This window comes from Streptomyces sp. NPDC016640, assembly GCF_043076215.1.
Lineage (GTDB): Bacteria > Actinomycetota > Actinomycetes > Streptomycetales > Streptomycetaceae > Streptomyces.
The window spans coordinates 425129-479102 of sequence record NZ_JBIBRG010000003.1; the positions used below are offsets into that span (position 1 = coordinate 425129).

61 protein-coding genes and 2 pseudogenes (1 of these 63 only partly in view) are annotated in these 53974 nt (G+C 72.7%); 26 read left to right on the plus strand and 37 right to left on the minus strand.

Translation table 11 applies throughout. The features are described 5' to 3' along the window. From ACF07S_RS08835 to ACF07S_RS08850, 4 genes are all read right to left on the minus strand, one after another. Window positions 1-757, minus strand: a 757-nt coding sequence (locus tag ACF07S_RS08835; protein ID WP_391973819.1) for an ice-binding family protein, incomplete at its 3' end; no start/stop codon positions are given. A 644-nt stretch (window positions 758-1401) separates the two neighbouring features. Next, a complete protein-coding gene (locus ACF07S_RS08840; protein ID WP_391963841.1) occupies window positions 1402-1803 on the minus strand; it encodes a PIN domain-containing protein in 402 nt (133 codons plus the stop codon). Then, window positions 1800-2096 (minus strand): hypothetical protein, encoded by a 297-nt coding sequence (locus tag ACF07S_RS08845; protein ID WP_391963842.1) that lies wholly within the window; start codon window positions 2094-2096, stop codon window positions 1800-1802. Before ACF07S_RS08845 ends, ACF07S_RS08840 begins: the two co-directional genes overlap by 4 nt. Further along, window positions 2021-2716 carry a TetR/AcrR family transcriptional regulator gene (locus tag ACF07S_RS08850; protein ID WP_391963949.1) on the minus strand — a complete coding sequence of 232 codons (696 nt, stop codon included), beginning with the start codon at window positions 2714-2716 and terminating at the stop codon, window positions 2021-2023. Before ACF07S_RS08850 ends, ACF07S_RS08845 begins: the two co-directional genes overlap by 76 nt. A gap of 46 nt (window positions 2717-2762) precedes the next feature. On the opposite strand from ACF07S_RS08850, the pseudogene ACF07S_RS08855 reads away from it, so the two are divergent. Next, a pseudogene (locus ACF07S_RS08855) lies at window positions 2763-2834 on the plus strand (hypothetical protein); the annotation flags it as partial. A gap of 228 nt (window positions 2835-3062) precedes the next feature. Here ACF07S_RS08855 and ACF07S_RS08860 read toward each other — a convergent pair. Both ACF07S_RS08860 and ACF07S_RS08865 read right to left on the minus strand, forming a co-directional pair. Beyond that, window positions 3063-3311, minus strand: coding sequence for a hypothetical protein (locus ACF07S_RS08860; RefSeq protein ID WP_391963959.1), 249 nt, complete (start codon window positions 3309-3311; stop codon window positions 3063-3065). A gap of 115 nt (window positions 3312-3426) precedes the next feature. Beyond that, window positions 3427-4026, minus strand: a complete 600-nt coding sequence (locus ACF07S_RS08865; protein WP_391973768.1) for a hypothetical protein — start codon at window positions 4024-4026, stop codon at window positions 3427-3429. Between the two features lie 536 nt (window positions 4027-4562). Between ACF07S_RS08865 and ACF07S_RS08870 the strand changes: the two genes are divergently transcribed. Beyond that, entirely contained in the window at window positions 4563-5339 is a 777-nt protein-coding gene (locus ACF07S_RS08870) for a methyltransferase domain-containing protein (RefSeq protein ID WP_391973769.1), read from the plus strand. Window positions 5340-5347: 8 nt separating this feature from the next. Here the strand turns inward: ACF07S_RS08870 and ACF07S_RS08875 are convergent, their stop codons facing one another. Together ACF07S_RS08875 and ACF07S_RS08880 are read right to left on the minus strand one after the other, a co-directional pair. Next, entirely contained in the window at window positions 5348-6184 is an 837-nt protein-coding gene (locus ACF07S_RS08875; protein ID WP_391973770.1) for an FG-GAP and VCBS repeat-containing protein, read from the minus strand. 70 nt (window positions 6185-6254) lie between these two features. Beyond that, the gene (locus tag ACF07S_RS08880) at window positions 6255-6725 is read right to left on the minus strand and encodes an ATP-binding protein (protein WP_391973771.1); all 471 of its coding nucleotides are present in this window, start codon (window positions 6723-6725) and stop codon (window positions 6255-6257) included. Window positions 6726-6890: 165 nt separating this feature from the next. On the opposite strand from ACF07S_RS08880, the gene ACF07S_RS08885 reads away from it, so the two are divergent. From ACF07S_RS08885 to ACF07S_RS08905, 5 genes are all read left to right on the plus strand, one after another. Next, window positions 6891-7805, plus strand: a complete 915-nt coding sequence (locus ACF07S_RS08885; protein ID WP_391963950.1) for a Scr1 family TA system antitoxin-like transcriptional regulator — start codon at window positions 6891-6893, stop codon at window positions 7803-7805. Then, window positions 7768-7899 (plus strand): DUF397 domain-containing protein, encoded by a 132-nt coding sequence (locus ACF07S_RS08890; protein ID WP_391963951.1) that lies wholly within the window; start codon window positions 7768-7770, stop codon window positions 7897-7899. Before ACF07S_RS08885 ends, ACF07S_RS08890 begins: the two co-directional genes overlap by 38 nt. A 42-nt stretch (window positions 7900-7941) precedes the next feature. After that, window positions 7942-8808: an alpha/beta hydrolase gene (locus ACF07S_RS08895; RefSeq protein WP_391973772.1), complete on the plus strand. Its 867-nt coding sequence runs from the start codon at window positions 7942-7944 to the stop codon at window positions 8806-8808. Window positions 8809-8816: 8 nt separating this feature from the next. Beyond that, the gene (locus ACF07S_RS08900) at window positions 8817-9065 is read left to right on the plus strand and encodes a DUF397 domain-containing protein (RefSeq protein WP_391963848.1); all 249 of its coding nucleotides are present in this window, start codon (window positions 8817-8819) and stop codon (window positions 9063-9065) included. A gap of 234 nt (window positions 9066-9299) precedes the next feature. Continuing rightward, complete coding sequence (locus ACF07S_RS08905) at window positions 9300-9680, plus strand: antibiotic biosynthesis monooxygenase family protein (protein ID WP_391973773.1); 381 nt, start codon at window positions 9300-9302, stop codon at window positions 9678-9680. Window positions 9681-9731: 51 nt separating this feature from the next. Here ACF07S_RS08905 and ACF07S_RS08910 read toward each other — a convergent pair whose 3' ends face one another. Next, window positions 9732-10148 (minus strand): DUF2000 family protein, encoded by a 417-nt coding sequence (locus tag ACF07S_RS08910; protein ID WP_391963850.1) that lies wholly within the window; start codon window positions 10146-10148, stop codon window positions 9732-9734. Window positions 10149-10198: 50 nt separating this feature from the next. Between ACF07S_RS08910 and ACF07S_RS08915 the strand changes: the two genes are divergently transcribed. Beyond that, window positions 10199-11002, plus strand: a complete 804-nt coding sequence (locus ACF07S_RS08915; RefSeq protein WP_391963851.1) for an AraC family transcriptional regulator — start codon at window positions 10199-10201, stop codon at window positions 11000-11002. A gap of 17 nt (window positions 11003-11019) precedes the next feature. On the opposite strand, the gene ACF07S_RS08920 is transcribed toward ACF07S_RS08915, so the two are convergent. From ACF07S_RS08920 to mshA, 3 genes are all read right to left on the minus strand, one after another. Then, a complete protein-coding gene (locus ACF07S_RS08920) occupies window positions 11020-11823 on the minus strand; it encodes a hypothetical protein (RefSeq protein WP_391963852.1) in 804 nt (267 codons plus the stop codon). Between the two features lie 111 nt (window positions 11824-11934). Further along, on the minus strand, window positions 11935-12456 hold the full coding sequence (locus ACF07S_RS08925) for a YbjN domain-containing protein (protein ID WP_391963853.1): 522 nt from the start codon (window positions 12454-12456) through the stop codon (window positions 11935-11937). Then, on the minus strand, window positions 12449-13786 hold the full coding sequence (mshA, locus tag ACF07S_RS08930) for a D-inositol-3-phosphate glycosyltransferase (RefSeq protein ID WP_391963854.1): 1338 nt from the start codon (window positions 13784-13786) through the stop codon (window positions 12449-12451). Before mshA ends, ACF07S_RS08925 begins: the two co-directional genes overlap by 8 nt. 330 nt (window positions 13787-14116) lie before the next feature. On the opposite strand from mshA, the gene ACF07S_RS08935 reads away from it, so the two are divergent. The 3 genes from ACF07S_RS08935 to ACF07S_RS08945 all read left to right on the plus strand — a co-directional run bounded on the left by ACF07S_RS08935 (window position 14117) and on the right by ACF07S_RS08945 (window position 18088). Continuing rightward, window positions 14117-14908: a class I SAM-dependent methyltransferase gene (locus tag ACF07S_RS08935; RefSeq protein ID WP_391973820.1), complete on the plus strand. Its 792-nt coding sequence runs from the start codon at window positions 14117-14119 to the stop codon at window positions 14906-14908. Window positions 14909-15165: 257 nt separating this feature from the next. Further along, complete coding sequence (locus ACF07S_RS08940; protein WP_391973774.1) at window positions 15166-16260, plus strand: NlpC/P60 family protein; 1095 nt, start codon at window positions 15166-15168, stop codon at window positions 16258-16260. Window positions 16261-16723: 463 nt separating this feature from the next. Continuing rightward, entirely contained in the window at window positions 16724-18088 is a 1365-nt protein-coding gene (locus tag ACF07S_RS08945; RefSeq protein ID WP_391973775.1) for a SpoIIE family protein phosphatase, read from the plus strand. 121 nt (window positions 18089-18209) lie between these two features. Here the strand turns inward: ACF07S_RS08945 and ACF07S_RS08950 are convergent, their stop codons facing one another. From ACF07S_RS08950 to ACF07S_RS08960, 3 genes are all read right to left on the minus strand, one after another. Beyond that, window positions 18210-18542, minus strand: a complete 333-nt coding sequence (locus tag ACF07S_RS08950; protein ID WP_391973821.1) for a DUF2516 family protein — start codon at window positions 18540-18542, stop codon at window positions 18210-18212. Window positions 18543-18670: 128 nt separating this feature from the next. Continuing rightward, window positions 18671-19267: a hypothetical protein gene (locus ACF07S_RS08955; protein ID WP_391963857.1), complete on the minus strand. Its 597-nt coding sequence runs from the start codon at window positions 19265-19267 to the stop codon at window positions 18671-18673. Between the two features lie 87 nt (window positions 19268-19354). Then, window positions 19355-19930, minus strand: a complete 576-nt coding sequence (locus tag ACF07S_RS08960; protein ID WP_391973776.1) for a helix-turn-helix domain-containing protein — start codon at window positions 19928-19930, stop codon at window positions 19355-19357. A gap of 480 nt (window positions 19931-20410) precedes the next feature. On the opposite strand from ACF07S_RS08960, the gene ACF07S_RS08965 reads away from it, so the two are divergent. The 3 genes from ACF07S_RS08965 to ACF07S_RS08975 all read left to right on the plus strand — a co-directional run bounded on the left by ACF07S_RS08965 (window position 20411) and on the right by ACF07S_RS08975 (window position 22836). Next, window positions 20411-21154 carry a VOC family protein gene (locus tag ACF07S_RS08965; protein WP_391963860.1) on the plus strand — a complete coding sequence of 248 codons (744 nt, stop codon included), beginning with the start codon at window positions 20411-20413 and terminating at the stop codon, window positions 21152-21154. 142 nt (window positions 21155-21296) lie between these two features. Continuing rightward, complete coding sequence (locus tag ACF07S_RS08970; RefSeq protein WP_391973777.1) at window positions 21297-22160, plus strand: GNAT family N-acetyltransferase; 864 nt, start codon at window positions 21297-21299, stop codon at window positions 22158-22160. A 19-nt stretch (window positions 22161-22179) separates the two neighbouring features. Continuing rightward, window positions 22180-22836 (plus strand): DinB family protein, encoded by a 657-nt coding sequence (locus tag ACF07S_RS08975; protein ID WP_391973778.1) that lies wholly within the window; start codon window positions 22180-22182, stop codon window positions 22834-22836. Between the two features lie 40 nt (window positions 22837-22876). Here ACF07S_RS08975 and ACF07S_RS08980 read toward each other — a convergent pair whose 3' ends face one another. The 4 genes from ACF07S_RS08980 to ACF07S_RS08995 all read right to left on the minus strand — a co-directional run bounded on the left by ACF07S_RS08980 (window position 22877) and on the right by ACF07S_RS08995 (window position 27319). Next, complete coding sequence (locus ACF07S_RS08980; protein WP_391963863.1) at window positions 22877-23713, minus strand: carbohydrate ABC transporter permease; 837 nt, start codon at window positions 23711-23713, stop codon at window positions 22877-22879. Further along, window positions 23710-24717 carry a carbohydrate ABC transporter permease gene (locus tag ACF07S_RS08985; RefSeq protein WP_391963864.1) on the minus strand — a complete coding sequence of 336 codons (1008 nt, stop codon included), beginning with the start codon at window positions 24715-24717 and terminating at the stop codon, window positions 23710-23712. The genes ACF07S_RS08980 and ACF07S_RS08985 overlap by 4 nt, the downstream gene beginning before the upstream one ends. A gap of 2 nt (window positions 24718-24719) precedes the next feature. After that, the gene (locus ACF07S_RS08990) at window positions 24720-26015 is read right to left on the minus strand and encodes an ABC transporter substrate-binding protein (protein ID WP_391963865.1); all 1296 of its coding nucleotides are present in this window, start codon (window positions 26013-26015) and stop codon (window positions 24720-24722) included. Window positions 26016-26086: 71 nt separating this feature from the next. Then, entirely contained in the window at window positions 26087-27319 is a 1233-nt protein-coding gene (locus tag ACF07S_RS08995; protein ID WP_391973779.1) for an aminotransferase class V-fold PLP-dependent enzyme, read from the minus strand. Between the two features lie 225 nt (window positions 27320-27544). Between ACF07S_RS08995 and ACF07S_RS09000 the strand changes: the two genes are divergently transcribed. Continuing rightward, a complete protein-coding gene (locus ACF07S_RS09000; protein WP_391963867.1) occupies window positions 27545-28243 on the plus strand; it encodes a FadR/GntR family transcriptional regulator in 699 nt (232 codons plus the stop codon). Window positions 28244-28373: 130 nt separating this feature from the next. Here ACF07S_RS09000 and ACF07S_RS09005 read toward each other — a convergent pair whose 3' ends face one another. Continuing rightward, window positions 28374-28718, minus strand: coding sequence for a winged helix-turn-helix transcriptional regulator (locus tag ACF07S_RS09005; RefSeq protein ID WP_391973780.1), 345 nt, complete (start codon window positions 28716-28718; stop codon window positions 28374-28376). Window positions 28719-28768: 50 nt separating this feature from the next. Between ACF07S_RS09005 and ACF07S_RS09010 the strand changes: the two genes are divergently transcribed. Further along, entirely contained in the window at window positions 28769-29656 is an 888-nt protein-coding gene (locus ACF07S_RS09010; protein ID WP_391973781.1) for an NAD(P)-dependent oxidoreductase, read from the plus strand. A gap of 16 nt (window positions 29657-29672) precedes the next feature. On the opposite strand, the gene ACF07S_RS09015 is transcribed toward ACF07S_RS09010, so the two are convergent. The 4 genes and pseudogenes from ACF07S_RS09015 to ACF07S_RS09030 form a co-directional block, all read right to left on the minus strand. Then, complete coding sequence (locus ACF07S_RS09015; protein ID WP_391963870.1) at window positions 29673-31721, minus strand: HelD family protein; 2049 nt, start codon at window positions 31719-31721, stop codon at window positions 29673-29675. A gap of 40 nt (window positions 31722-31761) precedes the next feature. Beyond that, entirely contained in the window at window positions 31762-32382 is a 621-nt protein-coding gene (locus ACF07S_RS09020; RefSeq protein ID WP_391973782.1) for a TetR family transcriptional regulator, read from the minus strand. A 185-nt stretch (window positions 32383-32567) separates the two neighbouring features. Continuing rightward, window positions 32568-32903: pseudogene (locus ACF07S_RS09025) on the minus strand (GNAT family N-acetyltransferase); the annotation flags it as partial. Window positions 32904-32971: 68 nt separating this feature from the next. After that, on the minus strand, window positions 32972-33604 hold the full coding sequence (locus tag ACF07S_RS09030; RefSeq protein WP_391963872.1) for an aerial mycelium formation protein: 633 nt from the start codon (window positions 33602-33604) through the stop codon (window positions 32972-32974). A 177-nt stretch (window positions 33605-33781) separates the two neighbouring features. Here ACF07S_RS09030 and dtd point away from each other — a divergent pair, with 177 nt between their 5' ends. Continuing rightward, on the plus strand, window positions 33782-34207 hold the full coding sequence (dtd, locus tag ACF07S_RS09035) for a D-aminoacyl-tRNA deacylase (RefSeq protein WP_391963873.1): 426 nt from the start codon (window positions 33782-33784) through the stop codon (window positions 34205-34207). Window positions 34208-34220: 13 nt separating this feature from the next. Here the strand turns inward: dtd and ACF07S_RS09040 are convergent, their stop codons facing one another. From ACF07S_RS09040 to ACF07S_RS09050, 3 genes are read right to left on the minus strand one after another with little or no spacing between them, the layout of a single operon-like run. Then, entirely contained in the window at window positions 34221-35186 is a 966-nt protein-coding gene (locus ACF07S_RS09040) for a YgfZ/GcvT domain-containing protein (protein WP_391973783.1), read from the minus strand. 9 nt (window positions 35187-35195) lie between these two features. Further along, the gene (locus tag ACF07S_RS09045) at window positions 35196-35633 is read right to left on the minus strand and encodes a Fur family transcriptional regulator (protein ID WP_391963875.1); all 438 of its coding nucleotides are present in this window, start codon (window positions 35631-35633) and stop codon (window positions 35196-35198) included. A 15-nt stretch (window positions 35634-35648) separates the two neighbouring features. After that, window positions 35649-36224 (minus strand): FABP family protein, encoded by a 576-nt coding sequence (locus ACF07S_RS09050; RefSeq protein WP_391963876.1) that lies wholly within the window; start codon window positions 36222-36224, stop codon window positions 35649-35651. Between the two features lie 473 nt (window positions 36225-36697). Between ACF07S_RS09050 and ACF07S_RS09055 the strand changes: the two genes are divergently transcribed. Further along, the gene (locus ACF07S_RS09055; RefSeq protein ID WP_391963877.1) at window positions 36698-37060 is read left to right on the plus strand and encodes a DsrE family protein; all 363 of its coding nucleotides are present in this window, start codon (window positions 36698-36700) and stop codon (window positions 37058-37060) included. Between the two features lie 52 nt (window positions 37061-37112). Here ACF07S_RS09055 and ACF07S_RS09060 read toward each other — a convergent pair whose 3' ends face one another. The 8 genes from ACF07S_RS09060 to ACF07S_RS09095 form a co-directional block, all read right to left on the minus strand. After that, window positions 37113-37373, minus strand: coding sequence for a DUF3099 domain-containing protein (locus ACF07S_RS09060; protein WP_391963878.1), 261 nt, complete (start codon window positions 37371-37373; stop codon window positions 37113-37115). A gap of 91 nt (window positions 37374-37464) precedes the next feature. After that, on the minus strand, window positions 37465-37752 hold the full coding sequence (locus tag ACF07S_RS09065; protein ID WP_004986406.1) for a DUF1416 domain-containing protein: 288 nt from the start codon (window positions 37750-37752) through the stop codon (window positions 37465-37467). A 41-nt stretch (window positions 37753-37793) separates the two neighbouring features. Next, the gene (locus ACF07S_RS09070; RefSeq protein ID WP_391963879.1) at window positions 37794-38639 is read right to left on the minus strand and encodes a sulfurtransferase; all 846 of its coding nucleotides are present in this window, start codon (window positions 38637-38639) and stop codon (window positions 37794-37796) included. Between the two features lie 124 nt (window positions 38640-38763). After that, window positions 38764-38844 carry a putative leader peptide gene (locus ACF07S_RS09075; RefSeq protein ID WP_350310325.1) on the minus strand — a complete coding sequence of 27 codons (81 nt, stop codon included), beginning with the start codon at window positions 38842-38844 and terminating at the stop codon, window positions 38764-38766. Between the two features lie 196 nt (window positions 38845-39040). After that, a complete protein-coding gene (locus ACF07S_RS09080; protein WP_391963880.1) occupies window positions 39041-39781 on the minus strand; it encodes a DUF2993 domain-containing protein in 741 nt (246 codons plus the stop codon). A gap of 166 nt (window positions 39782-39947) precedes the next feature. Further along, a complete protein-coding gene (locus ACF07S_RS09085; protein WP_391973784.1) occupies window positions 39948-41159 on the minus strand; it encodes a hypothetical protein in 1212 nt (403 codons plus the stop codon). A gap of 3 nt (window positions 41160-41162) precedes the next feature. Next, window positions 41163-41417: a MoaD/ThiS family protein gene (locus tag ACF07S_RS09090; RefSeq protein ID WP_391963882.1), complete on the minus strand. Its 255-nt coding sequence runs from the start codon at window positions 41415-41417 to the stop codon at window positions 41163-41165. 40 nt (window positions 41418-41457) lie between these two features. Next, a complete protein-coding gene (locus tag ACF07S_RS09095; protein WP_391963883.1) occupies window positions 41458-42348 on the minus strand; it encodes an alpha/beta hydrolase in 891 nt (296 codons plus the stop codon). 258 nt (window positions 42349-42606) lie between these two features. On the opposite strand from ACF07S_RS09095, the gene ACF07S_RS09100 reads away from it, so the two are divergent. The 7 genes from ACF07S_RS09100 (at window position 42607) to ACF07S_RS09130 (ending at window position 49202) form a co-directional block, all read left to right on the plus strand. Then, window positions 42607-43386, plus strand: coding sequence for a response regulator transcription factor (locus tag ACF07S_RS09100; protein ID WP_391963884.1), 780 nt, complete (start codon window positions 42607-42609; stop codon window positions 43384-43386). Between the two features lie 107 nt (window positions 43387-43493). Next, window positions 43494-44516 (plus strand): LacI family DNA-binding transcriptional regulator, encoded by a 1023-nt coding sequence (locus ACF07S_RS09105; RefSeq protein ID WP_391963885.1) that lies wholly within the window; start codon window positions 43494-43496, stop codon window positions 44514-44516. Between the two features lie 182 nt (window positions 44517-44698). Continuing rightward, a complete protein-coding gene (locus ACF07S_RS09110) occupies window positions 44699-45679 on the plus strand; it encodes a S1C family serine protease (protein WP_391973785.1) in 981 nt (326 codons plus the stop codon). 89 nt (window positions 45680-45768) lie between these two features. Further along, a complete protein-coding gene (locus ACF07S_RS09115) occupies window positions 45769-46509 on the plus strand; it encodes a response regulator transcription factor (RefSeq protein WP_391963887.1) in 741 nt (246 codons plus the stop codon). Then, complete coding sequence (locus ACF07S_RS09120; RefSeq protein WP_391973786.1) at window positions 46506-47963, plus strand: sensor histidine kinase; 1458 nt, start codon at window positions 46506-46508, stop codon at window positions 47961-47963. Before ACF07S_RS09115 ends, ACF07S_RS09120 begins: the two co-directional genes overlap by 4 nt. Window positions 47964-48038: 75 nt before the next feature. Next, window positions 48039-48437, plus strand: a complete 399-nt coding sequence (locus ACF07S_RS09125) for a hypothetical protein (RefSeq protein ID WP_391973787.1) — start codon at window positions 48039-48041, stop codon at window positions 48435-48437. Between the two features lie 90 nt (window positions 48438-48527). Then, window positions 48528-49202, plus strand: coding sequence for a DUF6338 family protein (locus tag ACF07S_RS09130; protein WP_391973788.1), 675 nt, complete (start codon window positions 48528-48530; stop codon window positions 49200-49202). A gap of 196 nt (window positions 49203-49398) precedes the next feature. Here ACF07S_RS09130 and ACF07S_RS09135 read toward each other — a convergent pair whose 3' ends face one another. After that, on the minus strand, window positions 49399-49956 hold the full coding sequence (locus tag ACF07S_RS09135) for a hypothetical protein (RefSeq protein WP_391963892.1): 558 nt from the start codon (window positions 49954-49956) through the stop codon (window positions 49399-49401). Window positions 49957-50035: 79 nt separating this feature from the next. On the opposite strand from ACF07S_RS09135, the gene ACF07S_RS09140 reads away from it, so the two are divergent. Beyond that, window positions 50036-53329 (plus strand): CHAT domain-containing protein, encoded by a 3294-nt coding sequence (locus tag ACF07S_RS09140; protein WP_391973789.1) that lies wholly within the window; start codon window positions 50036-50038, stop codon window positions 53327-53329. A 141-nt stretch (window positions 53330-53470) separates the two neighbouring features. Here ACF07S_RS09140 and ACF07S_RS09145 read toward each other — a convergent pair whose 3' ends face one another. Continuing rightward, window positions 53471-53974 carry the 3' portion of a GNAT family N-acetyltransferase gene (locus tag ACF07S_RS09145; protein WP_391963894.1) on the minus strand. Its footprint extends 42 nt past the window's final position, so 504 of the gene's 546 nt are visible here — the last part of the coding sequence; its start codon lies beyond the right edge, outside the window; the stop codon is at window positions 53471-53473.

Here is a 53974-nt window from a genome sequence, read left to right on the forward strand (position 1 = left end):
GAGTGGTCCCGCACTCACCCTGGAAGATCGTGTTGGAGTCCAGCGTCACCGCACCGTTGCGGGCCAGCAGCCGGCCGTTGACGGTCGTCCCCGTGTTGGCACTGATCGAGGTCAAGGCCAGGATGTTGCCCACGAACGTGGAGTTGGTACCGAGAGTGGCCGAGCTGCCGATCTGCCAGTACACGTTGCACGGGTTGGCGCCATTGGTGAGGAGCACCCGGCTGGCGGATGCCGTCGTCAGCGTCGAACCGACCTGGAACACCCAGACAGCATTGGGGTCGTTCTGGCCGTTCAGGGTGAGGGTGCCGGTGATCTGGGCACTGACGGGCACCCTGTAGACGCCCGGAGTCAGCGTCTGACCACCGAGCTCCACGGGATCTCCGGTGTACGTGACGTCCGGTGCCTGCCCGGCGGCCTGGTTGTACGCGGTGGTCAGATCGTTCTGAGCCTGCAGAGCGACGGCGTCGGCAGCGTGGATGGTGCCGGGCGGCAGCACCGCGCCGGGCGGGAACCCCACTACCGCCGCACCCGGACTCACCCCGACGTTACGCTCGACCGTCGTCGGGCCGGTGTTGGTGACCGTCGAACCAGCCAGTACTCCGAAATCTGCTGCCGTGCCCAGAGGGACAGCCGTGGCAACGGCACTTGCGCGTGTCGGTGACATCGCGATCACGGCAGCGGCAATCACGGCGGTTACCACCGCCGCGACCCAAAGCGACAAGGCGCGCCGTGGGGCACCTAGGATATTCAACGTCATCGAGGGCCAACTCCTGTGGTGGTGGGGGGTGCCTGACTGACAGTTCTGACGGCGGTATGTTATTCACGACAGGGATCGATTTACGGTTGATTCGAGAATCTTCACCGGAATTGGCTAACCACCGCACCGGCGCATAAAAATGCCCAATGGACCGAATGGCGCGAACCGGTTTACTTCGAACGGATGACTGGCGTAATGCCACCAGATTGGCATTCACCCGGAGCGAGCCGTCACGGAGTAAATCTCCTTCGATCTCCCGCTGAACCTCGACCGGAACCGCCACAAGGCGTTCCACAGTCGCCTGAAGGAGCTACGGGGCCGGGCACGCCGGGGAGTGCGGGAGGTGCATCAGCTCGCAGGACGGCGGGATAGGCCGACGGGCCGTCTCTGGGCCGTCTCTGGGCGTGGTTGAGACCGGTGGGGGTGCAAAGCACACGCGCGCCTGATCGGTCGGCGTGTCTGCCGTCGCGGCCGGCCTTCGTCGACTGAGGCACAGACGATCTCCGGGACGAGACGAAGTACCGGCCGCACTGGCGGAGGGCTCCTCGGTGTCTCGACAAGGCCGCTGGTCAGCCCGCCATGGAAACAGAGGCCGCGTGTTCGCGGAACGCCTCCGTCCACCACGTGCCGGGCGACGAACCACTTCAGGCGATGTCGTGGACTCTGTGCTCGCCGAGGTCGGATGCGTACCGGGCAACGGCACGGCAGTCGGCATCCTCGTGGAGGACGGCCAGGCCGTGGTAAGCCGCGGTGGCGGCGATGACCAAGTCCACCGCCGAGGCACTGCGATGCTCACCGGCCTGGGCCATGCGGTGTCGCACCGCGCCGATCCAGCGCCCCGCGTTGTTCGGTACCGACACGTCGGGACAGAGGTCCGTGAACATCTCGTCGTACTCGCGTCCGTTCCGAGCACTATGGAGGAACTCGGTGCGCTGCACGTAGCAGGAGACGACGGCTCCGGCATCGATCGCGTCGTACCGGGCCGGCTGCAGTTCGGGCTCGCGGAGCAGCCGGACCAGGCCGGAGGTGTCGAGCAGGTGGATCACCGGCCGTGCTTCTCCGCCCGGTGGAGGCGCTCGGCGTCCTCGACGGCACCCCACTCACGCGCACGCTCGAAGTGACGGCTGACGCGCGCCTCACGCTCCTGTTGCCCGGCATAGAAGCGCAGCGCGAGGTTGACCGCCCCCCTCAACGCGCCCCGGCCGACGCCCGCCTTGCGCGTGATCGCGCTCAGCGGGGCGTCCGCCGAGCGCGTGGGTTCGGTCAGGGCCGCTGCCAGGATGCGCTCGCGGTTGCGCCGTGCGTCCGATCGCAGGGGCGCTCTCTTCTCCGGTTGCACGCGTGCTCCTCGCAGGTCCAGGGCCGCGGTCGGCTCTGCGAACGGGCCGGCGCGCGGCGCCACTGCTCGGTGACCGGCCGCCGCAGTCGTTCCGGGTCGACGACCTCGGGATCGAGGAACCGTTGCAGGGCGAGTCCGCGCGGCTGCCCCATGATGGCGATCGCCGTCTCCTCGGGCGCGGCGTCGGAACGAATGGTGCCGTCGGCGATTCCCGCCGCGAGGTCCTCGCACAGATCGGCGCGGAAGTCCGCGCTCCGCGCCCGGAAGACCGGGGCCGGTTCCGGGGACATGGGGGCTTCGGCCCACAGCAGCAGGAACGCCCTGTTCAGTACGCCCATGGTGCCGAGCCTCGCGATGTATCCGTCGATCAGTCGGAGGAGGCGGTCCAGCCCCGGGGGCAGGTCCGCGAGACCGGACACGAATCCGGCCTGGCCCGCGCGCGCCAGGCGCTCGACGAGTGCCTGCTCGGACCCGAAGCGGTACGTGACCATGCCCCGGCCGTATCCCGCTCGCTCACCGACGCGCGCCAAGGTCAGCGCACGCATCCCCTGCTCGACGACCCGTTCGGCTGCGGCCCGGAGCAAGGCGGCTTCGGCCTCGTCACGGCGCTGCTGCTCCATGCTGCGGGCCGCGGCCGGTGACGCGGGGCGGGCGTACAAGCAGTGGATGCTCGACCTGCTGGATGTCCGGGAAGGTCACACCGTCCTGGACGTCGGGTGCGGGCCGGGAACCGATCTGCCGGCGCTGGCGGAACGCGTCGGGGACGGCGGCACCGTGATCGGCGTAGAAAAGTCGAAAGATCGCCCCTGTGTTCATCTGCATGAACAAGCTGTTCCTGCGCGTGATCAGGGACATCCTTACGCGGGTGGGGGCATCTTGGCCGTGCGGGGCTGTTCCGCTGTCGCAGGTTCTCGGAGCAGCGTAATTCCTTGCCGGCAAGGAATTTTCCCTCGCCAGAGAAATTCTTCAAGTGTCAGCCGAGGGCTGTCCCGCAATGACCGTGAGGAACAGCGTCGCAGGCGGTTGCCGACCGGCTGCAGGCCAGCGCAGACCGGTCGCCCATGCCGTGAGCGCGGCGAGGTCGTCGCTGGTGATGCCGTTGCAAAGATCGACCCGGTACAGCAAAACGGGGCCGCTGTGATGCTCGTTCACCCAGGCGCGATCCGCCTCGGTGATCTCGTCATCGATCCAGGCGAACGCCGGCTTTTCGCCCACGCGACGATCTCCGGTGTCTTCCAGAACACGCCGTCCCCGGACCCGGGGCGGTTCAAAGAGCCCGTCAGCAAGCTGACGGGCTCCTGCGAAATACCGAGGCTAACCTGCCATCAGGTCAGATCGTCGGTGTCTCGTCGACGACCTCTTTGTGCAGTTCGACAATGAACTTCCAGCCGTCGCTGGGCTCCATGAATCGCACTCGGGTGGGGTAGATGTCCAAGGCGCGGCGGTCGCGGTTCTGGCTGCTCGCGTTCTTCCGCCCCCGGGCCGGCTCCTCGAACAAGTCGACCTTGACATCCGGCACCGTGACGACTTCCTCACTCCAGCGCTGAACGATCCCCGCCCCGAAGGCGTCCCGGGCGGCGGAGTAGAGCGACTCCAGGGACTCCTTGTTCCCGTTGGGCACGAAGAGGGCGAGATTCAGGAGGACGCCGGCACCCTGAAGAACCTCGATTTCCTCCCCTGCCTTGTCGGCAACCCAGATCCCGGACTCTTCGGCATTGTCCGGGAGAACGCGGATTTCCTGACCGAATATCGTCCTCGCGGTGAAGGACCCTCCCTCGAAGTTCTTACCCGGCTTCGTGAGCGAAGCCGGGGCATAGCAGTCGAGAGGAAGGCCATCCATCTCTGCCGAGACGAAGATTCCGTCCTGGAGATTCAACTCCGAAGCCTCTTCGGCCGTAAGACGTCGAGCCGTTACCTTCTCGGTGTTCACGCCATTCCCCTTTTTTCGCGGCGTCCTGTGAATTCACTGGAACTCTATCACGAGAACGATCACTCAGCTCCCGTTCAATTCCCTCCGGGGGAACAGCAGAAGAATCCTCCCACGTCACCGGAGACACCTGACAGACGTAGAGAAAAGGTGCGGGATTCAAGAGGTCACCCACCGTTCCGACAGCGTTTTCGGCAACCAAGTCGGCCGTCAAGTGAAATGACGAGCAAACCTGACCGAATGGGAAGAAGCAGACAGAGGGCGCCCTGCTGCTCAGCATTGCGCTGTGCTTGCGCCCCCTCGCGACGGGCCAGATCCCAGTGACCGGGCGCGGCGGTGTTCGGATTGTCCGCGCGTTTCGGCAGCACCGGACGCGGCAGAGTGCCTCGGGCAGCCCGGCACAGCAGCACGGCGATGCGGCTTCACCTGGCACTCTCCGAGCCGATGTGGGCGAGCAGCGAAGCGGTGCCGTCCTCTGTTCCGCTCGCTTCGTTCCCTTCGCCCCCGGACCCCGGACCCGGGCTGCTTGACTGGCACGCATGTCGACGACTCTTGGTGTGCCGCGACCCGATCAGGCCGACTACATGCTGCGGGCCGCAGCCGGTGACGCGGGGCGGGCGTACAAGCGGTGGATGCTCGGCCTGCTGGATGTCCGGGAAGGCCACACCGTCCTGGACGTCGGGTGCGGGCCGGGAACCGATCTGCCGGCGCTGGCGGAACGCGTCGGGGACGGCGGCACCGTGATCGGCGTCGACCACGACCGGGCCATGCTCGACCGGGCCCGGGCCCGCACGGCCGGCCTGCGCCGGGTGGAGCTCCGCGAGGGCGACGCCCACGCGCTCCCCGTCGAGCCGGGGACGATCGACCGGGCCAGGACCGACCGTGTACTGATGCACGTGGCGGAGCCCGCGGACGTGCTGGCGCAGCTCCATCGCGCCACCCGGCCGGGTGCCCGGGTCGGGTTCGCCGAGCCGGACTGGGACACCCTGATCGTCGACGCGGAGGATCTCGAGACCAGCCGCGCCTTCACCCGCTTCACCACGACCGAGGTGGTCCGCCACGCGACCATCGGACGCGGCCTCGCCCGCCTCGCCGGGCGGGCGGGCTTCCGCGTCGAGGCCGTGCACGCCACGACCCCGTTCTTCCGCGACTTCGACGAGGCGGACCACACCCTGGGTCTGGGCCGCAATCTGCAGAGGGCCATCGACGAGGGCCACATCGACCGGGCACGCGGACGGGACTGGTTCGACGGTCTCTCCCGGACGGGGGCCTTCTACGCGTCGTTCACCCTCGTCTGCGTGGTCTGCTCCCGCTGAGTCGGGGGTCAGTGGGCGAAGGGGCCGCCGAGCGTGGTGCGGGGCAGGTTCGGGGACGTCACCGGGTACGTCTTCGAGCCGGTGCCGGTGATGCCCGACGAGGACCCCTTCAGCAGGTGGACCAGACCCCGACGGGTGTTGTCCAGCTGCTCGTTGGTGTCGGCCAGGAATCCGGCGCGGCCGTCGCGGGTGTAGTCGGTGAGCTTGAGGTTCACCGCGAAGCAGTCGTTGTTCTCGACACCGCCCGCGATGCCGGACGTGTTCTGGTGGTACGTCTTGGATCCGGTGCCGGTCAGACCGCCCGCGCGCCCGGGCGGCACCGTGACGCTGCCGCCGTCGAGCTTGCCCTCCAGGTCCTCGCCGGGAGCGCCGACGGCGAGGTCCGCGTAGCCGTCGCCGTCGAAGTCCCCGGCCACGACGTCCAGTCCGAACCGGTCGCCCGAGCCCTCGTACTCCGGCGCGACGGGCGGGTGGAGGACGGTGCCCGGGCCGAGGCCCTCGGACCCGCCCCACACGACCGTCAGACCGCCGCGCATGCGGACGTCGCCGACGGTCCCGCCCGGGGAGGCCACCACCAGGCCGGCGTACCCGTCACGGTCGAGGTCGGCGCCGGCCGCGGCGAACCCCCACTGGTCACCCGCCTCCACCGAGCCGGGTATGCCGGGCAAGTCCTGGTGGATGGTCTGCACCCGGGTGCCGGGGCCGGCCGACGTGCCGTAGACGACGGTGACCCGGCTGTCCCTCCCGTACGCCCCGCCGAGCAGCACCATGTCGCGGTAGCCGTCGCCGTTGAAGTCGTCGGCGGCCTTCGCGGTGGCGGCGAGGACGGTGCGTGAGGCGCGCATGGTTCTCCGTGGTCCGAGAAGCGTCCTGGGAACAGACGCTTGAGCTGCGAACCCGGAGGTGCGCGGGGGCTCAATGGCTGTACGGCGGCGGCTCCGCTCCCTCGGCGTCGCGGCACTTCCCGCACGGCACTTCCGCCCAGACCGTCTTGCCCACGGGGTCACGGGGCTCCCAGCCCCAGCGTTCGGCCAGGACGTCCACCAGGAACAGGCCGCGGCCCGACTCCCCGTCGGGGCAGGGGGAGGACGGAACCGTGGGCGGCCGCCTGTCGGAGGCGGCGTCGGCCACCTCGATGCGGACCAGGCCGGACGGCTCGTCGTGAACGAGCCTGAGGCGGACGTCGCGCCCCGGTACGCGGCCGTGCCGCACGGCGTTCGCGGCGAGTTCGGCGACGATCAGGGCGACGGCGCAGGACGCGTCCGACTCCTGCGGGTGGCCCCGTTCCTCCATCCACCGTACGGAGAGGCACCGCGCCAGCCTCGCGCCTCGGGGCGTCGAGGCGAACTGCGCCTCGGTGGTGTTGGTGGTCGTTCCTGTCAGCACAGCGGCCCGCCCTTGCCTGTCGTCTCGCATCGTATGCGAGTCATCACGTTCCGTACTCAAGGATCGGCAGATCGCCCTACGATCGGTAGAGGGCGTGGCATTACCTTTCGGTTGGTAAAGGACGGAAGTGACGTCTTGGCCAGAGAACTTGACCCCGGCGGATCCATGGCCGCGCTGTTCGGCACACGGGTGCGCAGGCTCCGCACGGCGGCCGGGCTGACCCAGGCCGAACTCGGCGCGAGGGTCCACGTGGTGGCCACCCGGATCACCCAGATCGAGCGGGCCTCGGGAGCGAAACCGACGCTGGAGCTGGCGCGGGCGCTGGACGCGGTCCTCGGCGCGGACGATCTGCTCGTCGAGCTCTGGCCGTACGTGTACCGGGAGTCCTTCCCGGACTGGTCACGGAAGTTCATGGCGTACTCGGAGCGGGCGGTGTCCATCGGGGAGTACGCCGCGCACGTAGTGCCTGGTCTGCTGCAGACGGAGGAGTATGCGCGGGCAGTTCTGAGCGTCGGCCTCACGCTGTGCAACGAGACGCAGTTGGAGGAGAGGCTGTCGGCTCGTATGGGACGGCAGGGGCGGCTCACCCTGGACGACAAGCCGACGCTCCGCGTCGTTCTGGACGAGGCGGTGCTGCGGCGCCCGGTAGGTGGGCCGACCGTGATGCGGGAGCAGTTGGCGCGGTTGCTCGACGCCTCGTCGGAGCGTCACATCACTGTTCAGGTGCTGCCCTTCGAACAGGGCGAGCACGACGCGATGGGTGGCTCGCTGACGATGCTCACGCTCCCGGACGGCTCCGACGTCGCCTACACGGAGGGCGCGCACTACGGCCAACTCATCGAGGATCCGGACGAAGTCAGGAGCTTCGCTCTGACCTACGATCGGCTGCGGGCGGCAGCCCTGCCCCCGCTCATGTCACTGAACATGATCCGATCCGTGATGGAGGACAGCCACCGTGGAGCAAAGGTCCCGTCCCGATCAGAACGGCGTCGCGTGGCGCAGGAGCAGCTACAGCAATCAGGAGGGCGGCAACTGCGTGGAGGTGGCCGCCGGGCTTCCCGGCGTCGTCCCCGTCCGTGACAGCAAGGTCCCGCACGGCCCCGCACTGGCTTTCGGGCCGGGTGCCTGGGCTGCGTTCACAGGCGGGTTGAAGGCCGGCCGCGACCGGGGCTGAGGCACGGGCATCCGGGCGGAGGACAAGGGGACGATACGGACCATGGACTACGGCGTGCAGGAGCCGGCGCGGCTCGGACGGACCCGGCTCCCGGATGGCCGGCTCCTGGGCTGGGCGGAATGGGGGCCGGCCGACGGCACCCCGGTGCTGGTGTGCCCGGGGGCGGCCACCAGCAGGTGGCTCGGTTTCGGCGGCGGTGTCGTCGGCTCGGCCGGGATCCGGCTCATCAACGTGGACCGGCCCGGCCTCGGCGCCTCCGACCCGGCCCCCGGCCGAACCCTGACGAGTTGGGCCACCGACATCCGGCACCTCATCCGGGAGCGGGGCCTGCGAACGCCGTCGGCGGTGGGGTTCTCGCAGGGGGCACCGTTCGCCCTCGCCCTGGCGGCCAACGGCCTGGTGAACGCGGTGGCCGTGGTGTCCGGCAGCGACGAACTCGCCCATCCGCGCTTCGCCCACTCGCTGAGCCCGCAGGTGAGGGACCTGGTGGACGCCGTCGCGGCCGACCCCGGCGCCGCTGAGGTCTCCTTCGCCGAGTTCGGCAGCACCGACGCGCTGTGGGACCTGATCATCATGGCCAGCCCCGAGGCGGACCGGGCGGTCTACACCGACCCGGTCTTCCAGCACGCCTTCCGGCGCGCGATGGACGAGGCGTTCAGCCAGGGCCCGGCAGGCTATGCCCGCGACACCGTCCTGGCGATGGGCCGCTGGCCATTCGACCCCGCCGACATCGCCGTCCCGGTGGACCTCTGGTACGGACAGCAGGACACCAGCCCGGTCCACTCTCCGGACCTGGGTGAATCGCTCGCCCGGGTGATCCCGAAGGCCACCCGGCACCTGCTTCCCGCCGCCGCGGGTGCCCTGCTCTGGACACACGCCGACGCCGTCCTGCGATCGCTCCCGACATGATCCGATCCGTGTCGGAGGCAACCACCGTGGCGCGAACGACCCGTCCCCGTTCCCGTCCCGATCAGAACGGCGTCGCGTGGCGCAGGAGCAGCTACAGCGATCAGGAGGGCGGCAACTGCGTGGAGGTGGCCGCCGGGCTTCCCGGCGTCGTCCCCGTCCGTGACAGCAAGGTCCCGCACGGCCCCGCACTGGCTTTCGGGCCGGGTGCCTGGGCTGCGTTCACAGGCGGGTTGAAGGCCGGCCGCGACCGGGACTGAGCCCGCCGGGCACCGGTCGCGTCACGCCTGAGGGGCCCACCGGTCCCCCGCCCGCGAGGGTCCGGTGGGCCGGCCGCCCCCGCCGCCGCACCGGCGTGAGCGCGGACGTGACCGCGGGCGCGAGGTGGCCGGGGAACGCCGGCCCGGACGGCTCCGGTCAGGAGCCGGACCTTTTACGTGTCCAGTTCAGAAAGACGCCGGACCGTGCGGCGCGCCCGGCCCTACAGTGGCGCCATGACCAACGCCCCCGAAGCGCCTGTCACGCCTGTCGAGGCCTTTGAACCCCCTTACTACGTGGCCGTCTTCACCACGGTGCGGACCCAGGACCGGAGCGAGTACGGCGAGACCAGCGCGCGCATGGAGGACCTGGTGAAGGACGTTCCCGGCTATCTGGGGATGGACCACGCGCAGACTCCCGGTGGGCTGGGCATCACCGTCGGGTACTTCCGCGACGCCGACGCCCTCGCGGAGTGGCGGTCCAACGCCGAGCACCGCGCGGCGCAGAAGCGCGGGCGGGACCAGTGGTACCGCAGCTACACGCTGCATGTGGCGAAGGTGGAGCGCAGCCACGGGTTCACGCGGGTGGAGGCCCCCCAGGGCCCGACAGCGAGCTGACAGGGGCCCGACAGCGGGCTGACCGGCCGTGGTCCGTGTGCGGCCGCCGTCTCACGGGTGCATCCGCGCGCCCTTCAGGACCTTGTCCACCGCGTTCCTCGGGCCGTGGACCGACAGGCCGACCAGGTCCAGGTCCGCCGTGCCGACGGCGCGCACCGCCGCGCGGTTGGCCTCGTCGTGGCCCGTGGCGAACAGGTCGGAGGTGAAGACCGCGCGGGGCAGGGCGCGGGACAGGGCCCGGGTGTGGGCCGCCTTCAGGGTCTCCTTCGAGCCCTGGAAGACCAGGACCGGCTGCCGGAACATCGGCAGGTAGGGCACCTGGCCGGCGTCCTCGTACGGCTCCCCGACCAGCTCGGGGAACCGGGTGCCCAGGCCGCTGACCAGGAACGCGGTGACGTTGAGGCGCTGCCAGGGTTCCAGGTCCTCGCGCAGCAGTACGGCGATCTTCGTGTCGAAGCGAGTGCTCATGCCCCCGAGACTGCCGATCGGGGCACGTCGGCGTCTTGTACGTTGTTTGCATGCCCGCCCAGGGGACGGTCTCCGCCTGGCGACCCCGCGTTCCGGGAGTCGTCGAGGTCTTCCACGCCCGCTTCACCGAGTACGCCTACCCGATGCACGTCCACGACGCCTGGACGCTGCTCATCGTCGACGACGGCGCCGTACGCTACGACCTCGACCGGCACGAGCACGGCACTCCGCACGACACGGTGTCGCTGCTGCCCCCGCACGTCCCCCACAACGGCTCGCCCGCCACCTCCGAGGGCTTCCGCAAGCGGGTGCTCTACCTCGACGCCGGCCGTCTCGGCGACGATCTCATCGGGGCCGCCGTCGACCGGCCCGACCTGCGGGACCCGCTGCTGCGGCGGCGCGTCGGGCAGGTGCACTCCGCGCTGGTGCGGCCCGGTGACGAACTGGAGGCCGAGAGCAGGCTGACGCTCGTCGGGGAGCGGCTGCGCGAGCACCTGCGGTCGCGGGACGCCGCGCAGACACCCCGGCGGGACCCCGTGCTCGCGCGCCGGCTGCGGGAGCTGCTCGACGAGCGGGTGGTGGAGGGTCTCGTCCTGGCGGATGCCGCGGCGCTGCTGTCCGCCCATCCCGCTCATCTCGTACGGGTCTTCAGCGGCGCCTACGGCATCGCCCCGCACCAGTACCTGATGTCCCGCCGGGTGGGCCGCGCCCGTCGGCTGCTGCTCGACGGGGAGTCACCGAGCCGGGTCGCGGCCGCCACCGGCTTCTACGACCAGGCCCATCTCACCCGGCACTTCCGGACGCTGGTGGGGACCACACCCGGGCGGTACCGCGCCGGCGGCCACCGGCCCTGACGGCGCGGCACGCGGCGTCACCGCACGTCGACGTAGTCACCCGCCGCGGTCGCCCCGCCCGTCGTGGACGTCTCGCCGAACGTCCAGCGCCAGTAGCCGTCGGCCGCGGCCGTCACCGTGGTCCGCAGGGAGCCGGCGGAGTCCGCCCGCACCGTCTTGACCGTCGTGTAGGTGCTGGTGCCCGCCTTGCGGAACTGGAGCTTGGCCAGCTTGCCGCCGTATCCGACGTAGGCCTCCCTGCCCCAGTCGGCGCGGGTCAGCTTGCCCGTCACGGTGAGCGTCTTGTTCTTGACGACCGGTTCCGGCGAGGCGTTGACCGTGGCCCGCGCCGCACGCTTGACCTGGACCGTGCCGAGGCCGGTCAGGTTCTCCTCGGCCTTGAGCTTGTCGTCGGAGGTCCAGACGCGGATGTTCGCGGCGACCTTCCAGGTGGTGGCGTCGTTGGTGGAGTCCAGGGTCCAGCGGGGGTCGATGTAGAGCTCGCCCTCGACGTCCGCCGAGCTGGGGGTGTCGTCGTAGTAGGTGACGTAGCCCGTGTAGATGCCGCCGCCGGCGGCGCCCTGGGCGGCCGTGACGTCGTGGTACAGGTACGGGAAAGCGGTGATGTCGCCCGACGAGTGGCCCGAGGGCCAGGTCATGCGGAAGCCGACGGCGGGGTGCACCTCGTCGGAGATGCCCACGACGATGGGCTTGCCGTTGTTCACGACCATCTCCGTCACCGTGACGCCGGTGTCGGCCGCCTGGGCGGGCTGGGCGGTGAAGGCCCCGAGGGCCAGCGCTCCCGCGAGCGCGGCCGTGAGGGCGGGTCTGCCTGTGCGCATGTACGTTCCTCTTCACGCACGGGACCCTGGCCAACAGGGTCCGGATGGCGGCACAGTAACAGCACGTACCCGTACATCCGTTCGGCGCGCCCGTTGTGACCTGCGCGGTCGTCAGCCGGCCGGGGGACGCTGGAGCAGATGGGCGAACGCGTCCAGGTTGCGGGTCGGCTCGCCGCGCGACACCCGCCAGGCGTACTCCTTGCGGATCGCGGAGGCGAAGCCGAGTTCCAGCAGGGTGTTGAAGCTGCCGTCGGCGGCCTCCAGGACCTGCCCGAGCAGCCGGTCGACCTCCTCCGGGGTGACCGCGGACAGCGGCAGGCGGCCGGTGACGTAGATGTCGCCGAGCGGGTCGACGGCGTAACTCACGCCGAACAGCTTCAGGTTGCGTTCCAGCAGCCAGCGGTGGACGCCGGCCTCGTTCTCGTCGGGGTGGCGGATGACGAAGGCGTTGAGGGAGAGCGTGTGCCGGCCGGCGATGAGGGAGACGGTCGTGAACAGCTTGCGGGTGCCGGGGAGCTTCACGACGTAAGTGCCGGGCGCCGGGCTCTCCCACTCCAGTTCGGCGTCCTTCAGCACGTCCTCGATGACCCGCGCCGCCCGCCGCTGCCCTGCTTCCGCCGCCTTGTCAGCCATGGTGGGAGCGTACGTGACGGCGGTGCGCGTGGGTCGCGGCCGTGTAGACGTCGGCCGTGGCGGCGGCCGCGGTGTCCCAGCCGAAGGACTGGGCGTGCCGGGCGGCGGCCTCGCCCATGCGCTCGGCGAGCTGCGGGCGGTCGGCGAACTCGCGCAGCACGCGCGCGTACGCGGCGGGGTCGTGGCCCTGGACGAGGAAGCCGGTGTGCCCGTCCCGCACGGCCACCGGCAGACCGCCGACCGCCGCCGCGAGCACCGGGGTGCCGGCGGCCTGTGCCTCTATGGCGACCAGTCCGAAGGACTCGCTGTAGGACGGCATCACGAGCACGGACGCCGCGCGGAACCAGTCCGCGAGCTGTTCCTGGCCGACGGGCGGGCGGAACCGCACGACGTCCGCGATGCCGAGCCGCGCGGCGAGCTTCTGCAGCCCCTCCGGCTTGGCCAGGCCGCTGCCGCTGGGGCCGCCGACCACGGGGACGCAGAGGCGTGAGCGCAGCTCGGGACGCTCGTCGAGCAGGACGGCCACCGCGCGGAGCAGGATGTCGGGGGCCTTCAACGGCTGGATGCGGCCGGCGAAGAGCGGGATCAGCGCGTCCGGGGGCAGGCCGAGGCGGGCCCGCGCGGCGGCGCGGCCGTCGGCCGGGCGGAAGCGGGAGAGGTTGACGCCGGGGTGGACGACGGCGACCTTGCCGGGGTCGGCCGCGTAGTGCCGGACGAGTTCGCCGGACTCCTCGGCGGTGTTGGCGATCAGCCGGTCGGCGGCGACGACGATCTGCGTCTCGCCGATGACCCGCGCCGCGGGCTCGGGGGTGTCGCCGTCGGCCAGGCTGGCGTTCTTGACCTTGGCCATGGTGTGCATGGCGTGCACCAGGGGGACGCCCCAGCGCTGGGCGGCGAGCCAGCCGACGTGGCCGGAGAGCCAGTAGTGGGAGTGGACCAGGTCGTAGTGGTCGGGGCGGTGGCCTGCCCAGGCCTGCATCACGCCGTGGGTGAAGGCGCACAGCTGGGCGGGCAGCTCCTCCTTGGCCAGACCCTCGTAGGGGCCGGCGTCGACGTGCCGGACGAGGACTCCGGGGGCGAGTTCCACGGTGGGCGGGAGGGCGGCGGCGGTCGCGCGGGTGAAGATCTCGACCTCGATGTCGATCGCGGCGAGACGCTGCGCGAGCTCCACGATGTAGACGTTCATGCCGCCCGCGTCGCCGGTGCCGGGCTGGTGGAGCGGGGAGGTGTGCACGGAGAGCATCGCCACGCGGCGGGGCCTGCGGTGCAGCCGCAGGCGCGACGGTGCGGCGGGGGACCGCCGCCCGAGCCTCGCGATGTACTGGCTCACGTGGCGTTCCTCCTCGCTGCGGGCATGGCTGTCGGAGGGCGTGCCGGTCCCTCGGGGGCGTCAACACCGGACGACCGCGCCGCCATTTCCGGACGGCCTCTCCGGTTCACGTCTTTGCCGAATCATTACCGGATGTCGCTCAACCGTTCGAGAGTGTGGGGCGTGGGGAGCGGGGGGGGTGGCGCCCGCGGAGAGCGGGGGCGGCGGCCCCGTTCCGGCGCGGCACTCCTCGGTGTCCCGCGCGAGCACCCCCTTACCCTCGTCACCATGACAGTCCGCGCCGCCTCCCTCCCCCACTCGCGGCTCCGCCCGAGCGGGGGGAACCCCGTCGTGGGCACGGTGACGCGCGGGACGACCAACCCCAACCGGCTGCGCCGCATGGACCGCTGGATCGCGGCCACGCACGGCGCGGAACTGCGCCGCGCGGAGGACCCCGTCGCCGTCGACCTGGGCTACGGCGCGGCGCCCTGGACGGCGGTCGAACTGCTGCACCGGCTGCGCGCCGTGGCGCCGCGCGCGCGTGTGGCGGGCGTCGAGATCGAACCGGCCCGGGTCGCGGCGGCACGGCCGTACGAGCGCGAGGGACTGGTCTTCCGGCACGGCGGCTTCGAGATCCCGGTCCCGGGACGGCCACTGCTCGTCCGCGCGGCGAACGTACTGCGCCAGTACGACGAGGCCGAGGTCCCCGCCGTGTGGCGGCGGCTGTGCGCGCGGCTCGCCCCGCCCGACCCGGCGACGGGATCGCGCGGCGGGCTGCTGGTCGAGGGGACCTGCGACGAGATCGGCCGCCGGCACGTGTGGGTCGCGCTCGGGCCGGAAGGGCCGCGCACCGTCACCTTCGCGACCCGGCTGGGCTCGCTGGAGCGCCCCTCGGACCTGGCCGAACGCCTGCCGAAGGCGCTGATCCACCGCAACGTCCCCGGCGAGCCGGTGCACGCCTTCCTGCGCGACTTCGACCGCGCCTGGGCCGCCGCCGCGCCCTACGCCTCCTACGGCGCCCGGCAGCGGTGGATCCGGGCGGTGCGGGACCTCACGGCCCACTGGCCGGTGACGGACGGGCCGGCCCGGTGGCGGCAGGGGGAAGTCACGGTGCGCTGGGAGGCGTTGGCGCCCCGGCGGTGACGGCGGCGGCGCTCGCGACGGTGCGCGTGAGGGGCGGATCGGGAGGACCCGAGTGCCGGGAACGATCCCCGTGAGCCGTTCGTCACACGGGCAGGTGATCGTCACGCCGGGGAGGGACCGGGGAGAGCCGAGGGGTGCCGCGGCACACCGGGGAGGGGAAGTCGGGCGGGAATCACCCTGTCGTTTCGTGCGCCGGCATGGCAGCATCCCCCGGACGACGCCGTGTTACCGACGGTTGATGAGGTGGGGGTGCGGCCATGGGGCCGGGCAAGCGCGGGTTGCTCACGGCAGCCGTGACCGTGGTCTGCGCGGTCACCGTACTGGCGGTGCCCGGCACGGCGTTCGCGGCCCCCGCTCCCCCGCCGTCCCCGGGCGCGAGTGCGAGTGCGGGCGTGGGGGCCCCGGCCGGCAAGGACCTGGAAGCCGTACGCGAGAAGCTCGACGAGCTCTATCGCGCGGCGGCCGTGGCCACCGACGCGTACAACGCCGCCGAGGAGAAGGCGCGGAAGCAGTCCGCCGACATCGTCCGGCTGGCGAAGAGGATCGCCGAGGGCCGGGAGAAACTGGACGAGCTGAGGGACCGCGCGGGCGCCGCGGCCGCCGCCCAGTACCGCGGTGGCGGGCTCCCGCCCGAGGCCCGGCTGATGCTGAGCGACGATCCGCAGGAGTTCCTCGCCGGCGCGGGCCGGGTGCGCCAGGGCCAGCACGCGACCAACGGGCTGCTCCGTGAAGTGACCCGCACCCAGCAGGACGTGGAGCAGTACGCGCGGGACGCCGACGCCCAGCGGGGGAAGCTGGAGGCCGCACGCGAGGCCAAGGCCAGGGCGCAGAAGCGGATCGAGCAGCGGATCGAGGCGGCCGAGAAGGTCGAGTCCGCGCTGGCGGAGGAGGAGAGGGAGCAGCTGGCCCGGCTGGAGCAGCGGGCCGCCGACCGGGCACAGGGCACCTGGCTCAGCTCCGGCATCCTCGACGGGATCGGGGGCGGGACGACGCGGGCGGGCAGGAAGGCCGTCGCGTACGCCACCGCGCAGATCGGAAAGCCGTACCAGTGGGGCGCCGAGGGCCCGAGGACGTACGACTGCTCCGGGCTGACCTCGCAGGCCTGGATGTCGGCCGGGCTGGGCATCCCGCGCACCTCGCAGGCGCAGTGGCAGCAGCTGGAGCGCGTCGACATCAGGGCCATGCGGCCCGGCGACCTCATCATCTACTTCGACGACGCCAGCCATGTCGGGATGTACGTGGGCGACGGCGTCATCGTGCACGCCCCGCGCCCGGGACGGACGGTGACGCTCGCGGGGGCCGGGTCGATGCCGATCCTCGGAGTGGTACGGCCGGACACGACCGCGGACTGAACGGACCGGCTGGGCCGGACGGACCGAGCAGACCGGGCGGGGCGGGCCGAGCGGACGGGGCGGACCGAGCGGACGACGAACCGTCCGGGGTGGCACGGGGCCCGTCCGCCCGTACGAAAGGGCCCTCCGGCCCGCTCGGCGGCCCGGTGAGACGGTCCGCGTGACCCAGCGCACGTGGATCTCGCGGCCCTGACCCGCGCGGACGTGACGTTCGTCATTCCCGCCGCGTCGTCGGCCTGTCCAACTGCGGTAGCAAACGCGGCATATGCCAGCGACCGATGGCCGGGCGACGTGGTTCACACCATTCCGTCGCGGCGCCGTCAGCCGCTATGGTCCCCGTTCGAAGGGGCCTCCCCTGCTCGCACCGAAGGCGTGAGCCCGGGCAAGGGCCGAGACCCCCGGGTCCGCCGGAACGGGCCCTGGCCCCCACCGTGCCCTCGGGGGGAGGGAAGGAACCCGGAACATGCCCGTACCCGTACCGCGGCAGAGAGCGGTCCCGGCCGTGGAAGGTGGTCAGGCGCCGGCCACGGCCCCGCACCCCGGCCCCGCCCAGGACTCCTCGGAGACCCGGACCACCGCACCGCGCGCGGTGCGCCCGCCCGGGAAGACCACGGACCGCGCCGGGACCGTCCCGGACGGCACCGAGGCGACCGCTCCCACCAACCTCACCCTGCTGCTGATCGAGAGCGATCCGGGCGGCTCGCCGATCGTGCCGGCGGTCCTCGACCAGTCTGGCGAGCCGATCCGCGTCCGCACCGCCCGCAACCTCACCGAGGCCGAGCGGCTGCTGACCGACGACGTCCACTGCATCCTGCTGGACCTCGCCCTGCCCGCGCCGGGCCGGACGGCCGACGACGGCGGACTCGCCGTGCTCAAGCACGTACTGCAGCTCGCGCCCCGGCACGCCGTGCTCGCCCTGACCGGGGCCGACGACGCCGGGCGTGGCGCGGAGGCGGTGCGGGTGGGCGCCCAGGACTACCTCGTCCGCGACGAGCTGGACGGCCGGCTGCTGAGCCGGGCGGTCCGGTACGCGGTGGAGCGCAAGCGGTCCGACTCCGCCGAGCGGCGGCTGGCCGAGGGCCGCGTCCGCGCCCAGGAGAACCGACGGCTGGAGCGCGGCCTGCTGCCGACCCCGCTGCTGGAGGGCTCCTCGCTGCGCTTCGCCGCCCGCTACCGCCCCGGCCGCTCGCGCGCCCTGCTCGGCGGTGACTTCTACGACGTCGTCCGCACCCCGGACGGCACCGTGCACGCCATGATCGGCGACGTCTGCGGGCACGGCCCGGACGAGGCCGCCCTCGGCGTGGAGCTGCGCATCGCCTGGCGCGCGCTGACCCTGGCGGGGTTGTGCGGTGACCGGTTGCTGAGCACGTTGCAGCAGGTGCTGGAGCACGAGCGTCCGGACGACGAGATCTTCGCGACCCTGTGCGCGGTGGACATCGCGCCGGACGGCCGCCGGGCGGGCCTGTCCCTGGCCGGGCACCCGTCGCCGCTGCTCGCCCGTCCGGGCCACCCGGCGCGGCTGCTGCCGTACGACAACAACGGTCCGGCGCTCGGACTGCTGCCCGGTGCCCGCTGGCCGCGGACGCAGGTGGAACTCGGCGCCGAGTGGAGCCTGATGCTCTACACCGACGGCCTGATCGAGGGCCGGGTCGGCGACACCGGGGAGCGGCTCGGCCAGGACGGCATGGTCGAGATGATCCGCCGCCGGCTCGCCGAGGGGCTGCGCGGGGAGGCACTGCTGCGGACCGCGGTGCGCGAGGTGCGGGAGCTCAACGGGGGCGAGCTGACGGACGACGTGGCGGTAGTGCTGCTGGACCGGGCGGTGTGAGCGGGGATCCGCCGTCCGGGGTCGCGTCGTGGGCCGGCGCCGGGACCCGTCGCGGCGGGTCCGGGACGCGCGGTTGCCCGCGCCCCGGAAGAAGGAGGGGCGCGGGGCGGAACCGCGTCTCCTACCTGCCGCCGTTGTAGGGGCCGTAGGGACCGTCGCTGCTGGAGCCCTTGCGGGGGCGGCCGCCACCGGGGAGGCCGCGCAGCGCGGGGCGCACGTCGACCATGTAGACGATGGTCGCGATCAGGCCGATGATCGGCAGGAACGACAGGATGTTGAAGATCAGGTTCACCACGAAGGCGATGGCGAGGATGATCAGCCAGAAGGGCTTGGTCTGCTTGTCGGCCGCGCGGTAGGCGTCCTCACGGCGCGTGGCGGCGTCGATCAGCGCGAAGCCGCTGAAAACGATCAGAGCCATGCTCAGCAGCCACATGAACCCCGCGAAGCCCTGCATCAGCACAACGTCCACCACCCGATCCGGCTCGTCCTCTACGCCGTCACCGTACCCGCATACACCGGCCGGCTATCCGGGGAACGGGCCGGGCACCGCGTAAGTGCCCGGCCCGTCGCCCCACCCGGCGCCTACCTGGCGGGCGGAGTCGTCTTCTTGGCGGTGGTGTTCTTGCGCACCGGGGCCTTCTTGACGGAAGCCGGCTTGTCCACCGCGGCGGGCCTGCCGTCCTCGGCCCCGACCGGCTCGGGCCGGGGCGCGGGCTTGGGCTCGGCCGGGGGCTCGACGGCGACGGCGATGTCCTCGATGCTCTCGGCGGCCTCGCCGCGCCAGGTCTTCACGGCCTGCTCGCCGTGTTCGGCGACCTTCTCGTAGGTCTCCCGGGCCTTGACCGCGTACTCGGCGGCGACGCCCACCCCGCGCAGCGCGAGGTCCTGGGCGGTCTCACCGAGCTTCTTCAGGTCGGTGTCGAGCGAGCCGAGCAGCTCGCCGACCTTGGTCTGCAGGGTCTCCTGCGTCTCCCGCACCCGGACGGTCGCCCTCTCCTGGACGGCCTTGGGGTCGGTGTTGCGCACGGCCTCAATGCGGGCCGGGGCCTCGGCGCGCAGCTGCTCCACCAGGGCCGGCACCTTCTTGGCCTGCTGCACCGCGAGGTCGGCGGTGCCGGCGGCGAAATAGAGCGGGGTCGGGTCGCTGAGGGTCTTGCGCAGGTCGTCGGTGATGGCCATGGTGAGGGTCCTCCCGGACTCGTTCCGGATTCGTTTCGGCTGAGGGTTGTGGGTGATCCGCGGTGGGCGGCCGGTGCCCGGTCCGGCTCAGCCGGCCGTCTGCTGCGGATCGGTGTCGCTGCCGCCGGCCCCGCGGGGACGGCGCCGGGCGGTCGGAGCGCCGTCGGCCGTGCGGCTCCGGCGTCTCGCGGCACCGCCGTCCGGAGCGTCCGGCTCGCGGTCCTCGGAGTCGAGGGTCCCGGAGACACCGGCGGCATCGGTGACCTCGGTGACCTCTTCGTCCCCGTCCGTCACCTCACCGTCCCCGGCGGCTCCAAACCCGTTCTCCTTGCGGAAGGACTCGTATATCTGGAGCAGCACCTGCTTCTGACGCTCGGTCAGCATGGGGTCGGCGAGGAGGACGGCACGCGTCTCGATCTCGTCCCGGTCGCGTTCCGCGTCGAGGATCCCGGCCCGGACGTACAGCGTCTCGGCGGAGATCCGCAGCGCCTTGGCGACCTGCTGCAGCACCTCCGCGCTCGGCTTGCGCAGCCCGCGCTCGATCTGGCTGAGGTACGGATTGGACACCCCGGCGGCGTCGGCGAGCTGCCGCAGCGACAACTGCGCGCTGCGCCGCTGCTCGCGCAGGTACTCACCGAGATTGCCGACGTTGAGCGATGCCATGCCTCAACCCTGCCCCACCTCGCTAACAATTGCAAGCATCTGCTTGCAGGAGTGTGCCACGGCACAGTGCGGCTCCGTGAGCCCGAGCACGACAGGCATCCGTTCCCGGTCCGTCCGCGGTCTCCCGCCGGGTCCGCAGGGTGAGGTGAGCGGGTCCCGGACGGCCTGTGCGGCGAGCCGCCCCACCCGGGCCGCCTGCCCGCGAGGGCAGTGCCCGCCCCTCCGGCCGCCGGACGGCCCGGGGAGACCACGGCATCCCGCCGCCCCGGTGCGGGCGGCACGCGGAAGACGGATCACGTAGCAGGCACACCGAGGAGGACGACGCAGAGGCACCTCATCGACCCAGGTCCTCCGGGAACGGAGATTCCCCCGGCGGGTGATGCGGTCCATCGGGCGGGGCCGGTCGCGCTGTCCGGCGCGTCGTCGGCGGAGGCGACCGCGGAGGCCGTCGCGCAGGGGTGGGTGCATAGGATCGCCGGCATGACACTGCGACCCGTCCTGGTGAACATCAAGGCTGTTGACGACTCGGCGGTCGGCCGGTTCTGGGCGGAGGCGCTCGGCTGGCGTGTCACCAGCGCGGGAGCCGGCGCGACCGCCGCCCAACCCGACGGCTTCGACTGGCTGGACCCGCTCACCGTCTGCGTCGACGTCATCGCCGTCCCGGAACCCAAGACGACGACGAAGAACCGGGTGCACCTCGATCTCGCCACCACCTCCGCGGCCCATCAGGCGGAGCTGGTCGCGCGCCTGAAGGCCCTCGGCGCGACGCCCGCCCACGTGGGCCAGGGCGACGTGCCGTGGACGGTCCTCGCCGACCCGGAGGGCAACGAGTTCTGCGTGCTGGAGCCCCGGGAGGCCCACCGGGACACCGGGCCGATCGCCACGGTGGTGGTCGACTGCGTGGATCCGCGGGCCATGGCCCGGTTCTGGGGTGAGGCGGTGGACTGGACCCTGCGCGAGGTGACCGACGACCACGCGGTGCTGCGCTCCGCCCGGGATGTCGGCCCGTACCTCGAGTTCCTCCGCACGCCCGGCGTGAAGACCGTGCCGGACCGCGTCCATCTCGACCTGGTGCCGGCCCCCGGTGACGACAAGGAAGCGGAGGTGGCCCGGCTGCGGGCCCTCGGCGCCACCGATCTCGACCTCGGCCAGGGCGACGTCCCGTGGACGTGCCTGACCGACCCGGAGGGCCACGAGTTCTGCGTCCTCGCCCGGTCGTCCTGACGCGGAACCCCGGCGACATCCCGGCACACGCGCCCCGTCCGCCCGTGCGCCATGACCCCGGCCGGGTCGCGCCGCGGCGTCCCGGCCGGCTCGGGCGGGCCGGAAACCGCCTGCGCGCGGCCGCACCGGGGGACCATGAGGCATGCTCCCCGCTGACTGGCGCCTCACCGAAGACGTCGACGAATTCCTCGCCCGGGCCGGAGACTTCCTGCGCTCGCGGCCCGGCCCCCACGTGATGGCGCTGACCTGGGCCGAGCGGGTGCGCACGCGGGGGGCGGACGCGTTCGGCACCATCGGCGCCCCCGTCTTCGGCGTGCTGGAGCGGGCGGGCGAGGTCCACGCCACCTTCCACCGCCTCCCGCCCCGCGCGCTGTGCCCCACTCCGCTCACGCCCGAGCAGGCGGACGCCCTCGCCGTCCGCCTGGCCGCCCTCGGGCACTCCCTCCCCTCGGTCGGCGCGGACCACGACACCGCCACCGCCTTCGCCGGGGCCTGGCAGCGGCACACCGGCGCGACGCCGACGATGCGCGGCACCCGGCTGCGGCTGTACCGCCTGGGCACCCTCACCCCGCCGGAGCCGATGCCGGCGGGCCGGAGCCGCTTCCTGGGCGAGCAGGACCTCGATGAGGCCGTGTACTGGTGCGGCGAGTTCGCCGAGGCCGTCGGGGAGGACGTCACCGTCGACGCCGGCTCCTGGGCCGGCACGCGCTACGCCGACAAGCGCTACGTCCTCTGGGAGACCCCGGACGGCACCGCCGTGTCCGTCGCGGGGATGAACCCGCTGATCGGCGGCCAGATCCAGGTGGACGTCGTCTACACCCCGGCCCCCCTGCGCGGCCGCGGCTACGCGGCCGCGGTGACGGCGGAGGTGAGCCGGGCCGCGCTGGCGGCGGGCGCGCAGGACGTCGTGCTGTTCGCGGACCGGTCCAACCCCGCCAGCAACGCCCTCTACCGGCGCCTCGGCTACCGCACGCTCGCCGACTGGTCGACGTACGACCTCGCGTGAGGGCAGCACCATGGCGTCCATGACCGCATCCGACGCCGAGAACGCCGAGAACGCCAAGGAGACCGGGAACGCCGGGAACGCCAAGGACCCCGGGAACGCCAAGGCCGATCTGCGCTTCTACCTGCAGTCGGCCCGCGACGCCCTGCTGTGGAAGCTCGACGGGCTCCCGGAGTACGACGTCCGCCGCCCGCTCACGCCGACCGGCACCAACCTCCTGGGACTGGTGAAGCACGCGGCCGGGGTGGAGCTGGGCTACCTCGGTGACACCTTCGGCCGGCCGTCCGGCGAGCCGCTGCCCTGGCTCGCCGACGCGGCCGCGGCCAACGGCGACATGTGGGCGACGGCGGACGAGTCACGCGCGTACGTCGTGGAGCTGTACCGCCGGGCCTGGGCGCACGCGGACGCGACGATCGAGGCGCTGCCGCTGGACACGGCCGGCCGGGTGCCGTGGTGGCCGGACGGCAGGGACGGGCTGACGCTGCACCACGCCGTGGTCCGCGTGATCGCCGACACGCACCGGCACGCCGGGCACGCCGACATCCTGCGCGAACTCCTGGACGGCGCGGTGGGGACGGACGAGAGCAACACCAGCCTGCCGTCGTCCGACCCGGCCTGGTGGGAGGCCTACCGGAACCGCCTGGAGCAGGCGGCCCGGCAGGCGGCGGACCGGGGCTGACACCGGCCGGGACCGGCACCGCGGCCGGGGCCGGTCCCGGTCATCCCTTCACCGCCCCCGAGGTGAGGCCCTGGACGATGTGGCGGCTGGCGAAGGCGAACAGGACCATCGTGGGGAGGATGGTGAGCACGGCCGCCGCGGACATCGAACCCCAGTCGATGTTGAAGCTGGAGATGAAGCCGTTCAGGGCCGTCGGCACCGTCTTGTTGTCGTCGCTGTTCATCAGCGTCACCGACAGGAACAGCTCGTTCCAGCAGTTGACGAAGTTGAAGATGAACGCGGCCACGATCCCGGGGCGCATCACCGGCAGCAGGACCCGTACCAGCGCCCCGAACCGGGACAGGCCGTCGATCATGGCGGCCTCCTCCAGCGCGTCCGGGACGTTCTCGAAGAAGCCGCGGAGCATCACCGTGCAGAACGGGACGCACACGGCGATGTAGACGAGGACGAGCCCGAGGCGGTTGTCGACCAGTTGGAGGTCGGTCATCAGCAGGTACAGGGGGCCCAGCGCGATGAAGGACGGGATCATCTGGGTGACCAGGGCCGCCATCAGCAGCGCCGACTTGGTGCGGAACTCGAAGCGGGCCAGGACGTACGCCGACAGGGTCGAGATCGCGGTGGCCACCGCGCCCGCGACGGTCGCGACGACCAGGCTGTTGACGAGGTACGTCCCGAAGTCCGCCTTGCCGAACAGGCCCTGGTAGTTCTCCAGCGAGAACCGCTCGGGCCAGTAGGCGACGGGGAAGGAGAAGATGTCGCCGGGCGCCTTGAGGGACGTGACGGCGATCCAGTAGAGGGGGAAGAGTGAGAAGACCAGCCACAGGCCGAGGAAGATGACCTTGGTGGCCCGGCCGGCCCCGGTTTCCTTGCCGATCATGACCGCGCCCCTCGCTTTCCGGTCTGCTTCTCCCGCGTCGCCAGCAGGAAGAACACCGCGAAGACCAGCAGGACGGCGACCACCAGGAGGCCGAGCGCGGACGCCTTGCCGTAGTCGCCCTGCTGCGTGATCTTGATCATCCAGGTCGTCACGATGTGCGTCTCGTCGTTCGGCCCGCCCCCGGTCATGCCGAAGATCAGGTCGGGGAAGTTGAAGATCCAGATCACCCGCAGCAGCACGGTGAGCGCCAGCGTCAGACGGATGTAGGGAATGGTGACCTGGAAGAGCGTGCGCGCCTTGCCCGCGCCGTCCAGCGCCGCCGCCTCGTACAGCTCGTCCGGGACCGACTGGAGCGCCGCCAGGATCATGATCGCGAAGAAGGTGACGCCGTACCAGACGTTGGCGATCAGCACGGCGATCATCGCGGTGTCCGGGTCGGCCAGCCAGGCGATCGGCTCGTCGACCAGCCCGGCCCTCTGCAGCAGGTCGTTGACGACGCCGAACTCGCTGTTGAACAGCCAGCGGAACAGGATGCCGATGAGGAAGCCGGAGATCGCCCAGGGGAAGAAGACCAGAGCCTGGTAGAGCCCGCGGAAGCGGAACCTGCGGCGCAGCCACAGGGCGAGGGCGAACCCGATCACCAGCTGCGGAACGATCGAACCGACCACCCAGAACAGGGTGTTGCCGACCACCGTGCCCCAGGCGGGGTCGGTGAAGACGTCCTGGAAGTTCTTCAGTCCCACCCACGAGGTGTCGGTGAGGTCGGTCAGGTTCCAGTTCCGGAAGGCCATCTGGCTGCCGGCGATCATCGGGTAGTACGTGAAGACCGCCACGAAGACGGCGGCCGGCGCCATGAAGGCGGCGACGACCAGTCCGCGCCGGGTGGTGAACTCCCGCCGGCGGCGGCCCGACGCGCCCCGGCCGGGCGGGGCGCCCTCCTCGCGCGAGGAGGGCGCCGACCGCGTCTTCGACGGCGTGGCGGGCGTGGGGGAAGCAGCGGGCATGGCTACTTCTTCCACTTCTCGGTCCAGTAGGCGTCCCAGCCCGCCAGCAGTTCCTTCGGCGAGAGCTTGCCGAGGATCATCTTCTGCACGTCGGTGTCGGCGCGCTGCTGCCACTCGGCCCACCAGGCGACGCCGCGCGGCTGGGTGACGACGAGGTACTTGTCCGGGTTCTCCGTCATGGTGACGTAGCTGGCCCACGGACCGGTCCGGTAGAACTCGTCCTCGGCCGCCGACTTCAGGATCGGCACCAGGCTGTTCTTCTTGGTGAACGCGGTCGACGCCTCGCCCTCGGAGAGGAACTCGACCAGCTTCACCGCCTCGGCCTTGTGCTTGCTGCCGTCCGCCACGCCCCAGCCGGCGGTGGCCAGCGGCTGCACGGTCCTGCCGCTGGGCCCTGCCACCAGCGGGGCGGTGCTCCACTGGCCCTGCTCGATGGACTTGGACTCCGAGACCGTGGCGATCACCTCGGGGTCCTGGAGCAGGAACGCGGTGGAGCCGTTGGAGAAGCCCTCGACCATCTCCGGGTAGCCCCAGGCCACCGACGACTTGGGCGAGGCCTCCTTGAACAGCCTCAGGTACATCTCCATCGCGTCCAGCGCCTCGGGCGCGGAGAAGATCGTGCTGCCGTCCTTCAGCCGGTAGCCGTTGGCCGGGTCGATCCGGTCGGCGACGTACGCCTCGATCGCCGCGGTGGCGTTGCTGTGCGCGTTGGCGCCGCCGCGGAAGGCGTAGCCGTAACGGCGCTCGCCCGGGTCGTGGAGGGCGGAGGCCTGCTCCAGCAGTTCCTCCCAGGTGGCGGGCGGCTCGTCGAAGCCGGCCCGCTCGATCAGGTCGGTGCGGTGGAAGAGGCTCAGCCCGTAGAAGCCGTAGGGGACGAAGTACGTCCTGCCCTCGCCGTCCTCGGAGGCCTGGACGGCGTTGTCGGTGAGGGCGTCCCAGCCCTTCCAGCCGGCGAGGTCCTTCTTCATGTCGTACAGCCAGCCGTTGTTCGACCACGGCCCGACCGTGATGTCCCGCACCTCCAGGACGTCCACGCCGCTGCCGGACTGGAGCATCTGCTGGATCTTCTGGTCGGCCTGCTCGGTGGGCGGGGAGACCAGATTGACCTCGACCTTCGGGTTCTGCCGCTCGAAGTCGGCGATCAGTTCCTCGAGCAGGTCGGTGCGGGCGGGGTTGGTCAGGCTCTCGACCATGCTGAGGGTGACCGTTCCGCTCTCACCGGGGCTCATGGTGGAACAGCCGGTCAGGACCATCGCGGCGGCGGTGCCGAGCGCGAGAGCTGCCGTCCTTCTTCTCATCGTGCTGACCTCTTCCTTGTTGTGCGGGGGTGCCGGCGGCGCGGGGGACGCCCGCCGGGCGCGCGGTGCCGTCAGGCGGCGGCGCGCGCCGCGCGGGCCCATTCGCCGAGGACGGGAACGCAGTTCTCGGCGAAGTACTCGTAGTCCTCGGCGGTGTTGTAGACATGGGCGGACAGCCGCACGTAGCCGACGCCGCCGAAGCTGGTGAACGCCGCCTCGACACCGAGTTCCGCGGCGGCCCGGTCGCGCAGGGCGTCGGCCGTGAGACGGGTGTCGGCCAGGCCCGCGGGCAGGCGCACCAGCCGCATGCCGGGCACCGGCATGCCGACGTCGACGACGGCGTCCTCGCCGGTCAGTGCGGCGAACGCGGCGCCCACGATCCGCTCGGCGTAGCCGGCCAGGTCGTCCATGTAGCGGCGGGCGGCGGGCCAGCCCCAGGTGGTGCCGACGAAGCCGAGCGCCGTCGCGGCGGCCAGATAGCCGGTGGCGTCGATCGTGCCCTGCTGGTCGAAGCGGTCGGGGTAGGGGTCGGCGGCGCCCCACGAGTCGATCAGCGGGTACAGCCCGTCCCGCAGCGGGCCCCGGGCGACCAGGGCGGCCGTGCCGCGCGGCGCGCAGCCCCACTTGTGCAGGTTGCCCGCCCAGAAGTCGCACGTCAGCCCGTCCAGCGGGGCGGCGATCAGGCCGGGCGCGTGCGCGGCGTCCACGAGCAGCGGGATTCCGCGCCGCCGCGCCTCCGCGCCGATCCGCTCCACCGGCAGCCGGCGGGCGGTGGCCGAGGTGATCTGGTCGACGACGACGAGACCGGTGGCCTCACCGACCTCGGCCATCACGGCCTCGTACGCCTCCTCCTCGCCGGCGTCCAGCGGCACCCGGGCGGTGCGCACCCGGCCGCCCCAGCGGCGGGCCAGCCGCTCGGCGCCCATCGTCACGGCGCCGTAGCCGTGGTCGGTGACGACGATCTCGCCTCCGGCCCGGTGGGGCAGCCCGGCGTACACGACGCTCACGCCGGCACTCGCGTTCGGCACCAGCGCGAGGTCGCCGGGGTCGGCGCCGAGGAAGGCCGCGAGGTCGGCCCGGGCCGCCGCGAGGCGCTGCGGCAGCTCGGGGAACCACACCACCGGCGCGCTCTCCATCCGCGTACGCAGCTCCTGCTGCCGCTCCTGGGCCACCAGCGGCACGGCGCCGAACGAGCCGTGGTTGAGGTGGCGCAGGGCGGGGTCCAGCGACCACGCCCGTGCCGCCGGCCGGCCGTCGGCCAGCAGCAGGGGGCGCGGGGCGGTGGTGACCTCGGTCTCGCTCACATGACTCCCATCCGCAAGGACATCAGATCCGGAACCCGACCTTCGGGCCAGACGTATGATGACTCGGGATGTTGGCACGCCTTTTTCGGCCAGACAAGACCTCTGCAGCGAAAGAAGTCAGATGACTCGCGGCTGATACGTCAAAGACATCTGACCTCTCGCCTCGCTACAGTGCTCCCCGGGGCAGGCGCGCGCTGCCGTCGGCCCGGCAGGGGAGGAGCTCGGATGTCCGCAGTCGACAAGGCGTTCCACGGCCTACGGCACATGATCGCCACCGGGCGCCTCGCCGCCGGTGAGCGCATTCCCCCCGAGGCGGACCTCTGCGAGGAACTCGGCGTCTCCCGGGGCTCGTTGCGCGAGGCGGTGCGCATGCTGGCGGCCCTCGGCGTGATCGAACCGCGGCACGGCTCGGGCACCTACGTCTCCCAGCTCAGGCCGGAGGACCTCATCGGCAGCCTGTCGCTGACCCTCCAGCTCCTGCCGCTGCCGGGGTTGCTGGAGGTCTATGAGATCCGGCGGGTCCTGGAGGCGCACGTCGCGGCCAAGGCCGCCGCGCGCGCGACGCCGGGGACGATCGAGACGCTCTTCTCCCTGATCGAGGCCATGGAGGCCACCGAGGACCCCACCGAGGCCTCGGAGCTCGACCACCGCTTCCACGCCGAGATCGCCCGGGCGGGCGGCAATCCCACCCTCGCCTCACTGCTCGCGGTCTTCCGCGCCCGCTCCCGCAAGTACCAGGTCTTCACCCTCCCCGAGGGCCCGGAACTGCGGCGCAGGAGCGACGCGGACCACCGGGTGCTGGCCACCGCGATCGCCGAGCGCGACCCGGGCGCCGCGGCGGGCGCCGCCGAGGCCCACGTCACCCAGACGGAACGCTGGCTGCGCGCGCTCATGCCACCGCCGGAGGACGGCTCCGAGGCCTGAGAGCGGGCCCGCTCCCCGCCCCGTACACCCACTTTTTTGTGCGTACTTGGCAGCGCGCCGCCGCACGGCGAACCTTGGTACGGGCGGCCGACGGGGCACCGGACGGGAAGGGAGCGGGAACGGCAGGCCCTCAGGACACCGGGGCCCGCGACATCCCCTCCAGGCGGCGGTGGCCCCAGTCGGACAGCGGCGTCAGCGCCTCGGCGAGCTCGCGGCCGAACGGGGTCAGCGAGCAGACCGTCTTCGGCGGCAGCACGTCGTGCACCTCCCGGTGCACCAGACCGTCCGCCTCCATCTCGCGCAGCGCCTGGGTCAGCACCTTCTCGGTCAGGCCGGGCGCCTTCCGGCGCAGCTCGGCCGGCCGGTGCGGCCCGGACTCCAGCAGCCACAGCAGCGTGGTCTTCCACTTGCCCTCGATCACCGCGATCGCGGCGGTCACCCCGCAGACCTCCGGGTCGTGGCGCCGGTGCACCATGCCGTGCCCCTTTCCTCAGCAATCGACACGTACGTTACGGGAGTTGAAGCATGTCTGAACACACCGACCAGTCCTCCGTGACCGTCCTCGGGCTCGGTCCGATGGGCCGGGCGCTGGCCGGCGCGTTCCTGGACGCGGGGCTGCGCACCACCGTCTGGAACCGCACGCCCGGCCGGGACGGCGACCTCATCGCCCGGGGTGCCGTCCCGGCGCCCTCGGCCGAGGCGGCGGTCGCCGCCGCCCCGCTCAGCGTCGTCTGCGTGGTGAACTACGACGCCTCGGACGCGGTACTGCGCCGGGACGCCGTCACCGCCGCCCTGAAGGGCCGCACGCTCGTGAACCTGAGCGCCGACACACCCGAACGCGCCCGGGACACGGGCGAGTGGGCCGCCCGGCACGGCATCCGCTACCTGGACGGCGCGATCATGACGCCGACGCCGGCCATCGGCACGGACGACGCGGTGTTCCTGTTCAGCGGCCCCGAGGAGCTGCACCGGGAGCACCGGCCCGTGCTGGCCGCGCTCGGCGGCGGCCACACCCACCTCGGGGAGGACATCGGCCGGGCGGCGGCGTTCGACATCGCGCTGCTCGACGTCTTCTGGACGTCGATGGCCGGTTACGCGCACGCCCTCGCCGTGGCCCGCGCGGAGGGCGTCACCGCCACGGAACTCACCCCGTTCGCCCAGGGCATCGCCGCCATCCTGCCGCCGCTGTTCGCGCAGTTCGCGGCCGACGCCGACGCCGGCACCTACTCGGGCGAGGTGAACCCGATCACCTCGGCCGTGTCGACCATGTCCCACGTCGTCCACGCCTCCGAGGACCACGGCATCGACGCGAGCGTGATGCGCGTGATCGAGGGGCAGGCCCGGCGGGTGGTGGCGCTCGGGCACGGTACGGACGGGTACGTCCGGGTCGCCGAGGTGCTCGCCCGGCACTGACCGGGGCCGGGCGGCCTCAGAACGGCAGGGGCCGCCCGTGCACCACCTCCAGCCGGGAGACCGCCCGGGTGAGCACCACGTACAGCCGGTGCGGGCCCCGGTCCCGGCATGCCTCCGACTCGGCGATCGCCGCCGGCTCGACGGCCACCACGTGGTCGTACTCCAGGCCCTTGACGACGCTCGCCGGCACGACGACGACCCGCGCGCCCAGCGCCTCCGGGCCCCCCGCCGCCACCCCCGCCCCGGCCAGCGCACGCCGCATCCGGGGCACGTCCGCGTCCGCCGCGACCACCCCGACGGACCCCTCCCGCTCCAGCGCGTCCCGTACGGCGGCCACGACCGCGTCCGGCAGTTCACCCGGCCCCGGCACCCGGCGGATGCGCACCTCGCCGTCGCCGCGCAGGGAACGGGTCGCCGGGACGTCGACGTCCAGCCGCTCCAGCAGCCGGTTGGTGAGCTCCACCACCGCCCGCGGCACCCGGAACCCGGTGGTCAGCGGGACCACGGCCGCGTCCGGCTTCCCCAGGTGCGCGAGCACCGCCGGCCAGGAGCGGGCCGCCCACGGCGTGGTGCCCTGCGCCAGGTCGCCCAGCACGGTGAGCGAGCCGAAGGCGGCCCGGCGGGCGATGGCCCGGCACTCCATCGGGGAGAGGTCCTGGGCCTCGTCGACGACGATGTGGCCGTACCCCTGCGGGTGTTCGAGGAGTCCGGCGGCCTCGTCGAGCAGCACCGCGTCGGCGGCCGACCAGCGCGCCGACTTCCACGACCGCGGCGGCACCGCCCACCGCACCGCCTGCTGCTCGCCGGTGTCCAGCACGCCCTCGGCGGCGACGGCCAACGCCCCGGGGTCACCGAGCAGTCCGGCCACCACCTCCTCCGCCCGCACCCGGGGCCAGACGGCGTCGACGTACGCGGACACCGCCCGCGCCCGCTCGATCCGGCGCACCCAGGCGGTGCCGCGCGGCCCGCTGCGCCGCTCCGCCCGCTCCCGCACCGCCCGCACGATCCGGGCCCGCACCCGCTCCCGCCCGACCTCGTACGGCGGTTCCTCGGCCCGTACGTCCGCCACGATCCGCGCCGTCTCGTCGGCCTCCACCCGCCACCGGTACGAGCCGTCGGGCACCGCGAGGGATCCGGCGCGGTCGGGGCGCACCCGGGCGTACAGCGCGCGGCGCAGCACCTCGGCCATCCGGGCGTCGTGCTTGACGGCGGCGGCGCGCGGGTCGTCGGTCCCGGTGACCGGGTGCCGGGCGATCTCCTCGAGAAGGGTCGACTGCCGTACGCCGGTCTCACCGAGGGCGGGCAGCACCTCGGAGATGTAGGAGAGGAAGGTGCGGTTGGGTCCGAGGATGAGCATTCCGCCGCGCCGGATGCGCTGCGGGTGGGTGTACAGCAGATACGCCGCCCGGTGCAGGCCGACGGCGGTCTTGCCGGTGCCGGGGGCGCCCTGCACGCACACGGAGGCGCCGAGGTCACCGCGGACGAGGTCGTCCTGCTCGGGCTGGATGGTGGCCGCGATGTCCCGCATGGGCCCGAGGCGGGGCCGTTCGATCTCCCGGGCGACGATGCCGCCGGCCCGCTCCTCCCCCCGCTCCAGGTGCTCGTCCTCCAGACCGGTCAGGTCGGCGGAGTCGCCCCGGCTGCCGGGTGCCCAGCCGAACCGCCGGCGCACGGCGACGCCCTGCGGTGCGCGGGCGGAGGCCTGGTAGAAGGCGCGGGAGACGGGCGCGCGCCAGTCGACGACAAGGGGCGGGGCGGCGGGGTGCTCGGTGATCCGCAGCCGCCCGATGTGGTAGCTCTGCCCGGAGTGCCCGGGGGCGCCGTGCGCGAAGTCCAGCCGTCCGAAGAACAGCGGCCCCGGCGGCAGTTCCCGCAGCCGTCCGGCCCGGCCGCGCAGGCGGCGTCCGAGGACCTCGGCGTCGGCGCCGGAGGCGGAGACGTCCTCTCCGGTGACGACCTGCTCGTCTGCGCCGTCGACCATGGCGCCGAGGGCGCGGCGGCAGCTGTCGTGGTGGGCGCGTTCCTGGTCGAGGGCGTGCCGGAGGGCCGGCTCGGGTGATGTCATTCCACCGAGCCTACCGAAATTTGAGACCGAGTTAAATTTCTTACCGAGTAACGGTGACGTGCAGGCGGGACAGCGCGTCCGCCAGCACCCCGAACGCCCGCTCCGCCGCCGCCACCGCCTCGCCCCGCACGTCCTCGACCCGCTCCCCCGCGGCGATCCGCCGCCAGTTCTCCTGCGCGAGGATCCGCCGCACGGCGACGATCTGACCGGCGGCCAGCCGTCCGTCGAGCCCGCCCCCGAGCGCGCCCGCCAGTGCCTCCTCGGACCGCTCCAGATGCCCGTGCAGCCGCGCGACCAGCGCCGGTGTCCCGTACAGCAGCGCGTGGAAGGCGAGCACCCCGGGGTCGTCGTTCAGCCCGGTGACCGGATCGCACCGCTCCAGCCCGTCCAGGAAGTGCCGCCGCAACGCCTCGACGGGCGAGGGCCCCTCACCGGCCACCCGCGCGGCCTCGCCCTCGTGGTCGGCGATCCGGAACAGGACGAGGTCCTCCTTGGCCGGGAAGTACCGGAACAGCGTCGGCTTGGAGATCCCGGCCGCGGCGGCCACCTCGGCCACGGACACCGCGTCGAAGCCCCGCTCCAGGAAGAGCCGGATCGCGGTGTCCGACACGGTCCGGTACATCCGCCGCCTCTTGCGCTCCCGCAGCCCCGTCTCGCTCATGCGGCGAGCCTACGGGCACGCCCGGGCGCCGGCACGAAGCCCTCGGGCGGCCGGGCGCACCGCGTCGATCCGCACCCCGGCGGACGGGGGCGCCACGGCAGCGGCGCTCAGAACAGGTCCGGGCACCACGGTCGCCTGGACGTGCGCAGCAGGGCGTCGGCCCGACGGGCGGCGCCCGCCCGTTCCTCCCGCACCCGGCCCGGGTCCCGCGCCATCATGCGGGTCAGCAGGCCGCGCCGGCGGTGGGTGGGGGCGACGGTGATGTCGGTGACGGCGTCGGAGGGCACGCTCGCCCCGCCGGCCACGGTCAGTTCCTGCGCGAAGGAACGGAACGTCGCGACGCAGCGCCCGCCGTCGAAGGCCCCGACCGGCCGGCCCGGCGTGGACTGCGCCCGGCGCGTGGCGAGGATCTCCCCGGCCGAGGTGGGCTCGCGCAGGAACCCGGTGTTCACGGCCCGGTCCCAGTCGGCGAACTCGGACTCGCCGACCGGGCGTGCGTCGATGCCGGAGCGAGTGGTCATGGCCCCACCGCAGGTCGGCCGCGCGGCAGGTGTCGAAGGCGTTTCCCCGTCCCTCCGGCGCCCCACGCTCACCCGAGCAGGTCGTCGACCTGCGCCTCCCCCTCCCGGTACCGGCGCGTCATCTCCGCACCGCACTCGTCGGCCGTCCGCTGCAGCCGCTGCCGCCGCCGGGACACCTGCTGCTCGTAGCGCACGAGCCGTCCCATCGCGGTGTTCAGCTCCCCGTCCGTACGCGCGCCGAGGTCGGACAGCTCCACCTCGGCGAGCATCTCCGCCGCCAGCTTCCGGTACTCCTCGCCCTGCGGCGTCCCCAGCGTCACATGGCGGGCGGAGGAACGGTGCCGGGCCGGCGCGTCCCGCAGGATCTCCGGCAGCCGCTGCACGACGGACGCGTCCCCCGCCGCCGCGGCCGAGGGCGGGTCCCCGGGCACCCGTAGGGCCAGTTCCGCCCGCAGGATGTCGATCCGCCCCTGGAGCAGCCGCCGCACGTAGCTGAGGTCGGCCTCGTCCCGCTGCGCGTCGCGGCGCACGGAACGCAGCGCGGGCAGCGTGAGCACGGTCGGATCGACCGCCGGTCCGTCCTCGGGCAGCACCGGGCTGTCCGTGCGCTGCGTGGGCGGCCGGTGGAACTCGCGCTCCCGGATCCCCGCCTGGGTCGACGAGACAGCCGCAGGCGGCTGCCCCCTTCCCGGTGTGCTCATGTGCCTCAACCGTCCCCTCGACCGGCGTGTGCCAGCATCGTGCCACCCCGGGCGGCCCCTATGTGAGCGAGTGTCCCCGATCCGCCCCAGATGGGCCCTAAGGAGTAAAAATAGCCCGGCCGGGGTCCCGCGCGGGGCGCCGTCGGTCCCCTGTTCGCCGACCGGCATGATGGTCGGATGCGAGCAGTGGTGCAGAGGGTCGACGGCGCGAGCGTCGTGGTGGACGGCGAGACGGTGGGGGCGATCGAGGGCGAGGGGCTGTGCGTCCTCGTCGGCGTCACCCACGAGGACACCGAGGAGAAGGCGGCCCAGCTCGCCCGCAAGCTGTTCACGGTCCGCATGCTCCAGGACGAGAAGTCGTGCGCCGACACCGGCGCCCCGCTGCTGGTGATCAGCCAGTTCACCCTTTACGGCGACGCCCGCAAGGGCCGTCGCCCCACCTGGAACGCCGCCGCCCCCGGCGACCTCGCCGAACCCCTGGTCGACGAGGTGGTCGCACGGCTGCGCGCACTGGGCGCGACGGTGGCCACGGGCCGCTTCGGCGCGCGGATGAGGGTGTCACTGACCAACGACGGCCCGTTCACCGTCCTGCTCGAGATCTGAGCCGCCTCGCCGGTCAGGGCTCGACGACGGTCTCCTGCGCGGCCGCCGTCTCCCCGGCGACCAGCCGCGCGTCCACGGGCACATTCCGCTTCACCAGCGCCAGTGCGACCGGCCCCAGCTCGAAGTGGCGCGCGGACGTGGTGACGAACCCGACCCTGCGCCCGTCCGGGCCCTCGTCCGCCAGCCGGATCTCCGTCCCCGGCGCGGGCAGGTGGACCTCGCTGCCGTCCAGGTGCAGGAAGACCAGCCGGCGCGGCGGCTTCCCCAGGTTCTGCACCCGGGCGACCGTCTCCTGGCCCCGGTAGCAGCCCTTCTGCAGGTGCACCGCACCGCCGATCCAGCCCAGCTCGTGCGGGATGGTGCGGTGGTCGGTCTCGAAGCCGAGCCGCGGCCGGTGCTGCTCGACCCGCAGCGCCTCGTGCGCGAGGATCCCGGCGGCAGGACCCGCCTTCTCCGCGTACGCCTCCAGATCGGCGCGGGGCAGGAACAGATCCCTGCCGTACGGCGTCTCGCGGACCACGGCCCCCTCGGGCACCTCCGCGATGGACCCGGCCGGCAGGTACACCACCGCGACATCGGCGGTGCGGTCGGCGACCTCGACCCGGTAGAAGAACTTCATCGACTCCAGGTACGCGATCAGCGCCTCACGGGTGCCGGGCTCCACGTGCGCCCAGACCGTCTCCCCGTCGTCGACCAGGTAGAGCGCGTGCTCGATGTGGCCGTTGGCGGACAGGATCAGGGCCTCGGTGGCCTGGTGCGGCGGCAGGTCGCTGACGTGCTGGGTGAGCAGCAGGTGCAGCCAGCCGAGCCGTTCCGGCCCGGAGACGGTGACGACCCCGCGGTGGGACAGGTCGACGAAACCGGTGCCGCCGGCGAGGGCGCGCTGCTCGCGGAACAGATCGCCGTAGTGGGCGGCCACGCCTTCGTCCACGCCCTCGGCGGGGACGGCGCCGGGCAGGGTCAGCAGAGGGCTCTTCATACCACCAGCCTACGACTCGGTAGTTGAAGCCTTCAGGGAGCAGTCCTCGCACCTGCCGAAGATCGCGAAGTGCTTCATGTCGGTGTCGAAGCCGAACTGCTCGCGCAGCTTGGCGGTGAACTCGGCGGCCACCGACAGGTCGGCCTCGATCACGTCGGTGCAGTCCCGGCAGACCAGGTGGAGGTGCTGGTGCCGGTCGGCGAGGTGGTACGTCGGCGCGCCGTGCCCCAGATGGGCGTGCGAGACGAGACCGAGCTCCTCCAGCAGCTCCAGCGTCCGGTACACGGTGGAGATGTTGACCCCCGACGCCGTCTTCCTCACTTCGCCGAGGATGTCGTCGGGGGTCGCGTGTTCCAGGGTGTCCACGGCTTCGAGCACCAGCTGCCGCTGCGGGGTCAGCCGGTAGCCGCGCTGCCTGAGGTCGCTCTTCCAGTCGGTGCTCACCACACCACGAGTCTAGGCCTACTTGAAGAAGGCGATCCCGTCGTCCGGCATGTCGTCGGGCAGGGCCTTGGCCCAGCGCTCGACCTCCTCCGGGGTGACGACCTTCTTCAGGTGCGCCGACATGTAGGGGCGCAGCTCGACCTCGGGGGTCTGCTTCTCGCCGACCCACATCAGGTCGCTCTTGACGTAGCCGTACAGCCGCTTGCCGCCGGTGTAGGGCCGGGCGGCGGCGGTGCGCGCCACCGCGTCCGTGACCAGGTCGATCTGCGGCTTGCCCTCGGCCAGCTCGCCGTACCAGATCTCGATGACGCCGTCGTCGCGGGTCATCGTCACCTCGACCTTGCGGTCCGCGTCGATCCGCCAGAAGCCGTGCTCGGACTCCAGCGGCCGGACCTTGTTGCCGTCGCCGTCCAGCACCCAGGTGCGGGACGTGTACTCCAGGAAGTCCCGGCCGTCATGGCCGAAGGTGACCTCCTGGCCGAAGTTGCACTTCTCGGCACCGGGGAAGTCGTGCACGCCCGCGCCCGCCCAGTTGCCGAGCAGGAAGGCGAGCGGGAGGAGGTCCTTGTGCAGGTCGGACGGGATCTCGATCATGAGCGGAACTTCCTAAGCCTGGGATCAGCGCTGGCCCTGGAACAGCTTCTTCACCGTCAGCCCGACGAAGGCGAGAACGCCGACGGCAACCAGGACCAACAGGATTTCGAAGAAGAGTTCCACGAGGTGCTCCTTGAGCGGGGTGCGGTGGTGTGCGCAGGGCCGGGCCCCAGCTTACGCGGCCGGGTCCGGCCCCCGTCGTGCGAGGTGCGCCTGTCCGCGCTCGGCCCAGCAGCCGGCTCCGCGGCACCACCGTCCGCCGGGACGGCACGGCGTGCACCTGCCCGGTCCCGGACGCCGCGACGGCCGGAGCCGCGTCCGCCGCTCCCGGCTCGTCCGGGGCGGCGGCTGCTTCTTCCGATGGCCGCAAGAGGTGTCCCCCACAGAAGGTGAAGCGCGCACTCCGTCCGTGCGCGCACAGGAGACCCACAGCCGGCGGTCGAAGTTGCGGCAGGCGTGATTACGATTCGGTCATGGCCAAGAAGCTCGTGATCAAAGTGACCGCGGGAACCGACGCCCCCGAACGCTGCTCGCAGGCGTTCACGGTGGCCGCGGTCGCCGCGGCCAGCGGTGTCGAGGTCTCCCTGTGGCTCACCGGGGAGTCCGCGTGGTTCGCCCTGCCGGGCCGCGCGGCCGAGTTCGACCTCCCGCACGCCGCCCCGCTCCCCGACCTCCTCGACTCGATCCTGGCCACCGGCCGGATCACCCTGTGCACCCAGTGCGCGGCCCGCCGCGACATCACGGAGAAGGACGTCATCGAGGGCGTGCGGATCGCCGGCGCGCAGGTCTTCGTCCAGGAGGCCGTGGCGGACGGGACACAGGCACTCGTCTACTGAGCGGCCCGCACCACAGGCGGCACGGCGCCACCCCCGCGCCACGTCCCCGGCGCTACCCGGGGCCCTTCCCGCCGTCCAGCTCGTCCCACCACTCGTCGGACTTCGGGTCGCCGGAGGGGTCGTCCCACCAGCGGTCCTCCGGCCCCCGCCGGTTGGCGACCACCGCGGCGACCGGCGGGATGACCATGGCGACCAGGCACATGCCCACGGCCACCGGCACCGACCAGAGCCGCACGACGCCCCAGGCCAGGACGAACAGCCCGATGCAGGTGCCCATCATGGCGAAGTAGACGTGCCGCCTGCGCGCGTACATACGTCCAGCGTAGGTCCGTCCGCGCACGCCGGAGGGCCGCACCCCGGGCGTCCAACCCGTGGGGTGCGGCCCGCCGGCCGTTCCCGAACCCTCAGACCGCGATCGCGACCTCGGCCAGACCACCCTGCTGGGCGACGACCGTGCGGTCGGCGGTGCCGCCGGGCACCAGTGCGCGGACGGTCCAGGTGCCCTCGGCCGCGTAGAAGCGGAACTGACCGGTGGCGGAGGTCGGGACCTCCGCGGTGAACTCGCCGGTCGAGTCCAGCAGGCGGACGTAGCCCGTCACCGGCTCGCCGTCGCGGGTCACCTGACCCTGGATGGTGGTCTCACCGGGCTTGATCGTCGAGGCGTCCGGGCCGCCGGCCTTCGCACCGCACATGTCTTACTCCTGAAGTGGTCTGGAAAGGTCGGTCGGGGGGACTACTTGCCGGAGCCGAGCTCGATCGGCACGCCGACGAGGGAGCCGTACTCGGTCCAGGAGCCGTCGTAGTTCTTGACGTTCTCCACGCCGAGCAGCTCGTGCAGCACGAACCAGGTCAGCGCGGAACGCTCACCGATGCGGCACAGGGCGATGGTGTCCTTGGCCAGGTCGACCTGCTCGTCCTCGTAGAGCGCCTTGAGCTCCTCGTCGGACTTGAAGGTGCCGTCGTCGTTGGCGTTCTTGGACCACGGGATGTTGCGGGAGGTCGGCACGTGGCCGGGGCGCTGCGACTGCTCCTGCGGCAGGTGCGCCGGGGCGAGCAGCTTGCCGGAGAACTCGTCGGGCGAGCGCACGTCGACGATGTTCTTCGTGCCGATGGCGGCCACGACCTCGTCGCGGAAGGCGCGGATGGACGCGTCCTGCGGCTTGGCCCTGTACTCGGTCTTCGCGCGCTCCGGCACCTCGTCGCCGGGGACCAGCTCGCGGGCGTCCAGCTCCCACTTCTTGCGGCCGCCGTCGAGGAGCCTGACGTTCTCGTGGCCGTACAGCTTGAAGTACCAGTAGGCGTACGACGCGAACCAGTTGTTGTTGCCGCCGTAGAGGACGACCGTGTGGTCGTTGGCGATGCCCTTGTCCGACAGGAGCTTCTCGAAGCCCTCCTGGTCGACGAAGTCACGGCGGACCGGGTCCTGCAGGTCCTGCGTCCAGTCGATCCGGATGGCGTTCTTGATGTGGTTCTTCTCGTAGGCGGACGTGTCCTCGTCCACCTCGACGATGGCGATGGTCGGGTCGTCCAGGTGCTCCTGGAGCCAATCGGCGTCGACCAGGACGTCGCTGCGACTCATGCTCTTTCTCCTCCGGGGCAGTTTCGGCGGGGCGTGCAGGTGAGAGGGCGCGCGTGCCCGCAGACGGGCCGTGCGCACAGATGCCCTCGACGGGGCGGGGGAATACGGACGGCGACGCGTCCGCTCAGAAGGTGCGACAGAGCATGGCGGCGACACGGCACAGGTCTACTGCCCGCCGCTTCGTGAGATCCGCCTGTCGCTTCATGACACCGATCGTAGGGAGACCCGGGCGCACGTGTCACCGGGGTGTCGCATACTGAGACGCGATCGTCCGCAATGCGGGACCGCTCAGGTGCCGGACCGGCTCCCGCCCGCCCCCGCACCCCCCGGGCCCGCCCTCACATCTGCCCTACGGACGCACCGTCTCGCCTGTCGGACGCCATGGCCCGCCGAACCGTCGCCTATCCGACCAGACGGACGTCGGAACCCTTCACCTTGATGTCCACACCGTTCTCCGCGGCCTCGACCTTGTCGAGCCGGATCCCGCCGGGCAGTCCGTCGATCCTCTGCTCGAAGTCGGTGATCCGCCGCACCTGCGACTCGGCCGGCGCGATCCCGCCGAACTCGGGCAGCGCGTCGGCCTGCACGCGCACGGTGTCGCCGTCCACGACCGTCACCGAGCTGAGCACGGAGACGGGCTCGGGCAGCGTGCCCAGCGGGGTCTCCACCTCCACGGCGACCCTGATCTTCCCGTTGCCGCCGTCGGAGAGGCCGATGACCTTGGCCGTGACACCGGGTGCGACCTGCGTGGACTCGGACTTGGCGGTCTTCAGCAGTTCGTCGTAGGCCACGGTGGCCGTTCCGGTCGCGCTGTCGGCGACGGCGGAGCCGAAGTCGCTGGAGAACTCCACGCCCCTCATGTCGGCGCGCAGATCCCCGATGCGAATCCGCTGGCCACCGTCACCGGTGCCGGCCTCGTAGTTCTCGATGCCGACCCGGACCTCGTCGAGGGAGCCGCCGACCACCTGGGTGAGGAAGGGGAAGCCCGTGATGGACACGTCGGGGGTGGCCGCGAGGTTCTCCGCCGCCTTCAGGCGGTCCGCCGCCTCGCCCTCGGCGACGTTGACCGCGATGCGGTCCGCGATCACGAAGAGTCCGCCGAGTATCACGGCGGTGATGATCAGTACTCGGAGTGCGCGCATGCGGTGATCCCCCACCTGGCTCTTGACGACGACTGTCCCCCGACGACCGGGGTGGCCGTCCAGCGCGAGGGTAGCCGCGGGGCGGGCGAAACCGGGAAACTGTCGATCAGCTGTGACAGGGGGTACGGGCGGCCGGGCCGTTCGGGCACCGGGGGCGGCACGACCGTCAGCCGGCCATCCGGCCCAGCACGTACACCGCGGGCGCCGCGGCGGCCAGAGGAAGCGCCACGCCCGCCGTGAAGTGCACGAACCGCGAGGGGTAGTCGTAGCTCGCGACCCGGTGGCCGATCAGCGCGCAGACCGCCGCCCCCGCACCCAGCAGCGCACCACCCGGGGCCCCCGGCCCCGTCATCCCGCCCACCGCGTACCCCGCACCCGCCGCCGCCGCCAGCGCGACCACCACGGACACGGCCGTCGGCAAGGGCAACGCCCGCGCCACCACCGCCGCCGCCACGGCGACCGCGCCCACGGTCACCGCGTCCGCGTCCGCCGCCAGGTATCCGCCCGCGGCAATCGCCAGCGCCGCCGCGGCGACCGTCGCCGTCAGGCCGTACATCCGCTCGTCGGGATCGGCGTGCGACCGCAGCTGCAGCACCAGCGACAGCAGCACCCACACCCCCAGCGTCCCCAGGATCGCCGCGGGCGAGCGGCCGGACACCAGCAGCGCCGCGTCCGCGGCCAGCGCGCCCAGGAACCCCAGCGCGATCCCCTGCCGCGCCGGCCACATGCCGTTCAGCCGGAACCAACCCGCCGCCGTGACTCCCTGGAGCAGCACCAGCGGCACCACGAGCCCGTACGTCCCCAGTGCCGCGCCCCCGGCGAGCAGCAGCCCCAGCAGCGCGGTCAGCGCCGCCGGCTGCATCCCGGGCTCGATGACCGGCGACCGTCCCTCCGCCCGCGCCCGCTGCGCGGCGGTGAGGCGGGTGTTCCCGCCGAGGGTGGCCGGCCCGTACTCGGGCGCGCTCCCGGGACCCGGCGGAGCGGAAGCAGGGGCGGGAGCGCCGGCGGGCGCCGCGTACCCCTGCTGCGGCAGATACGACGTCTCCTCGGCAGCCGCCCTCACCGGCGGCTGCGTCCGCGTCTCCCACGTCTGCCCCTGCCACTGCTGGGTGTACTGCTGATCCGCGTACGGATCCGCATGCCCCTGCTCCCCGGGCCACCCCTGCTGCGGCTGCACCTGCGGCGGCTGCTGCTGATACGGCCCACTGGCCCCGTGCTGATACGGCCCACTGGCCCCGTGCTGATACGGCCCACTGGCCCCGTAAGGCTCACCGGTTCCGTAGGGCTCACCGGCCCTGTAGGGCTCATGGGTCCCGTACGGCCCACTGGCCTCGTACGGCTCACCGGTCCCGTACGGCTCATACGGCTGGTTCGTCATCGCTCACCCTCCTGCGAACGGCGGAAGCACCTCGACCGTGCCGCCGTCGGCCAGCCGTACCGTCTCATGTGCGCGGGCCCCCACGGGATCACCGTCGACCAGGAACGAGCACCGCATCAGCACGCGGGCGAGTTCGCCGGCGTGCCGCCCGCGCACCGCGTCGAGCGCCTCGGCGAGCGTGGCCGCCTCGTACGGCTCCTCGGCCACCCCGGCCGCGGCCTTGGCGGCGGCCCAGTACCGCACCGTGACCTTTGCCATCTGCTGGTTCCTCAATCGGTTGACGGTGAACACCGTCAGGCTAGCCCGCCCGGGCGACCGCCCAGTCCCCGATCCGCCGCAACAGTCCCTCCGGCGCGGCGTTCTCGGCATGTCCCATGCCGGCCTCGACCCACAGCTCCCCGCCCTCCCCGGCGGCAGCCGCCAGCATCCGCGGATGATCGAGCGGGAAGTACCCGTCCCGGTCCCCGTGCACGATCAGCAACGGCGTGGGCGCGATCCGGGGCACCGCCTCCACCGGCGACAGCGGCACCGGGTCCCACCGCCGGTGGTGGATCCTCGTCCGCAGCCCGTACCGCCCCACCAGGCGCCCCGCGGGCCGGGTCACCAGCCAGTGCAGCCGCCGCATCGGAGCGGTCCCCCGGTAGAACCACCGCGCGGGCGCGCTCACCGAGACGACGGCGTCCACCCCCGCCCGAGCGCCGTCCGCCGCGTGCCGCAGCACCACCGAGCCCCCCATCGAGAAGCCCACGGTCACCACCCGCGCATGCCCCAGCTCCCGCGCCCAGCCCACCGCCGCCGCGAGATCCAGCACCTCCCGGTCGCCCACCGTGGACCGCCCGCCGGACGCGCCGTGCCCCCGGAAGGAGAACGTCACGACGCCCCCGTACCGCGTCAGCGCCCGGGCCACCCGCCGCACGTGCGGCCGGTCCGCGTCCCCCGTGAACCCGTGCGCGACCACGAACACGAGACCGGAATTCCCCGCCCCGGATCCGCCGTGCACCACCTCCCCCGGTTCGTACACGGAATCGATCGGCACGCCGTCCGCAGTGCGCAGGAACGTCCGCGAAGACCCGGCGCCCCGCGTCGCCTCGCGCGCGCCGTCCCGCGCCCCGTCACGTGCCGCCCCGTGCGTCTCGGAATACGGACCACTGGTGGATCGCGCCACATGACCTGCCGGGCCGGTGCTCATGTCGGCTATTCTGCTGCGAAGAGGACTCGGGCAGTGAAGCCCCCGGGTCCTTTTGTGCTTTCGGAAGCGTTGTATACGAACGCGGGAAACCGCCGGTGTACGAGCCGTCGAACGCACGCAGCAGGGCCGTGGACTCCCCCACCGCCTTGACGGCGTGGGAGGTGCCCCCATCGCAGGGACCGAGGAGGAACCAGACGTTATGGGCGAGCGAACCGAGCACGCACACGAGACGACCCCGATGCGGGCAGGTGAGGGGCGATGAGTTCGCTGCTGCTCCTGACCAACGCACTCCAGCCGTCGACGGAGGTGCTCCCCGCCCTCGGCCTGCTCCTGCACCACGTGCGGGTGGCTCCCGCGGAGGGCCCGGCCCTCGTCGACACCCCCGGCGCCGACGTCATCCTCGTCGACGGCCGGCGCGATCTCCCGCAGGTCCGCAGCCTGTGCCAGCTGCTGCGCTCCACCGGCCCCGGCTGCCCCCTCGTCCTGGTCGTGACCGAGGGCGGCCTCGCCGCCGTCACCGCGGACTGGGGCATCGACGACGTCCTCCTGGACACCGCCGGTCCGGCCGAGGTCGAGGCCCGTCTGCGCCTGGCCATGGGCCGCCAGCAGATCGTCAACGACGACTCCCCGATGGAGATCCGCAACGGCGACCTGTCCGTCGACGAGGCGACCTACTCCGCCAAGCTCAAGGGCAGGGTCCTCGACCTCACCTTCAAGGAGTTCGAGCTGCTGAAGTACCTCGCGCAGCACCCCGGCCGGGTCTTCACCCGCGCCCAGCTGCTGCAGGAGGTCTGGGGCTACGACTACTTCGGCGGCACCCGCACGGTCGACGTACACGTACGGCGCCTGCGCGCCAAGCTCGGCCCCGAGCACGAGTCGCTGATCGGCACCGTACGGAACGTCGGTTATCGATTCGTTACGCCGGAGAAGGTCGAACGCGCGGCCGAGGACGCCAAGGCGAAGAACGGCAGGCAAAAGGCGGCGGATGCGGACGAGACGACCACGAGCGGCGCCACCGGTGTCCGGGCCGGGGCGTGAGCGACGCACGCATGAGCGTTGCGTTCGCACGGACGAGCCGTTTCCGTGCCGTTCGGGACCGTTTTCACGCCCTGCCCGGAACGGGTATATCCGCGTAGACTCCGCGCGTGGCCAAGGTAACCAGGGATGACGTGGCGCGGCTGGCGGGGACGTCCACCGCCGTCGTCAGTTACGTCATCAACAACGGACCCCGGCCGGTCGCCCCGGCCACGCGCGAGCGCGTCCTCGCCGCGATCAAGGAGCTGGGGTACCGGCCGGACCGGGTCGCCCAGGCGATGGCGTCCCGGCGCACGGATCTCATAGGCCTGATCATCCCGGACGCGCGCCAGCCCTTCTTCGGGGAGATGGCGCACGCGGTCGAACAGGCCGCCTCCGAGCGCGGGAAGATGGTGCTGGTCGGCAACACCGACTACATCGGTGAGCGCGAGGTCCACTATCTGCGCGCCTTCCTCGGGATGCGCGTCTCCGGGCTGATCCTGGTCAGCCATGCCCTGAACGACCTGGCCGCCGCGGAGATCGAGGCCTGGGACGCCCGGGTCGTCCTGCTGCACGAACGCCCGGAGGCGATCGACGACGTCGCCGTCGTCACCGACGACCTCGGCGGTGCCCAGCTCGCCGTACGCCACCTGCTGGAGCACGGCAACGAGTACGTCGCCTGTGTCGGCGGCACCGCGGAGACCCCCGCCGTCGGCGACCCGGTCTCCGACCACGTCGAGGGCTGGCGGCGCGCGATGGACGAGGCCGGCATCCCGACGGAGGGCCGCCTCTTCGAGGCCCCGTACAACCGCTACGACGCCTATCGCGTCGGCCTGGACGTCCTCTCCGGTCCGGACCGCCCGCCCGCGGTCTTCTGCTCCACCGACGACCAGGCGATCGGCATCCTGCGCGCCGCGCGTGAGCTGCGCATCGACGTGCCCGGTGAGCTCGCGGTCGTCGGGTTCGACGACATCAAGGAGGCAGCGCTCGCCGACCCGCCCCTGACCACGGTCGCCTCCGACCGCTCGGCGATGGCGCGCGCGGCGGTCGACCTGGTCCTCGACGACGGCCTGCGGGTGGCGGGCTCGCGCCGCGAACGCCTGAAGGTGTTCCCGTCCCGCCTGGTGCTCCGCCACTCCTGCGGCTGCTCGTAACCGGTCACCGCGAGGCGCTCGCCACCACCGGGCGAGTGCCACCACCGCGAGGTGAACCCCCACGCACACCGGAGCGGGCCCCACCCGTCCCGACCCGCCCTTATGCCGGGCATACGAGGTTCTGCCGGGCTTCTCAGTGAGCACTCAGGATGCTCTCATCGTCGGGCGCGAGGCTCGTAGCCATGACCGAGAGCCTGCGCCCCAGCGACGAGTACGAGAGCAGCCCCCACCAGGCGAACCCCGAGTGGCCGCCCCCGCCGGCACACACCCCGGCGCCCGCGCAGCCCCCGCGGCGCAAGCGGGCCCGCGGCCCGGCCGCCCTGCTCGCGGCCGTGGCGATCGTCGCGGCGGCCGTCGGCGGCGGCACCGCGTACGGCGTGCAGGAACTGACCGGCAACGACACGGTCGCCTCCGGGAGCCCGACCGGCACCGGCGTGGTGCCGGCGAGCCGGAAGGGCACGGTGTCCGGCGTCGCCGAGGCGGTCGGCCCGAGCATCGTCGAGATCAACGCCGTCTCCGGTGCCGGGTCCTCCACCGGCTCCGGCGTGATCATCACCGACGACGGCGAGATCATCACCAACGACCACGTCGTCTCCGGCGCCTCCTCGGTCGAGGTGCGGACCGGCGACGGCAGGACCTACGACGCCGAAGTCGTCGGCACCGACAGCTCCAAGGACCTCGCGCTGATCAAGCTGGAGAACGCCTCCGGCCTGGAGGCGGCCACCCTCGGCGACTCCGACGGCGTCCAGGTCGGCGACCAGGTGGTGGCGATCGGCTCCCCCGAGGGCCTGACCGGCACGGTGACCAGCGGCATCGTCTCGGCCCTCGACCGCGACGTGACCGTCTCCACCGACGAGAGCCAGGGCCGGCAGGACGGCGGCTGGCCGTTCGAGTTCGGCGGCCGGGAGTTCAACGGCGACACCGGCGGCTCCACGACCACCTACCAGGCGATCCAGACCGACGCGTCCCTGAACCCCGGCAACTCCGGCGGCGCGCTGATCGACATGAACGGCGACGTCATCGGCATCAACTCCGCGATGTACTCGGCGAGCGGCACCGGTTCGTCGTCGTCCGAGGCGGGCAGTGTCGGACTGGGCTTCGCCGTCCCGGTCGACACGGTCAAGGCCGGCCTGCAGACCCTGCGCTCCGGCTCCACGACCTGACGCGTCCCCCGCCGGACGTGCGAGGCTGAGGACCCGGAGCCGCGACCCCCGCCCCCTCCCCCGCAGACAGACAGAGGACCCCGCACCCCATGAGCCCCGCCCCCGCAGAAGGCGACCGTGCCCCCCAGCGCATCCTGATCGTCGACGACGAGCCGGCGGTACGCGAGGCACTCCGGCGCAGCCTGGCCTTCGAGGGGTACGGCACCGAGGTCGCCGTCGACGGCGCGGACGCCCTGGAGAAGGCGGCGGCGTACCGGCCCGACCTGGTCGTCCTCGACATCCAGATGCCCCGCATGGACGGCCTGACCGCCGCCCGCCGGATCCGCGCCACCGGCGACACCACGCCCATCCTGATGCTGACGGCCCGGGACACCGTCGGCGACCGGGTGACCGGGCTGGACGCCGGGGCGGACGACTACCTGGTGAAACCGTTCGAGCTGGACGAGCTGTTCGCCCGCATCCGCGCGCTGCTGCGCCGCAGCTCCTACGCGGCGGCCGTGGCCGGCGCCGCCGAGGGCAGCGACGTCCTCGCCTTCGCCGACCTGCGCATGGACCTGGCGACCCGCGAGGTCGTACGGGGCGGGCGGCAGGTGGAGCTGACCCGCACGGAGTTCACCCTGCTGGAGATGTTCCTGGCCCACCCGCGCCAGGTGCTCACGCGGGAGCAGATCCTGAAGGCGGTCTGGGGCTTCGACTTCGAGCCCTCGTCCAACTCGCTCGACGTGTACGTCATGTACCTGCGCCGCAAGACCGAGGCGGGCGGCGAGCCGCGCCTGGTGCACACGGTGCGGGGGGTGGGGTACGCGCTGCGGCAGGGCGGCGCGGAGTGACCGGCCCGGTCCGCCGGTTCCGTTCGCTGCCGATCCGGGCGCGGCTGGCCCTGCTGGTGGCCGCCGCGGTGGCGTCCGCGGTGGCGGCGGTGTCGCTGACGTGCTGGTTCATCGTGCAGGGGAAGCTGTACGACGAGATCGACGAGGATCTGCGGTCCTCGGTCCTCGTGCTCCAGCGGGACGATTTCGACCAGCTCACCGCCTCCTGCCTGCAGGAGCCGTCCGACCCGGACACCATCACCCCCCGGAGCAAGCAGTACGCCCAGCTGGTGCGCTCGGACGGCAGGGTGTGCCTGCTGCCCTACTCCGCCGCCGCGGTCGACGTCACGGGCAGCGACCGGGACGTCGCCGAGAACCCCGACCCCGGCTCGGGCACGTTCCGCGACGGAACCGGCAGCGACGGCACGCGGGTGCGGGTCCTGACGACGGCGGTCACCGTGCAGACGGGCGGGCTGACCCGCGCAGTGGTCCGGGACCACGCCTTCACCGTCGCGGTGCCGCTCGACAACACCCGGTCCACGCTCAACGAACTGGCGCTGCTCCTGCTCCTCGTGTCGGGCGTCGGGGTGCTCGGCGCGTCCGCCGCCGGGCTCGCGGTGGCCCGTACCGGTCTGCGGCCCGTCGACAGGCTCACCGAGGCCGTCGAACACGTGGCCCGCACGGAGGACCTGGGCATCCGCATCCCGGTCGACGACGACTCCGAGGACGAGGTGGCCCGCCTCTCCCGCTCCTTCAACTCCATGACGTCCGCCCTCGCCAGCTCCCGCGACCTCCAGCAGCAGCTCATCGCGGACGCCGGCCACGAACTGCGCACACCGCTCACCTCGCTGCGCACCAACATCGAACTCCTCACCCGCAGCGAGGAGACGGGCCGACCGATCCCGCCCGCCGACCGCGAGGCACTGCTCGCCTCGGTGAAGGCGCAGATGACGGAACTGGCCGCGCTCATCGGCGACCTGCAGGAACTGTCCCGCCCGGACACCGGCCAGCACGCCGGCCGTGCCCAGATCGTCGCGTGGCAGGACGTCGTCGAGTCGGCGCTGCGCCGCGCCCGGCTGCGCGGTCCCGAGCTGACCGTCACGGCGGACGTGCGGCCGTGGTACGTACGGGCGGAACCGTCCGCGCTGGAACGCGCGGTGGTCAACATCCTGGACAACGCGGTGAAGTTCAGCCCGGACGGCGGCACGGTCGACGTACGGCTGGCCGACGGCGTCCTCACCGTCCGCGACCACGGTCCCGGCATCGCCGCCGACGAACTCCCGCACGTCTTCGACCGTTTCTGGCGCTCGCCCGGTGCCCGCTCGCTGCCCGGTTCCGGCCTCGGTCTGTCCATCGTGGCCCGTTCGGTCCAGCAGGCGGGCGGCGAGGTGCGCCTGACCCCGGCGGAGGGCGGCGGCACGACGGCCACGATCCGCCTGCCGGGCGCTCCCACGCCTCCGCCGGAGGTTCCGTAGCGGAGGCGGCAACCTTTCCGTGCCGGGCGGCGACCGATCGGCGTCCCCCTCCCCCCACACGGCACGGAACGCCGCATGAGCGAGCAGAGCGAGCCCCGCGGCACGGTCCGCGGCAAGGGCCGTCACCGCAGGGCCGGGAGACTCCTGGCGGCCGGCCTCCCGCTGGCCCTGACCACCACCGGACCGCTGGTCCACGGCGCGGACACCGGGTCGGCGGCCCCCGCCACCGCCGACGGTTTCGCCTCCGTGAACGCCCTCGGCCAGAACGGCGCGTACGGCGGCCGGGACGGCGCGATCGTCACCGTGCGGACGCGGGCGGACCTGGAGAAGTACGCCACCCGCTTCGCCGAGTACCGGAACACCGGCGCGGGCGCGGGTCCGGCGAGCGGTGACCGTCCCCACCTGACCGACGCCCAGGCCGCGGACCAGGAGATCGCGGACTGGCTCGCGGGCTGGACCCCCACGGCGTCCTGACCCCGCCGTCCGGCCCCGCCCGCCGGGGCAGGTGTGGCACACGGAGATCGCTTGTGGAAAACTCCCAGGGCCCGATGAGCCGGAGGAGGCATGCAACCACCGTCCACGACCGGTCAGTTACTGGCCATCGTGCTGCTCGTTCTGCCCGGGCTGACCTATCAGTTCCTGCGGGAGCGCTGGCGGGGGCCGGTCGCCGCACAGGCGGAGATCGGTGAGCGCGTGCTCCGCGCCATCACCGCCGGCGTCGCCCTGAACGGGCTGTACGCGGTTCTCGCCGGGCCGGGCCTCGTCGGGGCGTGGCGCAGGGTGGAACGGTCCGGTCTGAGCACGCTTGCCGCCGAGAACCCACGGGCGGTCGGCCTGTGGGCGCTGCTGCTCTTCCTCGGCGTGCCGGCGGCGGCGGCCGCGGCCGTTTCGTACCGGGAGCGGCGACGGTCCCGTTCCGTGTACCGGCCGGTGCCCACGGCATGGGACTACGCCTTCGGCACCGGCGCCGTCGGCGGACCGCGCTTCGTCCGGGCGCGGCTGAAGGACGGCACGTGGGTCGGTGGCTGGTTCGGTACGCGGTCGTACGTCTCCAGCCATCCCCAGGAGGCCGACCTGTACCTGCAGGCGTCCTACCGGATGGGCGCGGACGGCTCCTTCGTCTCCCGGGTGGAGCACACGGCCGGGATCTATCTGCGCATGGCGGACGTTGACGTGGTGGAGATGGTGAACGTGGCGGACCAGGGTTCGACAGGGGAGCGGGATGACAGCACCGGATGAGGAACTGACCGCGTGGGAGCGGGCGTTCCTGGCCGATCCCGGCGGGCCGCGCGGGTACCAGCCGCGTGCCGGGGCCGACACCTCCGAGGAGCCGCCGGAGCCACCGCCGGGCCCCGCGGGTGCGTCACCGCCCGGTCCCGGGGCACAGCAGGCACGTACCGACGAGGGATGAGCCCGGGCGGCGGCGCTCCGGTGCTCAGCGCTTGACCATGTCGAATTCGTACCCCGCCTGCTGGAGCCCGATCGCCGTCTCCTGGATGTCCTCGTGCCGGAACTCCCGCCAGACGTCGAGCAGTGCCGCGATCGGCGTCAGCAGCTGCGCGTTCTCGTACCGGGCCGGGGTGCGCCAGTGCGGGACGACCGTGGACGTGCCGTGCGGACCGGCGCCCCCGACCTCGATGTCGAACGGGTGCCAGTTCAGGGTGTGCCCGTCGAGGCCCGCGTCGAGGATCACCACGCCGGTGCCGAAGGACCCGCCCGGCAGTTCCAGCGCGGTGCGCAGGTCCCGCTCCTCCCACACGACGAGGAGCCTCGTCGCCATCAGCACCGAGGGGAACAGCCCCAGGCCCGCGAGTGCGGAGGCCGCGTCCGCGCCTCGGTAGAAGGGCCGGCAGGTGACGAAGCCGACGTACGGCTGTTCCATGTCCTCGGCCAGGATGTGGACCTGAGGCCGGGGACAGGCGCCGTGCGACCGGAGCAGTTCGTCACTGGTCCCCAGCACGACGTCGGACAGGGTCCCCACCAGATCTGGCATGTGGCCACGTTACCCAGGGGGCCGTATGGTGCACGCGGAAACGTGAAGTCTGAGGCAGACCACGTCAGTTGGGGGTCATGTGCGGGCACGGTGGACGGCGGCCCTCCGGTCCAGGCTCGGTGACGGGGCCGGTCCCTACGGCCCGCTCGACCCGGCCGCCCTGGCCGAGGCGGTGGAGCTCTTCTCCAGCACGACCGAGACGCGGGACATCGTGGAGACCTGCCATCTCGTCGGGCTGCTGCACTGGCGGCGGGGGCGGGCGCTCGCCGACGAGCGCGCCCTGCCCGAGCTGCGGACGGCCTCGGCGCTGCTCGCCCTCGTGAGCCTGGTGCAGCCCGAACTGCCCGTGCCGCGGCCGATGCGGCGCCTGCCCGGGCGGCGCGTGCGGCCGGACGGCGGGGCGACGTGGGAGACCCTGCTCGAGCATCTGGGCGTGCTCCTCGACGCGGGCGCCGACGCGCACAGCGCACGGCTGGCGGTCCACGCCGCGAGCAACGCGGTGACCGACGCCGCCGGGGATCCGGCACTGCTGGCGGGCCGGCTGAGGGCGCTGGGGATCGCCTGGCTCCGCCTGTACGAGCACACGGGTGACGTCGCCGCCGTCCGGCAGGCCGTCGCGGCCGCCCGCGGCTCGGTGGAGTACGAGGCGCCGGGGAGTCCGGGCCGGGCACCGTCCCTGCACGATCTGGCCGAGGCGCTCCGGGCGCTGTTCCGGCGCACGGCCGAGATCCGGCACCTCCGGGAGGCGGTCGACACCGGCCGGCGGGCGGTCCGCGAGGTGGCGCCGGACGACAGCAAGCGGTACCTGCCCCTCGGCGGGCTGGCCGACTCCCTGCGGCTGCTGTACGAGCGCACGGACGACGCCGCCCTGCTGGACGAAGCCCTGCGGCTGGGCGCCGCCGCGCTGGGGGCCGTACCGGAGTCCGACCCGGCCCGGGCGGCGGTGCTGGTGAACTCCGCCATCCTGCTGCGCCACCGGTTCGAGCGCACCGGGGACCAGCCGGTGCTGAACGAGGCCATCGCCATGGCGCGCCGTGCGGTCGCCGCGGCGCTCCCCGGTACGCCGGTCCACCGAACCGCTCTGTACAACCTCGGCGGCATGCTCCATGTGCACTCCGGGCGCACCGGGGACCTGCCCGCGCTCGACGAGGCCATCGGCGCCGTGGGCTCGGTGGCCCGCGCCACCCCCGCCGACCACCCCGACGGGCCCCTCTACCGGTCGACCCTCGTGGGGATGCTGAACGAGCTGTTCCGCCGGACCGGGGACGCCCGGGTGCTGGACGAGGCGATCGAGCTGGGCCGGAAGGCGGTGGCGGCGACGCCGGCCGGCCACCCGGACCGGTGGATGCACCTGGCGAACCTCTGCGTCGTGCTGAAGGCCAGGGCGCTGCACACCGACGACCTCGACGGCCTGCGGCGCGTCATCGCGCTGGAGCGCGAGACGGCGGACCTCGTATCCGCCGCGGGCGGCCGTCACCAGGGTTTCGTGCTGACGAACCTCGGCAATTCCCTGCGGCTGTACTTCGAGCGCACGGGGCACCCGCCGGCGTGGGAGGAGGCGGTCTCGGTGGGCCGCGCGGCCGTGGACAGGACCGGCGAGGACCACTCCTCCCGGGCACAGTGCGAGTTCAACCTGGCGCTGACGCTGAGCTGCCCCGGTCCGGCCGCCGGGGACGTACCCGTCGAGGAGGCGATCGGCCTGCTGACGGCGGCGGCGTCCAGGAACAGCGCGCCCGCGGCGGTCCGGGTGGCCGCAGCCCGGGAATGGGGCCGGCTCTCGATGGCGGCCGGACGGCCGGAACAGGCGGCGCGTGGCTTCGCGCTCGGCGTGGGGCTGCTGCCCCGCCTGGCTGCCCGCGGCCTCCCGCACACGGACGCGACGCGCTGGATGGCCGAGTACTCACCCCTGGCCAGTGACGCGGCGGCGTGCGCGCTCGCCGCCGGACGGCCGGACCGGGCGCTCGAAGTGCTCGAAATGGGGCGGGGCGTGCTGCTGGCACAGGCGCTGGAGTCGCGGACGGACCTCACCGCACTGCGGGAACGCGACCCCGGACTGGCCGATCGGTTCGACCAGTTGTGCGCCCGGCTGGACGGCACCACCACCGGCCCCGGCCTCCCCGGCCCGCTCCCCGGTGCCGGCACCCCGGACGTCGAGGACGACCCGGATCTGCGCCGCAGGCTGGCACAGGAGCTGGACGGCCTCGTCGCACGGATCCGGACGCTGAACGGCCTGGAGGGCTTCCTGCTGCCCCCGCCCGCCGCCCGGCTGATCGCCGAGGCGCACAGCGGCCCCCTCGTCGTGGTCAACGTCAGCCGGTACCGGTGCGACGCCCTCGTCCTCACCACCGACGGCATCCGGGTGTGCGAGCTGCCCGGCGTCGACCACGACGACGTCCACGACCGCCTCAGCCGCATGCGGTACCTGCTGGGGCGGGCCGACAGCTCCCGTGAGGCCCGCCTCGAGGCCGAGCGGGTCATGGCGGAGGACACGCTGCCGTGGCTCTGGGACGACGTGGCGGAACCGGTCCTCGACCGCCTCGGTCCCATCCCGCGCCCGGAGGAGCGGGGTGCGCGCCGCATGTGGTGGATCCCCTGCGGCCCGCTGGCCCACTTCCCGCTGCACGCCGCCGGCCACCACCTCGAGACGCCCCCCGGGGGCGAGCCACGCCGTACGGTCATGGACAGGGTCGTGTCCTCGTACGCGCCCACCGTACGGGCCCTGTCCCACGCCCGGGCCCGGCAGGCCCGCCCGGGGACGTCGTCCGCGGGTTCCGGCCGGCCGCGCGTCCTCGCGGTCGCCATGCCGCGCACCCCGGGCGAGCGGGACCTGCCGGGCGCCCGGACCGAGTACCGGCACCTGGCCCGGCTGTTTCCCGCCATGGAGGGCCTGACCGGTGAGGAGGCGACCCGCGACGCCGTGCTCTCCCGTCTCGCCGTCCACCCCTGGGTGCACTTCGCCTGCCATGCCGGTACGGACCCCGACGACCCCTACCGGAGCCACTTACTGGTCCACGACCATGCCGCCAACCCGCTCAACGTGCTGGAGATCTCCCGGCTGCGCCTGGAGGAATCCGAGTTCGCCTACCTCTCCGCCTGCAGCACCGCCCTGACCGGGCGCGACCTGGCCGACGAGTCCCTCCACGTCGTCACCGCCTTCCAGCTCGCCGGATTCCCGCACGTCGTCGGGACGCTCTGGCAGGTCAACGACACCGTCGCCGTGGAGATCACGGAACACATCTACGCGCACCTCGCCGCGGGCGGCTTCGACGCCGCCCGCGCCGGGACCTCCGTCCACGGCGCGATCCGGCTGGTCCGGGAGCGGTTCCCCAGGTTCCCGTCGCTCTGGGCGGCCCACCTCCACATGGGCCCGTGACCGGCGCCTCTCCCGGCCGGAGTCACGTGCGGTGCACCGGCCGGATGCGCCGCGCCCGGGCGCGCCCCGGCTCCGGCGTGCTCGGCTTCCGCTGCCGAGCACGGGAGCACGGCGGCCGGGCCGTACCGTGCGGCCGGGAGGTCACCGCTTCGCTCCGGGGCCGCGGGCGGCGCGGTACAGCACGTTCGGGCGCAGGGGTCCTTCGGGCGCGGCGGGGTCGTCGAAGTCGTCGGCCGGGTCCCGGGTCATGCCGATGCGGCGCATCACCGCCCGGGAGCGGTGGTTGGCGGCCGTCGTCACGGCGAGGATCTCGGGGAGTCCGAGGGCGCCGAAGCCGTGGGCCAGGACGGTCAGCGCGGCCTCGGTGGCGTAGCCCTTGCCCCAGGCCGGGCGGGCGAGCCGCCAGCCGATCTCCACTCCGGTGAACGGCATGCCCTCGTCGACCCGGTCCAGTCCCGCGAAGCCGATGAACTCGCCCGTCTCCCGCACCTCGACCGCCCACCACCCGTGGCCCCGCCGGTCGAACTCGGCCTGGAACCGCGCCACCGAGGCGTCGCTCTGTTCGCGGGTGAGCGGTTCGCCCAGGTGCTCCCGGACCTCGGGGTCGGCGTTCATCGCCGCCCACGGGGCGAGGTCGGAGCCGCG

What these genes read in the sequence shown, in the direction of transcription:
- ACF07S_RS08850 (WP_391963949.1), bottom strand. Translation starts at nt 2,716, where the DNA reads ATGGAGCAGCAGCGCCGTGACGAGGCCGAAGCCGCCTTGCTCCGGGCC.
- ACF07S_RS08870 (WP_391973769.1), top strand. Translation starts at nt 4,563, where the DNA reads ATGTCGACGACTCTTGGTGTGCCGCGACCCGATCAGGCCGACTACATG.
- ACF07S_RS08875 (WP_391973770.1), bottom strand. Translation starts at nt 6,184, where the DNA reads ATGCGCGCCTCACGCACCGTCCTCGCCGCCACCGCGAAGGCCGCCGAC.
- ACF07S_RS08885 (WP_391963950.1), top strand. Translation starts at nt 6,891, where the DNA reads ATGGCCGCGCTGTTCGGCACACGGGTGCGCAGGCTCCGCACGGCGGCC.
- ACF07S_RS08895 (WP_391973772.1), top strand. Translation starts at nt 7,942, where the DNA reads ATGGACTACGGCGTGCAGGAGCCGGCGCGGCTCGGACGGACCCGGCTC.
- ACF07S_RS08905 (WP_391973773.1), top strand. Translation starts at nt 9,300, where the DNA reads ATGACCAACGCCCCCGAAGCGCCTGTCACGCCTGTCGAGGCCTTTGAA.
- ACF07S_RS08910 (WP_391963850.1), bottom strand. Translation starts at nt 10,148, where the DNA reads ATGAGCACTCGCTTCGACACGAAGATCGCCGTACTGCTGCGCGAGGAC.
- ACF07S_RS08915 (WP_391963851.1), top strand. Translation starts at nt 10,199, where the DNA reads ATGCCCGCCCAGGGGACGGTCTCCGCCTGGCGACCCCGCGTTCCGGGA.
- ACF07S_RS08920 (WP_391963852.1), bottom strand. Translation starts at nt 11,823, where the DNA reads ATGCGCACAGGCAGACCCGCCCTCACGGCCGCGCTCGCGGGAGCGCTG.
- ACF07S_RS08925 (WP_391963853.1), bottom strand. Translation starts at nt 12,456, where the DNA reads ATGGCTGACAAGGCGGCGGAAGCAGGGCAGCGGCGGGCGGCGCGGGTC.
- ACF07S_RS08940 (WP_391973774.1), top strand. Translation starts at nt 15,166, where the DNA reads ATGGGGCCGGGCAAGCGCGGGTTGCTCACGGCAGCCGTGACCGTGGTC.
- ACF07S_RS08945 (WP_391973775.1), top strand. Translation starts at nt 16,724, where the DNA reads ATGCCCGTACCCGTACCGCGGCAGAGAGCGGTCCCGGCCGTGGAAGGT.
- ACF07S_RS08950 (WP_391973821.1), bottom strand. Translation starts at nt 18,542, where the DNA reads ATGCAGGGCTTCGCGGGGTTCATGTGGCTGCTGAGCATGGCTCTGATC.
- ACF07S_RS08955 (WP_391963857.1), bottom strand. Translation starts at nt 19,267, where the DNA reads ATGGCCATCACCGACGACCTGCGCAAGACCCTCAGCGACCCGACCCCG.
- ACF07S_RS08960 (WP_391973776.1), bottom strand. Translation starts at nt 19,930, where the DNA reads ATGGCATCGCTCAACGTCGGCAATCTCGGTGAGTACCTGCGCGAGCAG.
- ACF07S_RS08965 (WP_391963860.1), top strand. Translation starts at nt 20,411, where the DNA reads ATGACACTGCGACCCGTCCTGGTGAACATCAAGGCTGTTGACGACTCG.
- ACF07S_RS08970 (WP_391973777.1), top strand. Translation starts at nt 21,297, where the DNA reads ATGCTCCCCGCTGACTGGCGCCTCACCGAAGACGTCGACGAATTCCTC.
- ACF07S_RS08975 (WP_391973778.1), top strand. Translation starts at nt 22,180, where the DNA reads ATGACCGCATCCGACGCCGAGAACGCCGAGAACGCCAAGGAGACCGGG.
- ACF07S_RS08980 (WP_391963863.1), bottom strand. Translation starts at nt 23,713, where the DNA reads ATGATCGGCAAGGAAACCGGGGCCGGCCGGGCCACCAAGGTCATCTTC.
- ACF07S_RS08985 (WP_391963864.1), bottom strand. Translation starts at nt 24,717, where the DNA reads ATGCCCGCTGCTTCCCCCACGCCCGCCACGCCGTCGAAGACGCGGTCG.
- ACF07S_RS08990 (WP_391963865.1), bottom strand. Translation starts at nt 26,015, where the DNA reads ATGAGAAGAAGGACGGCAGCTCTCGCGCTCGGCACCGCCGCCGCGATG.
- ACF07S_RS09000 (WP_391963867.1), top strand. Translation starts at nt 27,545, where the DNA reads ATGTCCGCAGTCGACAAGGCGTTCCACGGCCTACGGCACATGATCGCC.
- ACF07S_RS09005 (WP_391973780.1), bottom strand. Translation starts at nt 28,718, where the DNA reads ATGGTGCACCGGCGCCACGACCCGGAGGTCTGCGGGGTGACCGCCGCG.
- ACF07S_RS09010 (WP_391973781.1), top strand. Translation starts at nt 28,769, where the DNA reads ATGTCTGAACACACCGACCAGTCCTCCGTGACCGTCCTCGGGCTCGGT.
- ACF07S_RS09015 (WP_391963870.1), bottom strand. Translation starts at nt 31,721, where the DNA reads ATGACATCACCCGAGCCGGCCCTCCGGCACGCCCTCGACCAGGAACGC.
- ACF07S_RS09020 (WP_391973782.1), bottom strand. Translation starts at nt 32,382, where the DNA reads ATGAGCGAGACGGGGCTGCGGGAGCGCAAGAGGCGGCGGATGTACCGG.
- ACF07S_RS09030 (WP_391963872.1), bottom strand. Translation starts at nt 33,604, where the DNA reads ATGAGCACACCGGGAAGGGGGCAGCCGCCTGCGGCTGTCTCGTCGACC.
- dtd (WP_391963873.1), top strand. Translation starts at nt 33,782, where the DNA reads ATGCGAGCAGTGGTGCAGAGGGTCGACGGCGCGAGCGTCGTGGTGGAC.
- ACF07S_RS09040 (WP_391973783.1), bottom strand. Translation starts at nt 35,186, where the DNA reads ATGAAGAGCCCTCTGCTGACCCTGCCCGGCGCCGTCCCCGCCGAGGGC.
- ACF07S_RS09050 (WP_391963876.1), bottom strand. Translation starts at nt 36,224, where the DNA reads ATGATCGAGATCCCGTCCGACCTGCACAAGGACCTCCTCCCGCTCGCC.
- ACF07S_RS09055 (WP_391963877.1), top strand. Translation starts at nt 36,698, where the DNA reads ATGGCCAAGAAGCTCGTGATCAAAGTGACCGCGGGAACCGACGCCCCC.
- ACF07S_RS09060 (WP_391963878.1), bottom strand. Translation starts at nt 37,373, where the DNA reads ATGTACGCGCGCAGGCGGCACGTCTACTTCGCCATGATGGGCACCTGC.
- ACF07S_RS09065 (WP_004986406.1), bottom strand. Translation starts at nt 37,752, where the DNA reads ATGTGCGGTGCGAAGGCCGGCGGCCCGGACGCCTCGACGATCAAGCCC.
- ACF07S_RS09070 (WP_391963879.1), bottom strand. Translation starts at nt 38,639, where the DNA reads ATGAGTCGCAGCGACGTCCTGGTCGACGCCGATTGGCTCCAGGAGCAC.
- ACF07S_RS09075 (WP_350310325.1), bottom strand. Translation starts at nt 38,844, where the DNA reads ATGAAGCGACAGGCGGATCTCACGAAGCGGCGGGCAGTAGACCTGTGC.
- ACF07S_RS09080 (WP_391963880.1), bottom strand. Translation starts at nt 39,781, where the DNA reads ATGCGCGCACTCCGAGTACTGATCATCACCGCCGTGATACTCGGCGGA.
- ACF07S_RS09085 (WP_391973784.1), bottom strand. Translation starts at nt 41,159, where the DNA reads ATGACGAACCAGCCGTATGAGCCGTACGGGACCGGTGAGCCGTACGAG.
- ACF07S_RS09090 (WP_391963882.1), bottom strand. Translation starts at nt 41,417, where the DNA reads ATGGCAAAGGTCACGGTGCGGTACTGGGCCGCCGCCAAGGCCGCGGCC.
- ACF07S_RS09095 (WP_391963883.1), bottom strand. Translation starts at nt 42,348, where the DNA reads ATGAGCACCGGCCCGGCAGGTCATGTGGCGCGATCCACCAGTGGTCCG.
- ACF07S_RS09100 (WP_391963884.1), top strand. Translation starts at nt 42,607, where the DNA reads ATGAGTTCGCTGCTGCTCCTGACCAACGCACTCCAGCCGTCGACGGAG.
- ACF07S_RS09110 (WP_391973785.1), top strand. Translation starts at nt 44,699, where the DNA reads ATGACCGAGAGCCTGCGCCCCAGCGACGAGTACGAGAGCAGCCCCCAC.
- ACF07S_RS09115 (WP_391963887.1), top strand. Translation starts at nt 45,769, where the DNA reads ATGAGCCCCGCCCCCGCAGAAGGCGACCGTGCCCCCCAGCGCATCCTG.
- ACF07S_RS09125 (WP_391973787.1), top strand. Translation starts at nt 48,039, where the DNA reads ATGAGCGAGCAGAGCGAGCCCCGCGGCACGGTCCGCGGCAAGGGCCGT.
- ACF07S_RS09130 (WP_391973788.1), top strand. Translation starts at nt 48,528, where the DNA reads ATGCAACCACCGTCCACGACCGGTCAGTTACTGGCCATCGTGCTGCTC.
- ACF07S_RS09135 (WP_391963892.1), bottom strand. Translation starts at nt 49,956, where the DNA reads ATGCCAGATCTGGTGGGGACCCTGTCCGACGTCGTGCTGGGGACCAGT.